Source organism: Streptococcus gallolyticus subsp. gallolyticus DSM 16831 (assembly GCF_002000985.1).
Classification (GTDB): Bacteria; Bacillota; Bacilli; order Lactobacillales; family Streptococcaceae; genus Streptococcus; species Streptococcus gallolyticus.
On the sequence record NZ_CP018822.1, the window covers coordinates 1,750,607 to 1,808,277 of the forward strand.

The 57,671-nt window shown below is 37.3% G+C and carries 52 protein-coding genes (1 of these 52 cut by a window edge); 21 read left to right on the forward strand and 31 right to left on the reverse strand.

Translation table 11 applies throughout. The features are described from left to right. The 4 genes from BTR42_RS08690 to rhaB form a co-directional block, all read right to left on the reverse strand. A protein-coding gene (locus BTR42_RS08690) for a family 78 glycoside hydrolase catalytic domain (protein WP_077497352.1) crosses the window boundary here: on the reverse strand, nucleotides 1–1,953 show its 5' portion. 336 nt of this gene lie to the left of the window's left edge; only the first 1,953 of its 2,289 coding nucleotides appear in the window; the start codon lies at nucleotides 1,951–1,953; its stop codon lies beyond the left edge, outside the window. Nucleotides 1,954–2,129: 176 nt separating this feature from the next. After that, nucleotides 2,130–2,948 carry a rhamnulose-1-phosphate aldolase gene (gene rhaD, locus BTR42_RS08695; protein WP_077497354.1) on the reverse strand — a complete coding sequence of 273 codons (819 nt, stop codon included), beginning with the start codon at nucleotides 2,946–2,948 and terminating at the stop codon, nucleotides 2,130–2,132. A gap of 24 nt (nucleotides 2,949–2,972) precedes the next feature. Further along, a complete protein-coding gene (gene rhaA, locus BTR42_RS08700) occupies nucleotides 2,973–4,238 on the reverse strand; it encodes an L-rhamnose isomerase (RefSeq protein WP_077497356.1) in 1,266 nt (421 codons plus the stop codon). A gap of 14 nt (nucleotides 4,239–4,252) precedes the next feature. After that, complete coding sequence (rhaB, locus tag BTR42_RS08705; RefSeq protein WP_077497358.1) at nucleotides 4,253–5,698, reverse strand: rhamnulokinase; 1,446 nt, start codon at nucleotides 5,696–5,698, stop codon at nucleotides 4,253–4,255. Between the two features lie 128 nt (nucleotides 5,699–5,826). On the opposite strand from rhaB, the gene BTR42_RS08710 reads away from it, so the two are divergent. Continuing rightward, on the forward strand, nucleotides 5,827–6,780 hold the full coding sequence (locus BTR42_RS08710; protein WP_039692812.1) for an AraC family transcriptional regulator: 954 nt from the start codon (nucleotides 5,827–5,829) through the stop codon (nucleotides 6,778–6,780). A gap of 62 nt (nucleotides 6,781–6,842) precedes the next feature. Here BTR42_RS08710 and BTR42_RS08715 read toward each other — a convergent pair whose 3' ends face one another. The 6 genes from BTR42_RS08715 to BTR42_RS08740 form a co-directional block, all read right to left on the reverse strand. Further along, a complete protein-coding gene (locus BTR42_RS08715) occupies nucleotides 6,843–7,124 on the reverse strand; it encodes a hypothetical protein (RefSeq protein ID WP_012962203.1) in 282 nt (93 codons plus the stop codon). A 128-nt stretch (nucleotides 7,125–7,252) separates the two neighbouring features. Further along, nucleotides 7,253–8,599, reverse strand: coding sequence for an asparagine--tRNA ligase (asnS, locus tag BTR42_RS08720; protein ID WP_012962204.1), 1,347 nt, complete (start codon nucleotides 8,597–8,599; stop codon nucleotides 7,253–7,255). A gap of 18 nt (nucleotides 8,600–8,617) precedes the next feature. Continuing rightward, nucleotides 8,618–9,061, reverse strand: a complete 444-nt coding sequence (locus tag BTR42_RS08725) for a protease inhibitor I42 family protein (protein ID WP_077497360.1) — start codon at nucleotides 9,059–9,061, stop codon at nucleotides 8,618–8,620. A gap of 3 nt (nucleotides 9,062–9,064) precedes the next feature. After that, nucleotides 9,065–10,246 carry a pyridoxal phosphate-dependent aminotransferase gene (locus BTR42_RS08730; protein WP_009854580.1) on the reverse strand — a complete coding sequence of 394 codons (1,182 nt, stop codon included), beginning with the start codon at nucleotides 10,244–10,246 and terminating at the stop codon, nucleotides 9,065–9,067. Next, the gene (locus BTR42_RS08735) at nucleotides 10,243–10,713 is read right to left on the reverse strand and encodes a cell wall elongation regulator TseB-like domain-containing protein (RefSeq protein ID WP_077497362.1); all 471 of its coding nucleotides are present in this window, start codon (nucleotides 10,711–10,713) and stop codon (nucleotides 10,243–10,245) included. The genes BTR42_RS08730 and BTR42_RS08735 overlap by 4 nt, the downstream gene beginning before the upstream one ends. Before the next feature lie 30 nt (nucleotides 10,714–10,743). After that, nucleotides 10,744–13,227, reverse strand: a complete 2,484-nt coding sequence (locus tag BTR42_RS08740; RefSeq protein WP_077497364.1) for a bifunctional DnaQ family exonuclease/ATP-dependent helicase — start codon at nucleotides 13,225–13,227, stop codon at nucleotides 10,744–10,746. Nucleotides 13,228–13,352: 125 nt separating this feature from the next. Between BTR42_RS08740 and BTR42_RS08745 the strand changes: the two genes are divergently transcribed. Further along, a complete protein-coding gene (locus tag BTR42_RS08745) occupies nucleotides 13,353–14,180 on the forward strand; it encodes an alpha/beta hydrolase (protein ID WP_174564819.1) in 828 nt (275 codons plus the stop codon). 83 nt (nucleotides 14,181–14,263) lie between these two features. Here the strand turns inward: BTR42_RS08745 and BTR42_RS08750 are convergent, their stop codons facing one another. Both BTR42_RS08750 and BTR42_RS08755 read right to left on the reverse strand, forming a co-directional pair. Then, entirely contained in the window at nucleotides 14,264–15,016 is a 753-nt protein-coding gene (locus tag BTR42_RS08750) for an esterase family protein (protein WP_074657783.1), read from the reverse strand. 65 nt (nucleotides 15,017–15,081) lie between these two features. Further along, nucleotides 15,082–16,260, reverse strand: a complete 1,179-nt coding sequence (locus tag BTR42_RS08755; RefSeq protein ID WP_077497368.1) for an ATP-grasp domain-containing protein — start codon at nucleotides 16,258–16,260, stop codon at nucleotides 15,082–15,084. Nucleotides 16,261–16,678: 418 nt separating this feature from the next. On the opposite strand from BTR42_RS08755, the gene BTR42_RS08765 reads away from it, so the two are divergent. Together BTR42_RS08765 and BTR42_RS08770 are read left to right on the forward strand one after the other, a co-directional pair. Beyond that, a complete protein-coding gene (locus tag BTR42_RS08765) occupies nucleotides 16,679–17,314 on the forward strand; it encodes an MBL fold metallo-hydrolase (RefSeq protein WP_061459779.1) in 636 nt (211 codons plus the stop codon). A gap of 2 nt (nucleotides 17,315–17,316) precedes the next feature. Next, nucleotides 17,317–18,033: an alpha/beta hydrolase gene (locus tag BTR42_RS08770; RefSeq protein WP_077497370.1), complete on the forward strand. Its 717-nt coding sequence runs from the start codon at nucleotides 17,317–17,319 to the stop codon at nucleotides 18,031–18,033. A 39-nt stretch (nucleotides 18,034–18,072) separates the two neighbouring features. Here BTR42_RS08770 and ftsX read toward each other — a convergent pair whose 3' ends face one another. The 4 genes from ftsX to BTR42_RS08790 form a co-directional block, all read right to left on the reverse strand. Continuing rightward, on the reverse strand, nucleotides 18,073–19,002 hold the full coding sequence (gene ftsX / locus BTR42_RS08775; RefSeq protein ID WP_009854590.1) for a permease-like cell division protein FtsX: 930 nt from the start codon (nucleotides 19,000–19,002) through the stop codon (nucleotides 18,073–18,075). Beyond that, on the reverse strand, nucleotides 18,995–19,687 hold the full coding sequence (gene ftsE, locus BTR42_RS08780) for a cell division ATP-binding protein FtsE (protein WP_009854591.1): 693 nt from the start codon (nucleotides 19,685–19,687) through the stop codon (nucleotides 18,995–18,997). The genes ftsX and ftsE overlap by 8 nt, the downstream gene beginning before the upstream one ends. Nucleotides 19,688–19,734: 47 nt before the next feature. Beyond that, a protein-coding gene (gene prfB, locus BTR42_RS08785; protein ID WP_099046292.1) for a peptide chain release factor 2 occupies nucleotides 19,735–20,830 on the reverse strand; the annotation gives its coding sequence in 2 pieces (ribosomal slippage) (nucleotides 19,735–20,757 and nucleotides 20,759–20,830; 1,095 coding nt in all). Between the two features lie 841 nt (nucleotides 20,831–21,671). Then, nucleotides 21,672–22,334, reverse strand: coding sequence for an HAD family hydrolase (locus tag BTR42_RS08790; RefSeq protein WP_043878586.1), 663 nt, complete (start codon nucleotides 22,332–22,334; stop codon nucleotides 21,672–21,674). A gap of 92 nt (nucleotides 22,335–22,426) precedes the next feature. Here BTR42_RS08790 and BTR42_RS08795 point away from each other — a divergent pair, with 92 nt between their 5' ends. Beyond that, entirely contained in the window at nucleotides 22,427–23,284 is an 858-nt protein-coding gene (locus BTR42_RS08795; RefSeq protein ID WP_009854594.1) for a metallophosphoesterase, read from the forward strand. Between the two features lie 65 nt (nucleotides 23,285–23,349). On the opposite strand, the gene BTR42_RS08800 is transcribed toward BTR42_RS08795, so the two are convergent. From BTR42_RS08800 to BTR42_RS08810, 3 genes are all read right to left on the reverse strand, one after another. Continuing rightward, nucleotides 23,350–26,031 carry a cation-translocating P-type ATPase gene (locus tag BTR42_RS08800; RefSeq protein WP_009854595.1) on the reverse strand — a complete coding sequence of 894 codons (2,682 nt, stop codon included), beginning with the start codon at nucleotides 26,029–26,031 and terminating at the stop codon, nucleotides 23,350–23,352. 356 nt (nucleotides 26,032–26,387) lie between these two features. Beyond that, nucleotides 26,388–26,774, reverse strand: coding sequence for a YwiB family protein (locus BTR42_RS08805; protein ID WP_061458254.1), 387 nt, complete (start codon nucleotides 26,772–26,774; stop codon nucleotides 26,388–26,390). A 68-nt stretch (nucleotides 26,775–26,842) separates the two neighbouring features. Then, nucleotides 26,843–27,721, reverse strand: coding sequence for a sulfite exporter TauE/SafE family protein (locus BTR42_RS08810; RefSeq protein WP_077498013.1), 879 nt, complete (start codon nucleotides 27,719–27,721; stop codon nucleotides 26,843–26,845). An 89-nt stretch (nucleotides 27,722–27,810) separates the two neighbouring features. Here BTR42_RS08810 and BTR42_RS08815 point away from each other — a divergent pair, with 89 nt between their 5' ends. The 4 genes from BTR42_RS08815 to BTR42_RS08830 all read left to right on the forward strand — a co-directional run bounded on the left by BTR42_RS08815 (nucleotide 27,811) and on the right by BTR42_RS08830 (nucleotide 32,509). Continuing rightward, nucleotides 27,811–29,112 carry an HD domain-containing protein gene (locus BTR42_RS08815; RefSeq protein WP_012962215.1) on the forward strand — a complete coding sequence of 434 codons (1,302 nt, stop codon included), beginning with the start codon at nucleotides 27,811–27,813 and terminating at the stop codon, nucleotides 29,110–29,112. Between the two features lie 135 nt (nucleotides 29,113–29,247). Further along, complete coding sequence (yidA, locus tag BTR42_RS08820) at nucleotides 29,248–30,057, forward strand: sugar-phosphatase (protein WP_009854599.1); 810 nt, start codon at nucleotides 29,248–29,250, stop codon at nucleotides 30,055–30,057. Beyond that, entirely contained in the window at nucleotides 30,057–31,271 is a 1,215-nt protein-coding gene (locus tag BTR42_RS08825; RefSeq protein ID WP_009854600.1) for an aminoacyltransferase, read from the forward strand. Before yidA ends, BTR42_RS08825 begins: the two co-directional genes overlap by 1 nt. Beyond that, nucleotides 31,271–32,509 (forward strand): aminoacyltransferase, encoded by a 1,239-nt coding sequence (locus BTR42_RS08830; RefSeq protein WP_077497372.1) that lies wholly within the window; start codon nucleotides 31,271–31,273, stop codon nucleotides 32,507–32,509. The genes BTR42_RS08825 and BTR42_RS08830 overlap by 1 nt, the downstream gene beginning before the upstream one ends. A 177-nt stretch (nucleotides 32,510–32,686) precedes the next feature. Here the strand turns inward: BTR42_RS08830 and tpiA are convergent, their stop codons facing one another. The 6 genes from tpiA to ppc all read right to left on the reverse strand — a co-directional run bounded on the left by tpiA (nucleotide 32,687) and on the right by ppc (nucleotide 40,699). After that, entirely contained in the window at nucleotides 32,687–33,445 is a 759-nt protein-coding gene (gene tpiA / locus BTR42_RS08835) for a triose-phosphate isomerase (RefSeq protein WP_009854602.1), read from the reverse strand. 188 nt (nucleotides 33,446–33,633) lie between these two features. Continuing rightward, nucleotides 33,634–34,830, reverse strand: a complete 1,197-nt coding sequence (gene tuf / locus BTR42_RS08840) for an elongation factor Tu (protein WP_009854603.1) — start codon at nucleotides 34,828–34,830, stop codon at nucleotides 33,634–33,636. Between the two features lie 128 nt (nucleotides 34,831–34,958). Next, the gene (locus tag BTR42_RS08845) at nucleotides 34,959–35,918 is read right to left on the reverse strand and encodes an anti sigma factor C-terminal domain-containing protein (protein WP_077497374.1); all 960 of its coding nucleotides are present in this window, start codon (nucleotides 35,916–35,918) and stop codon (nucleotides 34,959–34,961) included. Further along, nucleotides 35,902–36,411, reverse strand: a complete 510-nt coding sequence (locus BTR42_RS08850; protein WP_174564807.1) for an RNA polymerase sigma factor — start codon at nucleotides 36,409–36,411, stop codon at nucleotides 35,902–35,904. Before BTR42_RS08850 ends, BTR42_RS08845 begins: the two co-directional genes overlap by 17 nt. 70 nt (nucleotides 36,412–36,481) lie before the next feature. Further along, a complete protein-coding gene (ftsW, locus tag BTR42_RS08855) occupies nucleotides 36,482–37,762 on the reverse strand; it encodes a cell division peptidoglycan polymerase FtsW (protein WP_012962220.1) in 1,281 nt (426 codons plus the stop codon). A 111-nt stretch (nucleotides 37,763–37,873) separates the two neighbouring features. Further along, on the reverse strand, nucleotides 37,874–40,699 hold the full coding sequence (gene ppc / locus BTR42_RS08860; RefSeq protein WP_013643289.1) for a phosphoenolpyruvate carboxylase: 2,826 nt from the start codon (nucleotides 40,697–40,699) through the stop codon (nucleotides 37,874–37,876). Nucleotides 40,700–41,026: 327 nt separating this feature from the next. On the opposite strand from ppc, the gene pepF reads away from it, so the two are divergent. From pepF to BTR42_RS08890, 6 genes are all read left to right on the forward strand, one after another. Then, on the forward strand, nucleotides 41,027–42,826 hold the full coding sequence (pepF, locus tag BTR42_RS08865; RefSeq protein WP_077497376.1) for an oligoendopeptidase F: 1,800 nt from the start codon (nucleotides 41,027–41,029) through the stop codon (nucleotides 42,824–42,826). After that, nucleotides 42,819–43,304, forward strand: coding sequence for a glutathione peroxidase (locus BTR42_RS08870; RefSeq protein WP_012962222.1), 486 nt, complete (start codon nucleotides 42,819–42,821; stop codon nucleotides 43,302–43,304). The genes pepF and BTR42_RS08870 overlap by 8 nt, the downstream gene beginning before the upstream one ends. 141 nt (nucleotides 43,305–43,445) lie before the next feature. Next, entirely contained in the window at nucleotides 43,446–44,342 is an 897-nt protein-coding gene (locus BTR42_RS08875; protein WP_074657864.1) for a glycoside hydrolase family 25 protein, read from the forward strand. A gap of 145 nt (nucleotides 44,343–44,487) precedes the next feature. Then, nucleotides 44,488–45,474 carry a peptidoglycan recognition protein family protein gene (locus BTR42_RS08880; RefSeq protein ID WP_077497378.1) on the forward strand — a complete coding sequence of 329 codons (987 nt, stop codon included), beginning with the start codon at nucleotides 44,488–44,490 and terminating at the stop codon, nucleotides 45,472–45,474. A gap of 76 nt (nucleotides 45,475–45,550) precedes the next feature. Continuing rightward, nucleotides 45,551–46,033, forward strand: coding sequence for an aminoacyl-tRNA deacylase (locus BTR42_RS08885; RefSeq protein WP_009854612.1), 483 nt, complete (start codon nucleotides 45,551–45,553; stop codon nucleotides 46,031–46,033). A gap of 22 nt (nucleotides 46,034–46,055) precedes the next feature. Continuing rightward, nucleotides 46,056–46,685, forward strand: coding sequence for a histidine phosphatase family protein (locus tag BTR42_RS08890; protein ID WP_009854613.1), 630 nt, complete (start codon nucleotides 46,056–46,058; stop codon nucleotides 46,683–46,685). Nucleotides 46,686–46,728: 43 nt separating this feature from the next. On the opposite strand, the gene BTR42_RS08895 is transcribed toward BTR42_RS08890, so the two are convergent. Next, nucleotides 46,729–47,637, reverse strand: a complete 909-nt coding sequence (locus tag BTR42_RS08895) for an HAD family hydrolase (RefSeq protein ID WP_009854614.1) — start codon at nucleotides 47,635–47,637, stop codon at nucleotides 46,729–46,731. A 329-nt stretch (nucleotides 47,638–47,966) separates the two neighbouring features. Between BTR42_RS08895 and lysS the strand changes: the two genes are divergently transcribed. Continuing rightward, complete coding sequence (lysS, locus tag BTR42_RS08905; protein WP_061458263.1) at nucleotides 47,967–49,457, forward strand: lysine--tRNA ligase; 1,491 nt, start codon at nucleotides 47,967–47,969, stop codon at nucleotides 49,455–49,457. Between the two features lie 96 nt (nucleotides 49,458–49,553). Here the strand turns inward: lysS and BTR42_RS08910 are convergent, their stop codons facing one another. Beyond that, nucleotides 49,554–50,309 carry a hypothetical protein gene (locus BTR42_RS08910; RefSeq protein WP_077497380.1) on the reverse strand — a complete coding sequence of 252 codons (756 nt, stop codon included), beginning with the start codon at nucleotides 50,307–50,309 and terminating at the stop codon, nucleotides 49,554–49,556. An 812-nt stretch (nucleotides 50,310–51,121) separates the two neighbouring features. On the opposite strand from BTR42_RS08910, the gene BTR42_RS08915 reads away from it, so the two are divergent. Beyond that, a complete protein-coding gene (locus BTR42_RS08915; protein WP_009854616.1) occupies nucleotides 51,122–51,703 on the forward strand; it encodes a TetR/AcrR family transcriptional regulator in 582 nt (193 codons plus the stop codon). A gap of 40 nt (nucleotides 51,704–51,743) precedes the next feature. On the opposite strand, the gene BTR42_RS08920 is transcribed toward BTR42_RS08915, so the two are convergent. Beyond that, nucleotides 51,744–52,499 carry an HAD family hydrolase gene (locus BTR42_RS08920; RefSeq protein WP_074657882.1) on the reverse strand — a complete coding sequence of 252 codons (756 nt, stop codon included), beginning with the start codon at nucleotides 52,497–52,499 and terminating at the stop codon, nucleotides 51,744–51,746. A gap of 143 nt (nucleotides 52,500–52,642) precedes the next feature. Here BTR42_RS08920 and BTR42_RS12690 point away from each other — a divergent pair, with 143 nt between their 5' ends. Continuing rightward, the gene (locus tag BTR42_RS12690; protein WP_039694434.1) at nucleotides 52,643–52,786 is read left to right on the forward strand and encodes a hypothetical protein; all 144 of its coding nucleotides are present in this window, start codon (nucleotides 52,643–52,645) and stop codon (nucleotides 52,784–52,786) included. A 105-nt stretch (nucleotides 52,787–52,891) separates the two neighbouring features. Then, complete coding sequence (locus BTR42_RS08925; RefSeq protein WP_074657883.1) at nucleotides 52,892–53,431, forward strand: biotin transporter BioY; 540 nt, start codon at nucleotides 52,892–52,894, stop codon at nucleotides 53,429–53,431. Nucleotides 53,432–53,979: 548 nt separating this feature from the next. On the opposite strand, the gene BTR42_RS08930 is transcribed toward BTR42_RS08925, so the two are convergent. After that, nucleotides 53,980–54,192 carry a YdbC family protein gene (locus tag BTR42_RS08930; RefSeq protein WP_003065722.1) on the reverse strand — a complete coding sequence of 71 codons (213 nt, stop codon included), beginning with the start codon at nucleotides 54,190–54,192 and terminating at the stop codon, nucleotides 53,980–53,982. A gap of 115 nt (nucleotides 54,193–54,307) precedes the next feature. Between BTR42_RS08930 and BTR42_RS08935 the strand changes: the two genes are divergently transcribed. Further along, nucleotides 54,308–54,631 (forward strand): hypothetical protein, encoded by a 324-nt coding sequence (locus BTR42_RS08935; protein ID WP_012962226.1) that lies wholly within the window; start codon nucleotides 54,308–54,310, stop codon nucleotides 54,629–54,631. 55 nt (nucleotides 54,632–54,686) lie between these two features. On the opposite strand, the gene BTR42_RS08940 is transcribed toward BTR42_RS08935, so the two are convergent. Together BTR42_RS08940 and BTR42_RS08945 are read right to left on the reverse strand one after the other, a co-directional pair. Continuing rightward, nucleotides 54,687–55,976 carry a peptidase U32 family protein gene (locus BTR42_RS08940; protein WP_009854622.1) on the reverse strand — a complete coding sequence of 430 codons (1,290 nt, stop codon included), beginning with the start codon at nucleotides 55,974–55,976 and terminating at the stop codon, nucleotides 54,687–54,689. A 131-nt stretch (nucleotides 55,977–56,107) separates the two neighbouring features. Then, a complete protein-coding gene (locus tag BTR42_RS08945) occupies nucleotides 56,108–57,034 on the reverse strand; it encodes a peptidase U32 family protein (protein WP_077497382.1) in 927 nt (308 codons plus the stop codon). A gap of 271 nt (nucleotides 57,035–57,305) precedes the next feature. On the opposite strand from BTR42_RS08945, the gene BTR42_RS08950 reads away from it, so the two are divergent. After that, the gene (locus tag BTR42_RS08950; protein ID WP_009854624.1) at nucleotides 57,306–57,590 is read left to right on the forward strand and encodes a DUF3270 domain-containing protein; all 285 of its coding nucleotides are present in this window, start codon (nucleotides 57,306–57,308) and stop codon (nucleotides 57,588–57,590) included. Nucleotides 57,591–57,671 lie beyond the last annotated feature (81 nt).

Below are 57,671 nucleotides of genomic sequence, written 5' to 3' on the forward strand. Positions count from 1 at the left end.
GTAAAACCAAGATGGGCAGGCATCTTGGAAGAAAATTGTTTTTGCCAATTCTTGATAACCGTTCTCACAAAGAACATCTAAAAGGTAAGGAATTGATAAAAAGCCAGTATCCAAGCGATCACCATTTTCGTGAATTTTTTCTACCAACCGTGTTACAAAATCAGATTTTATATGTTCAGGAATCATATGAAAGGCTAAAGCTAAAACATAACACCCTTGAAAGTCACTGCACAACTGGTTTTTAGTTGTAATAAAATAGTGGCTAAAAGCTGTTTTTACCTTTTGACAATAGTCTTTAAAAGGTTTAACATCCTTACCAATAATTTCTGAGATGTTCGCTAAGAGTTCTGCTGAATGTGCTAAAAACATAGTGGCAACAATATCTTTTGTCACTTCAGCCGTTTTCATCGGATTTGGATTATCCATCATAAAACTTGGAAACATCCAATCGCCGTAATGAAACTTTGTATCCCAGATATAACATGCCTCACCTTTCTTACCTCTTGCAGCACTTTTTCGTTCAAAATCAAACCATTTAAGCATGGCATCGTAGTTTTCTTCAAGAACAGTAATATCTCCATAACGCTCATATAGTGTCCAGGGAACCATGATTATTGCATCTCCCCACCCTGCTGAGGAATAAGATCCTGTAAAAGCAACACTCTTTTGAGCATCAGCTGGTGCTGGTGAATAATCCAAAATTTCACCATTGCGACGTTGATTAATACGAAGACTTCTTAACCAACGACGAATAAAAGCATTAGTATCCATATAAAATGTCGATGAGGGTGCAAAAACTTGCATATCACCTGTCCACCCAACGCGTTCACGTTGTGGACAATCTGTTGGAATAGATAACATATTACCACGTTGACTCCAAAGAATATTTGATAATAGTTGATTAACCAACGAATCATTTGTTAAGAAATACCCAGTCTCCGGTAAGTCCGAATAAATAGCTACCGCTTGAATTGCATTAGTTGGAATTTCTTTGAGTCCTGTAATTTTTACATAACGAAAACCGTGAAAAGTAAAATCAGGTTCCATAATCTCTTTTTTACCATTTCCAACGAAAATATCAGTAGCATCTTTATTACGACCAATGATATTTTTGAAAAACTTTCCCTCTTCATTAAGCACTTCAGCATGTTCTAAAATGACTTCTTGATCTTTTTCTAGAGCTAATTCCAAACGAACACGTCCCGCAATAACTTGTCCAAAATCAACAATAATATCCTCTGATTCATGCCAGATTTTCTTAGGAGCTAAAAACTGTTTTCGATAAACTTGTGGCCCTTCTTGAGGAGCCAAACGAGCATAATCTGCTTCAATTTCAAAGACCTTTCCAGATAGGTTTTCATAACTTGTTTTCCAGTTTGAATCCAGTCTGAAATCCTGTTTTTCACCAATCTGTATATCAGCATAACAGTGCTTTCCAGTACCCGACGTAAAACTTTCATCTGTTCCGATAACCTCTTTCTCACCGTCAACTAAATCGATTTCTAAATCAGCTAACAAAGCCAATTGATTCCCAAATTGAATGCTACCTCCCTGAACACTAATTCGTCCAGCAAACCAGCCATCTGCAACTTCAATTGCTAAGGTATTCATACCTTCCACTAGCAAACCCGTAACATCATAAGTTTGATACATCAAAAAATCATTATAGTCGGTATAATCAGGAGTAAAAATAGCCTCTGTTACTTTTTTTCCATTTAAATAAGCCTGATAAATTCCTTGACAAGTTATAATTAAACGTGCCTTACGAACCAATTTAGAGACTTCAAAAATTTTTTTAAAATAAATACTAGGATTAAGGCGTTCTTCAATTGGCTCTTGTAGTTTAATTTTTCCAGAGAACATTTCTTCTAATGTAAATTCAGGCTCTTGAGATACCGTAGCAAAATCTGTTGAAATCCATTTCCCATGCCAACTTTCTCGTGTATTTCTCATCAAAATTTTCCTCCTACTGACTTGTTAATTCATTTTAACAAAAATAAGTTATCTTTTTTATGCTAAAAACCAACTCCCTTTCTCCTAATACCCATTAAAATACCAAACAATTAAAAATAAAAGCCAAACTTTTCCTAAGTTTGACTTATTTTTTGAGGAGACCATATTCGTAAGTTTTAATTTAGGAAACCTTCGTGTGGCGTTACGTGGAAGTAGTCAGCAATTTCTTGTAACTGTTTATCTGTAATGGCTTGTTTAATATTTCCACCTTGAACGCCAATTTGTGAGAAAATCATGGCAGCTTTTTCCAGCACTTCAACTAAACCATAAGTGTCGTCTAATGATATTCCTGAGGCAAAGAGACCATGATGTGGCCAAAGAACAGCTTGATAATCTGCCATTTTAGTAGCTGTAGCTTCACCAATTTCATTTGTTCCTGGCGTCATATAAGGAATCACACCGACTCCTTCTGGAAAGACAACAATTGATTCTGCTTGCATTTTCCATAGTAGACGTGATAAGTGACGTTCTGATAATTCTTGTGTAAATGATAAAGCAATCAAATTTGTTGGATGACAATGGAAAACAACACGCTGTTCTGGATTAACTTTCAATCGTTCAATATGACTCATCAAATGACTTGGAAATTCTGATGTTGGACGTCCACCTGCTTCAAATCCCCAAACAATATCATAAGATTTACCATCTTCAGAGATTTTTACCAAACCAAGATCACGTTCTGGATTGCCATAGACATTTCTAAAATGACAACCGGTCCCCGTAACAAGGTAATAGTAACCTGCTAAAGCTGAAGCGTCAAAACCAAGCTCATAAGTTCGTTTAACGTCTGCTACATCTTCAAAATCTTCCACTTCCTCAGCTGTCAAACGATAAGAAACATTACCACCATTGCGTTCATCCCAATATCGAAGATAAGATTCTCGTGTGACATCGCGCATGTCTTTTACAAATGATGATTCTACAAATTTTGTCATTTTTCTCCCTTTCACTGCTAGCTATTAATGGCGTTCTGCTAAAATTTTTGCTTCATAATCTTTGACTTCTTTAAACCAATCAAATCCAACTGGCACATTATTTTTAAAGCAGAAGTAATTCCAAACGTCGCTATATGGAAAATCTTTTAATTCTTCTGTCAGAACTAAACGTGATGTGAAATCAAATTGATTTTCCATATCCTTTAAATCTTGTGTTGGTTCAAGCATGGCTTTTAAAAGTGCTTTTTGGGTATTACGAGTTCCAACCACCCAAGCAGCAATACGGTTAATTGTACCATCAAAGAAATCAAGACCAATCGCTGTACGATCAAGCAAATCATTACGAACAATTTCCTTAGTGATTTCTTGTAACTCATCATCCATAATCACAACATGGTCAGAATCCCAACGAACTGGACGAGACACATGAAGCATTAGACGTTTGCTAAATAAGGCAAGAGAAGAAATCTTATTAGAAATAACTTCTGTTGGATGAAAATGCCCTGCATCAAGCAAAATTGTCTTCTGACGTGTCAAACCATATCCCATATAGAATTCATGAGAACCCACAGTATAAGCTTCAGCACCCAGTCCAAATAATTTACTTTCAACGGTGTCAACATTGTATTCTTCATCAATTTCCTCAGAGAAGATTTCATCTAGTGATTCCATAAGACGCTTACGTGGTGCCAAGCGATCAATCGGATTATCTTTAAAGCCATCTGGCACCCAGAAATTAGTATAACAAGTTTCACCTAACTCTTTACCAAAATATTCTGCAATACGACGGCTACGTTTCCCATGCTCAATCCAATAATCACGAACTTCTTTGTCGGGATGAGAAAGGGTAAACCCATCTCTCATCATTGGATGTGAGAAAAATGTTGGATTAAAATCAAGACCAATTTCTTGCTCTTTAGCCCACCTAACCCATTTTTCAAAATGTTTTGGTTCAATTTCATTCAAATCCACAGCTTCATCCGTATCAAGGTAAATCGCATGGAGATTAAGTTTGTGTTTCCCTGGAATAAGTGAATAAGCTTTCTCAAGATCAGCACGCAATTCTTCCGGCGTATGGGAAGCACCTGGATAATTACCAGTTGACATAATGCCGCCTGTCAATTCACCATCTGGTGTTAAGAAACCTCTTACATCATCGCCTTGCCAGCAGTGCATTGAAATTTTAACATTTTGTAATTTTTCAAGAACAGCATCCGTATCAACACCTACTTCTGCGTAGCGTGCTTTTGCTGCTTCATATGCTTTTTCAATTGTTTCTTTACTTACCATAATATTACCCTCTATTAATTAAATACTGTTTTTTTATAAATTTCTAAATGGTCACGGTCAGCAATTGGACGTGGTTCGTAGCATTCCAATGATTGATGTTCACTCAACCATAATCGTGCTTCTTTCAAGTCTTGCAATTCTCCTGAAGTTATCATCTGAACCATGATATTTCCAAATGCTGTAGCTTCGCCAGGTCCTGCAATAACAGGCTTTCCAATAACATCTGCGGTTAATTGATTGAGCAATTTCACGTTGCTACCACCACCGACGATATGAAGTACATCCAATTTATGTCCAATCAAGTTTTCAAGAATTGTCCATTCGTGTGCATAAGCAAGTGCTAGATTTGAATACACACACATGACTAGTTCACCAACTGTTTCAGGAACAATTTGTCCACTTTCACGACAATAATCTTGAATTTCTGTAATCATATTATTCGGATTAATGAAACGGTCATCGTTTAAATTCACATATTGTAAAAATGGCTCAACTTGATATGCTTGCTCTGCCATTTCTGCAAAAGTGTATCGATAATCAAGCATACGCGCAATTTCTTGCACTGTCCACATGCCAGTAATATTTTTTAAGAAACGGTAAGTCTTATAGGCTCCCCACTCATTTGTGTAATTTTCTTCAAATGCCTTCTGACTTAATATTGGCTCTTGATTTTCAACACCAATCAAAGACCATGTTCCACTTGAAAGATATGCCCAGTTCTCACTGGTAGCTGGCACTCCAACCACTGCTGAAGCTGTATCATGCGTTGCAACAGCAACTACCTTAGCTTCTGGTAAATCATAAGTTGCGTAAAGTTCAGAAGATAGATTTCCAATAATTTCACCTGTTTCTATCAAATCTGGAAATTTATCTAAATCAACTCCAGCAACATCAAGTAGTTCCTTATCATAATCACGGCTATGAATATTCAAATACTGAGTGGTTGATCCATTTGTAACTTCTCCAACTTTTTTCCCAGTTAAACGATAGGCAATATAATCTGGTACCATAAGAATTGTTTGGGCTTTAGCAAGTAAGTCGCTATCCTCGGCACACAATTGATACAAAGTGTTAAAATTCAAAAATTGGATACCCGTTTTTTGATAGACGTTATTTTTAGAAATTTTTTCAAAAACTTTTTGCATCATTCCTTGTGTTCGTGCATCACGGTAAGCCACAGGTTCAGCTAACAATTCCCCATTTTCATCTAAAAGAACATAGTCAACGGCCCATGTATCAATACCAATTGTACAGGTTTTAACACCACACGCTTTTATTTTTTCAAGACCAAGTAAAATCTCATCAATTAAATGATTAATATTCCATCGCTCATGACCATTATTCTTTGTAAAGCCATTTTTAAAACGATGGATTTCACTAATTTCAAGCTTATCTTCCCTATTTGCAAGAATCACACGTCCACTTGAAGCACCAATATCAATCGCTACATGATAAGTCATTATTTTCTCCTTTCATCATTTATTAAACGTTTACATTTATATTTAACACTATTTCTTTTTATGGTACAATAACAGATAGAAAGAGTAATCGTATCATTTTTACAGATAAGTGTGGAACGGAGTCTTAAATGAATCTTGAAACATTTTTATTAAAAGAAACAGAACATGAAAAACAGCAAAAAAGCCTGGGATTTATTCCAGACTTAAAAGATACTCAAATCATCGATGGAATCATGCAACTACCAAATGCTTTATTCTTTAACAATAAAGATATCTATATTTCCAAACACAATCGCTATGCTGACTACCCCGAACATTCTCATCAATTTTTAGAACTCAATTTTATGTTTAAAGGAACTTGCCATCAGGTCATTAATGGAAAAGACTTTACTTTGCAGGAAGGCGATATATTGCTAATGGATTCTGGTAGTAGACATTCCATTTCAGCACTCGAAAAAGAGGATATTTTGATTAACATTCTCTTTCAAAATAGCAACGTTTCACTAGAGTGGTTAACACAACTTCAAGGTCAAAATAGCTTAATCTACCAGCTGTTATTAGCTAATTCAACAACTCATCACCATTCAAATTATCTCATTTTATCAACTAAAAATAACAAGCATGTGCAACACATTATTCAACAAATGATGACTGAGTATTTTATGCCACATGATTTTTCACAACAAATCATTAGTCAATATCTACCGATTTTATTCTATGAATTGGCTAGAAATCTCAGACAAATTGACCATAGCCAAAAAATTGAACTTGAAGAAACACCCTATTTACAGGTACTACGTTTAATTGATAAACATTATCAAGATTTAACACTAGCTAGCTTAGCACAAGAATTGAACTTCAATAAAAACTACCTTAGTAATCTTATCAAAGAGAAGTCAGGAAAAACCTTTACCGAACTCATTACTCAACAAAAATTGATGAAAGCTAAGCTACTTCTTCAATCCACTCGTATGCCAATTTACGAAATTGCACAGAGTGTTGGATTTTCAAACAAAACCTACTTTTACGATAAATACCGTGCTTACTTTGGGCACTCTCCAAGAGATGATAGACAGGTATAATTTATTTTATTAGACAAAAAACACCAGCTGAAATCAGCTGGCTTTTGTAATCTAACCCTTTATTAAAGTTTCTTACAAGTGATTGAAACAATTGCTTCGTGTTGCCCAAGTTTTGAGAAATTATTTTGTAGAATCCACATAAAAAATGCCCTATAAAATCGTTCTAAGTCAGAAAAAAAGTTATCGCTTTGGGAAAATTTTTCTTCCCAAGATTTCAAGTCGTGTTCGACTTGATTTAGTTGTCGTTTTATTTCCAGTAAAAGTTTTTCTGGTATTCGTTGAAGTTTTAGAGCAACACGAAAAATTGAATCAAAAAAGGTAATCTCCGTGATATAAGTTATCATGTTTATCACCTCCACTAAAAACATAACAAAGAAAACTTAAAAGAAACCAAATTTTAAAAGCGCTTCAAATAGTCGTACTCGTTATCCTGCATACAAAAAAGACGCCTATTAGCGTCTTTTTATATATACTAAGGTTTAATACGGTGTAGCATACGTGGGAATGGAATGGCTTCACGGATGTGTTTTGTTCCAGCCACGAATGTTACCATACGTTCGATACCGATACCAAATCCAGCGTGTGGTACTGAACCATATTTACGAAGGTCAAGGTAGAATTCGTATTCTGATTTATCCATTTCAAGGGCATCCATTTTAGCCACAAGAGCATCGTAATCATCTTCACGGACTGAACCACCGATGATTTCACCGTAACCTTCTGGTGCAAGAAGGTCAGCACACAAAACGCGTTCTGGATTACCAGGAACTGGCTTCATATAGAAAGCTTTGAAGCTTGCAGGATAATTGATAACGAATGTTGGAACACCAAAATAGTTTGAAATCCAAGTTTCATGTGGTGAACCGAAGTCATCACCGTGTTCTAGGTGTTCGTAATCAGCGTCTTCGTCATTTTCATGTTCTTGAAGAAGCGAGATAGCATCATCGTAAGAAACACGTTTGAATGGTTCTGCAATGTATTTTTTAAGCAAATCAACGTCACGTTCCAAGATTTCAAGGGCTTGTGGAGCACGGTCAAGAACACCTTGGATAAGAGCTTTAACGTAAGCTTCTTGAAGATCAAGAGATTCTTCGTGTGAAAGGAATGAATATTCAGCATCCATCATCCAGAACTCAGTCAAGTGACGGCGAGTTTTTGATTTTTCAGCACGGAAAACAGGACCGAAGTCAAAGACACGACCAAGCGCCATAGCACCAGCTTCAAGGTACAATTGTCCTGATTGGCTCAAGTAAGCAGGTGTACCAAAGTAATCTGTTTCAAACAATTCTGTTGAATCTTCAGCCGCATTTCCAGACAAGATTGGGCTATCAAATTTGATGAAGCCATTTTTATCAAAGAATTCATAAGTTGCATAGATAATTGCATTACGAACTTGCATGATAGCCATTTGTTTGCGTGAACGCAACCACAAGTGACGGTGATCCATTAGGAAATCTGTACCATGTTCTTTTGGAGTGATTGGGTAATCTTCTGAATGACCAACAATTTCAAGGTCTGTCACATCAAGCTCATAACCAAATTTTGAACGAGAATCTTCTTTGACAATACCTGTGATAAGGATAGAAGTTTCTTGGTTAAGGTGTTTGATAGTATTGAATTTTTCAGTTCCTTCTTCTTCACCAAATTTTTCGATGAAGTTTGGTTTGAAAGCAACAGCTTGGAAGAATGCTGTTCCGTCACGAAGTTGTAGGAAGGCAATTTTTCCTTTTCCTGATTTGTTGGCAACCCAAGCACCGATTGTAACTTCTTCACCAACATGGTCTTTAACATCAATAATAGATACGTAATCTTTAGACATATTTCCTCTTTTCAACTATTACTCTGACACTTCTGTCAGTTTAATCTTACTTATTTTATTTTTTGTGCTATTGATTGTGACTTGGTAGGTCATTTCTTTTTCGCCGCCGTCCCAGTCTTGACAATAAGTTAACTTGAAAGATTGCTTTCCAGATTTTGTCACCTTTCCTGTCAATTGACTATAACCGCCAGAACCTACGTTATCTGATTTACTTGGATAAGTGTGATAAGTTACACCTTCTAAAGCAATAGCTTCGCTATTAACATCACTAGCTACCCAAGAATATCCCGTGCTGCTGTTACTAGCCAAATCAATTTCAAAGGTCTTTTCATCTGTACTAACACGATAATCTCCAAGTTCTGTTAGCTTGGGAGAGCTTGGTTTGAAATGAATTCCCAATCCGACTAATACCATTCCTAAAAAGGCGACTAATACAATAATGATTTTTCGTCTTTTAGACATAGCTTATTTTTCCATAAAGGCTTTCAAACGATTAACAGCGTCTTTCAAAGTGTCTAAGTCAGTGGCATAGCTCAAACGAACATTTTCAGGAGCACCAAAACCTGCACCAGTGACAAGAGCAACACCTACTTCTTCAAGAATAGCTGTTGTAAATGCTGTGACATCTGTATAGCCTTTCATTTCCATCGCTTTTTTCACGTTAGGGAAAAGGTAGAATGCCCCTTGTGGTTTAATCACTTCAAATCCAGGAACTTCATTAAGCAATGGATAGATAGTATTAAGGCGTTCTTCGAAAGCTTGACGCATTGTCTCAATAGAATCTTGTGGACCAGTAAGAGCTTCAATGGCTGCATATTGAGAAACGGCTGTCAAATTTGAGGTTGTTTGGCTGATAACTTTTGCCATTCCTGAAATAATTTCTTCTTCAGCAACCGCAAAACCAACACGCCAACCTGTCATGGCATAAGTTTTTGAAACACCGTTAACCACAACAGTTTGTTTTCTGATAGCTTCTGAAATACTTGAGATTGGTGTAAACTCATTACCGTTATAAACCAAACGTCCATAAATATCGTCAGCAAGAATTAGAATGTTGTGTTCTACTGCCCAATTTCCGATAGCTTCCAATTCATCACGTGTGTAAATCATACCTGTTGGATTAGACGGCGAATTTAACAAGAGAACTTTTGTTTTTTCTGTACGAGCTGCTTCAAGTTGTTCGACGGTCGCTTTGAAATGATTGCTTTCAGTTGTCGCAACAGTTACTGGCACACCATCAACCATTTTGACTTGGTCAACATAAGACACCCAGCATGGTGTTGGGATAATGACTTCATCGCCTGGATTAAGAACAGTTGTAAAGAAAGTATAAAGGATAAATTTCGCACCTGTTGCCACAACCACTTGATTACGATTGATTGAATAGCCATAGAATTTTTCCATATAGCTATTAATAGCATCTTTTAATTCAGGTAGTCCTGAAGCAACTGTGTAAAAGCTTGCTTTACCATTTTGAATTGCCTCAATAGCTGCATCTTGGATATTTTTAGGAGTTACAAAATCAGGTTCTCCCAAAGTAAGTGATAAAATATCACGACCTTCTGCTTTTAAGGCTTTAGCACGCGCACTTGCTGCTAGTGTCACACTTTCTTCCATGTTCAACACGCGATTTGATAAGTTTGTCATATGCCCTCCTTCTTCACGAGCTCACTTGTTTCAAAATTCACAAGATAATAACCATTAGTAGCTGTTACTTCCCAAATAGGCGTTTCGTCATAAATACCATAAACAACCTTAGAAATACCAGTCGCTCCGTTTGCTGTCGCAACTTGCTTAGCTTCTTTACGACTAATACCATCATTTACAGAATAGACATAAACTTCACCATTGTCCTCGCCAACAGACACAATCTTTTGCTCTCCAGATGATGTTGTCCCATAAACGCTATAATAAGTCTCTGAACCATTATAAAGGTCAACTGAAGATGTGTCTGTCAAATCAGCTTTTTCAACGGCAACTTGGGTAGCCAATTTTTCTGCATCCAGTCTTGGTTTCACTGATAGATACAAAACTGTCACCACAGAAATCAAGAGAACTAAGAAAATCAAGCTAAAACCAAGTAAATACTGTTTTACTGGTGTTAATTTTTTCATTTACTTCTCCCTTTTAGTTTATCCCCTTTATTATAGCAAAAAATTCTTTATTTCTGTTAGACTCTTTGAAAATTTTTGAGAAGAAAGGTAAAATTCTTCTGCCAAAGCATCATTTATCATTTTTCCGTACGATTTTGTCAATATCCGATTGTCTAAAATGAGCACAGCTGAGCGTTGATTGTCACGTCTCATCGTACGTCCAATCGCTTGTTTTAATTTCAAGATTGCTAATGGTAATGAATAATCATAAAATGGTGATTTGACTTGCGCTAGCAAATGATTGCTGATTTTTTGCACAAATAAATCCTTAGGATTTTCAAATGGCAATCGTGTGATGACCTCAATCATTTTATCAGCTTGAACAAAATCCACACCTTCCCAGAAAGCGCCTGTTCCAAGCAGAATACGACTTTCACCACGTTCAAAACGGCGTTTGACATTATAAGCCGTGCCATTTTTCTCCTGCGTCAAATGATGAAGTGCCATATCATCTAGCAAATCAGAAACATCAAGCATTGTTTTCTTAGCATTAAATAGCACCAAAATCGGCTCATCCAATTGTTTCAACTGATAAATACGTTCCGCAATGGCTGAAGCATATTCTTCCTCAGAAATATCAGCGACATTTGGCATTTCCTCATCAATCCAAATATGTTGGGCATTCTGCTTATCATGCGCAATGCTCATGAAATGATAGTGTTCAAAGCCTAGCAAATCAGCTAAACTAACCTGCGGACTGATATGCAAGGTTGCCGAAATCATATAAGTCTTGCGTGTTTCGGGTAGAAATTCTTGAAAATTCAACAATTCTTCACTACTAGCATTTAGGTAAGTTTGACGTTTTTCATTTTCAACAATTGTCTCAAACCAAAAATCAGTAAAAGGCTGCGCAAATAAGGCTAACAAATCCTCCAAACAAATATATCGCCAATCAGGATTGAAAGCCAGCAATTCATTGGTTGTTTGTTCTAAACGACGAGCGTCCTCTGTTGTCACATAGACTTCTTGATTTTGGTAAAAGCGTGTTGCCAAATGGCTCAATTGGAAAGAAAGGCTTTCTATCAATCGTTTTTCCAATGTCGGTAAAGCTGCATCTAAGTGCTTTTCAAGTTTTTGCACCAATTGCGTTACGTTAACACGACGACGTGAAAATTGCTCCAAATTTAAAATCAATTTTTGGGCTTCATCAAAAACAAGCACTTTCTTAGCCGCAAACGCCTTATCATCTTGCACACGTTCCAAAAAATAAGCATGATTAATAATCAATAGTTTGCTATGTTTCGCATTTTCATAAGTACGATTCCAAAAATCAACATCCTTATAAAGGGATTTTTCGCTTAAATTTCCATCATGTTTAATCTGGTCAAAATAAGCTTCAAATCGCTGTTTTTGTTTGATTTCATCTAAATCGCCAGTTTCCGTTTCAGTCAGCCAAACCAAAAGCTGCATTTTATAACGATTTACCAAACGATTATCCCCTTCACGTCGCAAACTATCCGCGAAGGCATCTAATTTAATATAGTTACCAGGACCTTTAATCGATTGACACGGTATGTGAAAAATATCTTGAATCTGTCTGACTTCATTTGCCATGATTTGGTCTTGAAGAACCTTAGTTGGTACGGAAACAATGACCTGCTCATCTTGAGTCAACTGGAGCAAAGGTAAAAGATAACCATAGGTTTTTCCAAGTCCTGCTTGCGCTTCTAAAAATGAGACCTGTGACGATTGAAAATCATCTTTAACCAACTGTGCAAACTGACTTTGCTTTTCACGCGCTTCCAAGCCCAGAAGCGCCAAATTGACATCAAATGCTTCTGATAATTGACGCGCTTCACCAATCGTTTTTGGTTGTCGGAGCACTAAACCACCAACTTCTTGAAAATCTTTTGGCGATAAAACCTTAGCCTGTTTGAAGCTTTCCTCAATTAACATCCCTGTTTCAAACAAAAGGCTATCAGCTAAAGGCAAAAGGCATTCCAAGACTTCCTTGGGCAGGCTTTTCATTTTTGCTTTCAATTTTAAAAATAGCTGCGCAGTCGCATAGGCATCTGAAATTGCCGTGTGAGCATCTGCCAAATCTAAAGCTAAAGCATCAGCTAAATTTCCCAAACTGTATTTCTCAAAAGTTGGATAAAAAACCTGCGCCAATTCAACCGTATCAACGCGAGGTGTTCGTAATTCATAGCCTTCCATGAATAATTGTTCTGCTAACAGATTGGCATCAAATTTGACATTGTGAGCCACAAAAACACAATCCTCAATTAGGCTAAAAATCTCCTGCGCAACTTGTGAAAAATCTGGCGCTTTTGCCAATTGCTCATCTGTAATACCAGTCAAATTAATAATATGTTCAGATAAAGCTTCGTGGGGATTGACATCCGTTTGATAGGTCTTGACGATTTCATCATTTTCAATAATCACAATCCCAACTTGAATAATTTCTGCCATTGCATGGGCACCCGTTGCCTCCAAATCCACAATAGCATATTTTTGAGAATTTACTTGCATCATAACACATAGATTATACCACACTTGGCTGCTACTTGCGTAACGGATTTAAACTAGCTTTATCTTGGCTCAAAAAAATGTTCTATGTTATAATGACTTTATAAATTTTCAGAAGCTAGGTGCTTATGGTGAGAAAGACAAAATTAAACAACTATTACCTTGAAATGGTCGAACACAGCCTGTACGTTCCTTATTATGACGAAGAGCGACGCATTCGTGTTCTTCTTCCAAAAGATTACGATAAAGAAGAATGGGCAAGCTACCCTGTTCTTTACATGCACGATGGGCAAAATATTTTTTATAGCAAGGAATCATTCTCAGGCTATTCATGGAAACTTATCCCTACTATCAAGAATCACAAAGAGTTGCCGAAATTGATTGTCGTGGGGATTGATAACGCCCAAGATAATCGTCTTAATGAATACGCTCCTTGGATGACTGACGTTGGAACAACTCCTGAAACAGCTTCTGCTGGCGGAGACGGAATGGCTTACGGTGATTGGGTGGTAAATACCGTAAAACCTTTTATTGATAAAACTTATCGTACCAAGACAGACCGTCAAAATACGCTTCTTGCTGGTTCATCTATGGGCGGCATTATCACCGCTTATATGGGCGCGACCTATCCAGAGATTTTTGGAAATCTAGGTGTTTTTTCACTTGCTTCTTGGTTTAGTGAGCGTGACTTTTTACGTTTTTGTGACTCTCATCCACTGCATTCTGACAACAAAGTCTATATTCAAGTTGGAACAAAAGAAGGGGACGACGTTGATGAACAATTCGCCCCAAATATGAACCAAGCTTATATTGATTGCAGTTTGCACTACTACCAATCCCTACTACGTACAGGATTTCCAATGGAAAATGTACAATTACGCATTATGGCAAATGAAATTCATCATGAAAAATATTGGGCTGATCATTTTGCCGAATTTCTACAATTTTGCCTTAATTAGCACATGATTTATAAAACTCTAAATTCCTATAATGGCATAAACAAACGAAGCTGAGATTTTTAGTCTCAGCTTCTTATTTTGTTTTATAATCTATTTTCTTCTTCCAATTTTCCGAGAAAATACGGCATTTGCACACGCCACCATTCCCAGTCATGGGCAACGTCTTTCCCCCAGAAATCAAACCAAGCAGGGATAGACTTGGCTGCAAAAACTTCCTCCAAACGCTTGATATCCAAAATATGGGGTTCTTCCCAAGCACCTTGACCAACAGCCACAATAAAACGATTATGACGATAATGGTCTAAAAACCAATCATCTTCTTGATTCCAAAGATAGTCAATTGGTGAATTGTAATAAACAGCAAGGTCGCCATTATAATCACCCGTAAAAAAGCGAGCATCATAAACACCTGAAAGAGCAACAGCTACATCAAACAAATCAGGGTGACGAAGGGCAAAATTAACCGCATGAAAAGCTCCCATTGAGCAACCAGTCGCTAACATTCCACCTTGCCAGTTTGACTCGTAGCGAATCAGCGGTACCAATTCATTCACAATATAACGGTCATAAGCTTCGTGAGCGAGTGCTTTATCATGACCAGTTTTCCACGTATTAAGCCAAGACTCATTATCATAAGAATCTGGTGTGTAAAACCTGACCAATCCACGGTTAATAAAATCTTGACAAGCTTCAATCATGCCAAAATCCCCATACTCATTTTGACTTCCGCCAGATGACGGAAAAACGATAATCGGCTTTCCAGCATGACCATAAACATTGAAAAACATTTCCTTACCAAGCTCACCTGACCAATGGTTTCTTCTTTCAAAATGCATTTTTTATCTTTCTGAACCCCTTAAAACGATATTTTTAAGGTTCTTCCTTTCAAATTTTTCTAATATTAAGCCTTAGCTTGTGCGTATTGAGCCAGCTCACGCATCTCTTCAATCGTTTGAGTACGTGCCAAAATACCTTCTTCTCCCATAATCTTAGCAAACACTCCTGGAACAGATTGAATAGAAATGATGTTATCTCCAAAATTCGCCCAAATATCATCAATGCTATGAGCATAAGTTTGATTCGCTTTTCGAGAAATATAAACAACGTTATATGGTCGTAAGATTTCGGCTTCAAATAAATTATCCTTAACAATATTGGCATACTCGCGGAAAATATCAAAATCGTTAGAATAATTCCACATATCAATTGTTAGACCACCTGGTGGACGACAGTTGACTTCAAGCGCCATAAGTTCTTTGGTTTCCTTGACACGGAAAAATTCAAAATGGAAAAAACGTTCTTTCACATGAAAGGCTTCCACACAAATTTTCCCTAATGCCACAAGGTCATCTGGAATGGTTCGAGGCACATAATAATACATATCATCGTCTTTTTCAACGGTATCCAAAACCGCTTCTGAATACTCCAAACTAGAATAAAAGACAATTTCCCCGTCATGGTCAGTCAGACCATCAAAAGTGACAATATCACCATCGATGAATTCTTCCATGATGTATTCTACCTTTGGATTTTGATAGCCAAAAAAGGCTTCAAGTTCTTCACTTGATTTTATCTTATGAGTATCCGAAGCACCCACGCCAGAATTTGGCTTGATAATAACTGGAAAGCCCAATTTTTCAGCTAAAACTCGTGCTTCGTCATCAGAATGAAAAACATCCCCTGCTGCCACTTTCAATCCATGCTCACTAAAAATTTTCTTCATTTGGCGTTTAGTTTTAACAGCTAACATATCATCTGTTTTATAGCCAAAAACATTAAAATCCGTGCGCAATTGAGCATCTAACTCTAACCAATATTCATTATGCGATTCGATGCGGTCAATGCGCCCATATTTATGAGCGAAATAAGCTACCGCACGATAAACTTGGTCGTAATCTTCCATATTATCAACTCTATAATATTCCGTTAAATGGGCACGTAATCCCTCTGATAATTCATGATATGGAGCATCCGCTATTCCCAAGGTATGAAAACCAGCCTCATGCAAACGCACAGCAAACGTTTCAAAATTAGCAGGAAAATGCGGAGAAATCATTACAAAATTCATTGGTCTTGACATAATATTCTCTCAATTCTCAATTTTTCCTTAAGTTTATCATAATTTTAAGAACATATCTAGGAAGTTGTCCTAAAAATGAGAGCAGGGTTGTAAAACCTGATTTATCAGCGCATAAAAATCCACTCAATAATGATTGATTGCTCAAATAATCAAGAATTGTTCGAGGTGGTAAATCTAGCTTGCAAAGTAAGCGTCAAAAAGTGCCTAATCAATTGTGCATGGGAAACTCTAAGTTGACTAAAGTTGGTAATCGCTGGTTTAATATTTCTTGGCAGCGACCTTCAATAATCGATTCTCAGATTGTTAACGTCCAAACCACTGCTTTCTTCTCCTTGCTAGAGAAAGTGATTATTGGTATCAACTCATTGTCGCATTTCACAAATATGACTTTTAGCCAAATTTTTGATACACTTTTTTTATGAAGACTTTTAGATTATTAAATCACGTTGCACGTGAAAATACTTATTTATTGGTCAATGACCAAGGCATTATTGTTGTTGATCCAGGTAGTGATGTTGACCATATTCAAGAAAAGATTGCCTCATTTGATAAACCAGTTGTGGCAATTTTAATCACACATGCTCATTATGACCATATTATGGGGCTTGATGTCATTCGTGACGCTTTTGGACACCCACCTGTTTACATTTCTGATAAAGAAGCGTCTTGGCTTTATTCGCCGAAAGATAATTTTTCAGGTTTGGAGCGCCATGCGGATTTGCCAGATGTTGTCTTAGCGCCTGCCGAACATCATTATCAGTATGATGATGATTATCAAATCGCTGGTTTTCGTTTTCATGTTCGTCAAACGCCTGGACATTCCTGCGGTAGTGTTTCCTTAGTATTTCCAGATGACGAATTGGTTTTAACTGGCGATGCTCTTTTTCGTGAAACAATCGGACGCACAGATTTGCCAACGGGAAATTCTGAACAATTACTAAATAGTATAAAAACTGAACTTTTCAGCTTGCCAAATCATTTCATGGTTTACCCTGGTCACGGTCGTGAAACGACTATTGCCCACGAGAAGAATTTTAACCCATATTTTAACTAGCCATGAAAAAAATCAAGAAATTTACTTTAAGTTTCCTTCTGATTATTGCTACTCTAATTGCCATTAGTGGAGTGGTACTTCATCAAAAAACTTACCAAGCAAGTTCAGAAGCACAGACAGCTGCTAAAACTGCCGAAAGTACAAAAGATTATCTGTTTTTTCAAAGTTCTGGCACCGCTAAAGCTAGTATTGTTTTTTACCAAGGCGCTCTCGTCGAGGAAACAGCCTACGCAAGTTTCGCAAAAAACTTAGCGCAAGAAGGTTTTGACGTTTATCTCTTAAAAACACCTTTGAATCTGCCAGTTTTATCAAGCAACAAAGCCTTAAAAGTGATTGCGAAAAACAATCTCTCCAATGTTTACCTAGCTGGACATTCACTAGGTGGCGTTGTTACCTGCTTAAATGCCGCTGATTCTGAGTCTCAAGCCATTTCTGGGCTTATTCTACTTGCAAGCTACCCATCCGAAAAAACTGACTTATCAGATAGTGATTTAAAAGTCCTATCAATCACTGCTAGCAATGATAAGGTGCTGCAATGGGACAATTACGAAAAAGCTAAAAAACGCCTCCCTGACGATACCGAATACTTGACTATCGTCGGTGGTAATCACAGTGGTTTTGGCGATTACGGCAAACAAACCAAAGACGGTAAAGCAACCATTTCCCAAACAGAACAAGAAAACCAAATCATTTCAGCCATTACTAATTTTATTGATTAAAAAATGCCCTTCTGAAATATCAGAAGGGCATTTTCGATATTAAATTTTAAGATAACGTCTCATTGAGATAACTGAACCAAGTGCTCCGATAATAATTCCGACTAAGAACATACCTCCAATGACAAGTGGAAGGAATGTGTCAATTGGATATAATGACAAGCCTTGGACTTCAAATTGTGGATTAACTGATGAATAAACAGTCTTATACGCAAAGTAGATGATAATTGATGGAACAATTGCTCCAAGAAGTCCTACCCAAGCACCTTCAAAGAAGAATGGTCCACGGATGTAAGAATTTTTAGCACCCACTAAACGCATGATTTCAATGTCACGTTGACGAGACATAATTGTCATACGAATTGTGTTAGAAATCAAGAAGATAGCCACAACCACTAGAAGGATTGTTCCTGCAAATCCCCATGTACGAATGAATTTAGCAATGCTGAAGAGTTGGTCTGAGTTTGAACCACCATAATCGACAGATTCAACACCTTCAATGTTGGCGATTTTCTTAGCCACTTTCTTCACATCTGATGGTGAGTCTGCTTCAACAATGTAAACGTCTTGCAATGGATTTGAGTCACCGTCAAAAAGTGACCAATCATCTCCATAAGTTTGTTGTAATTTTTCAAGTTGTTCATCTTTACTTGAATAAGTAACTGATTCAACACCTGAAACTTTTGAAATTTGATCATAAACTTGGTGATACGAATCATTAGCGACTGTTTCACCAGCTTCGTTAGTTGTTGTTTCAGAGCTATCTGTTGAGTCAACATCCAAATAAACATTAATTTGAATGTTATTTTCAATACCTGTTGCGATGCGCTCAACGTTCAATAGAACAGCGGCAAAAACACCAACAAGTGTCAATGTAATGGTAACAGAGCTGACTGAAGCGATGGTCATCCAGACATTACGTTTCAAACTTTTAATGGATTCCCATAAATGGCGGAAAAAATTTCTAATCATTATATCCGTATTCTCCTTCCTCTTCGTCACGTACAATGCGACCGTCTTCAATAGCGATAACGCGATGGCGAAGATTATCGACAATTTGTTTGTTGTGCGTTGCCATCAAAACAGTTGTTCCTTGAAGATTGATACGTTCTAATAATTGCATGATTTCCCATGAAATTTCTGGGTCAAGGTTACCTGTTGGTTCGTCAGCAATCAAAACTTTAGGATTATTAACAATCGCACGCGCAATTGCGACACGTTGTTGTTCACCACCAGATAGTTGATCTGGGAATGAACGCATTTTGTGTTTAAGTCCAACCAAATCAAGAACTTCTGGTACACGTTTTTTAATTTCACGTGGTTTTTCACCGATAACTTGCATTGCATAGGCAACATTTTCAAAAACCGTTTTCTTAGGAAGAAGTTTATAGTCTTGGAAAACAACCCCAATGCTACGACGCAAGATTGGAACATCACGTTTTTTCAATTTTGTTAGGTTAAATTCCCCAACTTTAAGGGTTCCAGCAGATACTTTTTCTTCACGGTACAATAATTTAATAAAACTAGATTTACCAGCACCAGAAGGACCAACAATATAAACAAATTCACCTGGATTGACAGATACGGTAATATCTCTCAAAGCAGTTGTTGAGCGGTGATACTTCTTGGTTACACCATTCATTTCAATTAATGCCATTTGTATTTTCCTTTACGATTTTGTTATCCTAAAATTTTACTTTTGAGTTAATCAATACGCCATTTTAGATAAGCGTCGATGAAGCCGTCAATGTCACCATCCATAACTTTATCAACTTGAGCCACTTCATAGCCTGTACGATGGTCTTTTACCATTGTATAAGGCGTAAAGACATAAGAGCGAATTTGGCTTCCCCATGTGATTTCTTTTTTATCACCTTTAAGAGCATCCACTTCTTGCGCTTTTTTCTCTTGCTCTAATTGATAGAGTTTGGCTTGCAACATTTTCATCGCACGGTCACGGTTTCCGTACTGAGTACGGTCAACCGTTGATGCTACAACGATTCCTGTTGGAATGTGAGTCAAACGAACACCAGTTGATACCTTGTTGACATTTTGTCCACCAGCACCACCTGAACGGAAAGTATCCATTTTAATATCATCATCACGAATGTCAACTTCAATTGTGTCATCCAATTCTGGCATAACTTCGACAGAAGAAAACGACGTGTGACGACGTTTGGCTGAATCAAACGGTGAGATACGCACTAGACGATGAACACCCATTTCAGATTTCAAAAGCCCATAAGCATTTGGACCTTCAAATGAAAGAGTGACAGATTTGATACCAGCTTCGTCACCTGCTTGATAATCAAGGGTTTCAACTTTGAAGCCTTTGGCATTGCCATAACGTGTGTACATACGGAAAAGCATATCAGCCCAGTCTTGAGCTTCGGTACCACCTGACCCTGGATGAATTTCCAAAATAGCGTTGTTGCGATCATAAGGCTCTGATAAAAGCAAGGTCATTTCATAACTTGTCATGATTTTATCAAGCTTTTCAAGACTTTCCTCTAATTCAGCTTGAACAGAATCATCTTCGTCCAACATTTCCAAATAAAGTTCAGTCTCGTCAGACAACTCTTGCATTTCATTAAAAGTTTCATAAGTTTGTTTCAAACCATTTAACTCTTGAGACGTTTTTTGAGCTGCAATGTTATCATTCCAAAAATCTGGCTCAGTCATTTTGTTTTCAAGAAGCGCAATGTCCTCTTCCAAACGATCTAAGTCAAAGAGACCTCCTGAAGCTAGTCAACTTCTCTTGATTTTCTACTATTTTTTGGCGAATTTCAGCCACTTCCATGAAATAACTCCTTTTACTAAGATACTAAGTCCGTCAAGAAAGCAAGATGAAAATAGGAATTTGACGCTGTGTCCTAAGACACAAGGAAAATTATCTTTTTCACGACGCTTTTAGGACGAGTTCAATTAATTAAGATACTAAGTTCGTTAAACGAGCAAAGCAAAAATAAGCGGTAAGTCAGAAATCTCTGATTTCGTTGACGCACCCTCGTCAGGACGACTAGAACTCTCAAGGACTACAAGGACGAAGAAAGTTCAGACGTCCACGACGAACTTTAAGATGACATGTGATTGTACACAATGAAATCTATCTTTTTTGCACAGCTCGTAGAACGTGTTCAATTAATTAAGATACTAAGTCCGTTAAACGAGCAAAGCAAAAATAAGCGGTAAGTCAGAAATCTCTGATTTCGTTGACACACCCTCGTCAGGACGACTAGAACTCTCAAGGACTACAAGGACGAAGAAAGTTCAGACGTCCACGACGAACTTTAAGTTGACATGTGCTTGTACACAATGAAATCTATCTTTTTTGCACAGCTCGTAGAACGTGTTCAATTAATTAAGATACTAAGTCCGTTAAGAAAGCAAAGTAAAAATTTGAATTTTCACGCTACCTTTAGGACTTATTCTATATTACTACTGTTTTCTTATTCTACCATAAAGCCCGCAAAATTACCATTATACGCCATGCTTCATTTGCATCAAAACCACACAATAAGTAGCTTTCTCACCACTAAAAATATTTCTGTAGAAAATTAACACCCAGCAGCTTCTATTTTAAGCTAAAAATATAATTCAAATAAGGCAGGACAATTACAAAACGGTAACAAAAAATAATGTTAGATAGAGCTGTTATGATTTTCATTTTCGACAAATTGCAACGCTTCTGTCAAACTATCAATCAAAACATCTGCTTTTGATTGGTCAACGCCAAAGACTTTATCACGAATGGCTAAGACACGTACGCCAGCTGCCACACCTGCTTGAATTCCTTTTTGGCTATCTTCAATAATCACAATATCTTTTTTAGCAAAGCCTAATTTCTCACAAGCGGCATTATAAATAGCAGGGTTAGGTTTCCCTTCTGCAAATTCACTTCCCGATAAAATATGAGTAAAGTACTGCTTTAAGCCTGATTTTTCCAAGGCATCTTCGACATCTTCACGCGCACTATTGGAAGCCAATGCTAGGACGATTCCCTTGGCTGTTAATGTTGCCAAAACCGTGCTGGCATCGGCAAAAACTAATTCATCGTAAGCTGGTCGATGAGTATTTTTATAAGCTGTGTATTCGGCTTCTAGTGCTTTAGTATCATAATTTGCAATCTTATCACCTAAGATATTTTCCCAAAATTGATCCATGCGCCCGCCAATGAAATATTTTGGCGGCAAGTGTTTGACCGAAATACCTTTACTGCCTAAAAATGTCTCACGTCGTTTAAAATAAAAATTCTCAGTGTCAAATAAGACACCATCCATATCAAATATTATTGCCTTTATCATGAAAGCCTCCTGAAAATATTCTATCATATTTTCAGAAGAGATAAAAATACACATCAAGGGCTTTTTCGAAGATTTTTTGCTACAATAATGCCATGACAAAACTAGCTATTATGAGTGATTTACATATCGATTTGAATCAGTTTGATGATTTTGAAATCCAGACACTCATTGACACATTAAACGCAGAAAAAATTTCTCATCTGCATTTGGCTGGGGATATTTCCAACCATTTTTATGACATCTCTTACCCATTTTTAGAAACAATGAGCAAACATTTTGACGTTACTTATAATCTCGGAAATCATGATATGCTTGACTTAGATGACAAGGTCATTGATGATTTAGATTTTCAGATTATTCCGTTGGGGCAAAAGACACTCTTGGCTTTTCATGGTTGGTATGATTATTCCTTTTTCCCAGAAAAATCTGAAGCTGAAACAATCAAATTTAAAAATACTTTCTGGTTTGATCGACGTTTAAATCGCAACTTTTCCGACAAAGAACTCACGCACCAAACAACACAAAAACTCGATAGAACTTTATCAACGATTGCCAATGACGTGATTGTCAGTCTGCATTTTGTACCACATTACCAATTTACCTTGCAACATGAGCGTTTTAAACCATTTAATGCTTTTTTAGGTAGTCAAGTTTTTCATGATATTTTCAAAAAACATCAGGTTAACAACGTGATTTTTGGGCATACTCATCATAGTATCGCTTCGCAGCAAATTGACAATATTACTTACCATGCTAAACCGCTTGGTTATATCCGCGAGTGGGATTTGACTATTGATTATGTCAATCAACACCCCGAACTCAACCCAAATCAGACCTGGAATCTTAGCAAACGCTACAACATTGTCAAAAAACTTGATGACTTTACTGATTACAAACGTCAAAATTTGGCACAAGAATTCCGAAAATCCATGACTATTTTTGAATTATAATAAAAAGCAAATCTCATGTGTGAGATTTGCTTTTTGCTGAATCAATCTGATTCAATTTTATATTTTTAAATTGCTTTTTCATCTTGTCCAAGTGCACGTTGAACAGCTTTAACGATTTCAGTTAAAACAACCATAAGCAAGCTTCCAATAATAACTGCGAGCCATTGTGTAACGCTTAGGTGCGAAACATGGAACAAATCATTAAATCCAGGTACTACGATTGTTACCATCAAAAGAAGAAAGGCTACTGGGATAGCCCAGTTAAAGGTTCTGTTTTTAAAAGCTCCGACAGTAAAGATAGATTGATAAACAGATTTAACATTGAAAGCATGAACCAATTGAATTAAACCAAGTGTCGCAAATGCCATTGTCAAAGCATCTTCGTGTACCATACGATTAGCAGCATGTTCTGGGAACATCAACGCCCAACCATAGACACCAAGAACAAGAACAGTTTGGAAAATTCCTTGGTAAATAATCGCTCCCATGACACCACCGTCAAAGAAATTAGACTTACGACCACGAGGTTTGTGGCTCATAACACCAGGTTCGGCAGGTTCAACACCAAGCGCAATAGCTGGTAGTGTATCGGTTACCAAGTTAATCCAAAGAAGATGAACAGGTTGAAGCACATCCCAACCAAATAATGTTGCAAAGAAAATCGTAAAGACTTCTGCCATGTTAGCTGAGAGAAGATATTGAATAGATTTTTGAATGTTTGAGAAAACTTTACGTCCTTCTTCAACTGCAACGATAATTGTAGCAAAGTTATCATCAGCAAGAACCATATCAGAAGCGCCTTTAGATACTTCTGTACCTGTAATCCCCATACCAATACCAATGTCAGCTGTCTTGAGTGAAGGCGCATCATTGACACCATCACCAGTCATGGCAACAACCTTACCTTCATTTTGCCAAGCTTTTACGATACGCACCTTGTGTTCTGGAGACACACGTGCATAAACTGAGTATTGTTTGAAAACTTTTTGGAATTCTTCATCAGAAAGTTCATTAAGTTCAGCACCAGTAAAAACGTGGTCTTGACCATCATCTTCAATGATACCAAGGCGTTTGGCAATAGCTTCCGCTGTATCTTGGTGGTCTCCAGTAATCATGATTGGACGAATACCAGCTTCTTTAGCAACAGCAACAGCTTTTGCAGCTTCTGGACGTTCAGGGTCAATCATTCCGACCAAGCCAGAGAAAATCAAATCAGACTCAACAATTTCTGACTCAAGTGTTGGAATTTCAGAAACGTATTTGTAAGCCATCATCAAGACACGAAGAGCTTTTTGCGCCAATTCCTTATTAACAGCAAGAATAGCTTTTTTTTCGTCCGCAGTAATCTCACGAACGTGACCATTTTCTTCAATACGAGTGACACGTTTAAGAAGTTGGTCTGGTGCACCTTTTACTGCAACAAAGTATTTACCATCAGCTTCTTTATGAATAGTTGACATCAATTTACGTTCAGAATCAAACGGCAATTCTGCCACACGTGGTTCTTCTTTAAGAGCTTCACGCACATCAAAACTATGATCAAGTCCGAATTGCACAAGAGCTGTTTCTGTCGGGTCACCAATCAATTTGCCATTTGGGTCAATTTTCGTATCGTTTGCAAAGTTCATGATACGAAGCGTATTGTTATCTTTTGCAATTTCACTAGCAGAGCTTTGTAATTGACCGTTGGTATAAACTTTCTCAACCGTCATTTGGTTCATTGTAAGAGTACCAGTTTTATCTGAAGCGATAATTTCAGTTGAACCAAGTGTTTCAACAGCAGGGAGTTTACGCACGATTGAATTACGTTTAGCCAGTGTTGTTGTCCCCATTGAGAGCACAATTGTAACAATGGCAGGCAAACCTTCAGGAATAGCAGCAACAGCAAGAGCAACAGATGTCATCAAGCCTTCAAGCGGAGCTTCTCCACGAACAAAGACACCCACGATAAAGGTAATAATAGCAATACCTACCACCAAGTAGGTCAACACTTTAGACAATTGGTTAAGGTTTTGTTTCAGTGGTGTGTCTGTTTCATCAGCATTTGCAAGCATATCAGCAATCTTACCAACTTCGGTGTACATTCCTGTATTGACAACAACACCTGAACCACGTCCATAAGTGACATTTGAGTTTTGGTAAGCCATGTTAACTCGGTCACCAATACCCGCATCAGCTGCAACATCTACCGATAAATCTTTATCAACAGGGACAGATTCACCAGTCAGAGCTGCTTCTTCAATTTTCAATGACGCAGCTTCCAAGAGACGCATATCTGCAGGCACCACATCACCAGCTTCAAGCATAACAATATCACCAGGAACTAATTCTCGTGAATCAATTTCGACAACATGACCATCACGACGGACACGTGCGATTTGGCTTGACATGTCTTTGAGCGCTTCAATTGCCGCTTCGGCTTGACCTTCTTGGTAAACACCAAATGCTGCATTAAGGATAACAACCGCTAAAATGATAAGCGCATCTGTCAAACCTTCAGTACCTTCGGTAATCACAGAAAGGGCTGCCGCAACCAACAAAATAATAATCATTAAATCCTTGAATTGGTCAAGAAATTTTGCAAGTAAACCTCGTTTTTGACCTTCTTCAAGTTCATTATGACCATATTCGTCCAAACGTTTTTGGGCTTCTGCTGTCGATAACCCTTCACGTGATGATTGCAACGCTTCTAACGTTTCATCTTTTCCTTGTGTGTAAAACAAGGCTTTACTTTGTTCTTTAGACAAAATAGCTTCCTCCTCTGGTCTCCTTTAAATAGAAAAAGAGACCTGTTTTTTAAAAAACAAGTCTCGCTGTTTAAGATTATGCCGGAAATCAATGATTTCGTAATGACGACATAAACGCGATTTTTCAGTCGCAAATGCGCACTGAATGTTTACCATTCGTTTTGTTCATCCTAAGCACCGCAATTGCAGATTGGACTTAAATCCAACAAAACAAGACGCCGACAGAGGAAGCAAAAACAAAGGTAAAAATCGCCTGCTACTCCCTTGAATACAGAGTAATCATATCAATTTTTACCTTTTTTGTCAACTGAATACATTCCCACTCAAACGCCGATAATATCGGATTTATAGCGTGTTTATGCCCAATTAATTTCTAACTGATAATTCGCAAAAACACTCTCACCATCAACTTGTTTGAGTTGATAATGAATTTTAAGATGTTGTTGTTCAGCATCCAACTCATAAACACTTGTTTGCGTTTGTAAATGCTGCAAGCCTACTGGCGTTGGAATGGCAACCAAAGCAGGATTTTCACGGTGAAAACGCATAATTGATTTCGGCGTTGAATAACGTGTCATGACCAACTCTTGCTCGTTGCATTTGAGCATCACCGTTTCTTCTTCCTCATTGGTATAAGTAAGGTAAATATGCCCGTTTTTTTCCGTTAATTTGACAGGATAAGATTGTTCAACCAGCTCAACCTGCCCATCCAAATCAATTTTATTCTTAATGTGAAGTTTCATGTAATATAAAAATATCTTTCCTTTCCCTAAAATTATAGCAATTTTGACGTGTTAAAGCCACTATAAGCCTAACGTTTAATGGCAGATGAGCGAAGTAAACTTGTTCCTGTGAAAAGAGCAATAAAGACAATCAAAATTTTAAAATGATTAATATCAAGTTTGCTCAAGAAAAATGCTGCTGTCAGAACACCAAAAGAACCACCGATAATAATTCCTAAAACACCAGGCCAGTTGACACGCCCAGACTTAATAAAATCTGTCGTACTCGCTGACATGATAACTGCTGCATCAAGCATCATCACAGGCAGTGCAACTGACGGATTAATACCCAACATTGAGAAAAAGATTAACTCTGGTGCATAATTTCCTAGCCCCATTGTCATCAAAATACCAACCGTAAAATTAAACATCACTCCGACAAGAATCCAAATACCATGTAAGCCATGAGCACTTTCAGAAATATTAGTACCAGGATTGGCAATCAGTCGGTAAACCATAATGAATGCTGCAACAATTAACAGAATTCCCAAAACACGTTGGACTTGGCGTGTGTTCCAATTTTTAGTTATTCGTGTTCCTACAAATGCTCCTAAAAAAGATGCCATGGCCATAGCAAATAAAGTGGTCAAGTCAACCTCAACAATGGTAATAAAGCAAAGCGCTTCAATCAAAACAGGAATAATATGCGCTGTCGATAGGGTTGCAGGGATTTTTTTATCATCTTCAACCAGTTTTGTCGCTTTAAAAAGTGCTATACTCGTTGCAAAGGTTCCAATCCCTAGCGTATCTAATAAATCTGTCACGTAACCAATCCATAGCCCCGTCCAGAATTTTTCCTTTAAATTAATGCCATGCTTTTTAGCATTTACCAGAATATTTCCCATTGTCCAAAAGATGAGAAAAATCAAAAAAAGTTGAATTATACGAAGAATAAGTTCATTTGTCATAGTCAACATTATAAATCAAATCCAAGTATTCGTAAATATCCCAAACCTTCAAAAATCAGCTTTACAAAGTTTTTTGTTATAATGAAAGTATGAATGAAAAAGTATTTCGTGACCCTGTTCACAACTATATAACTGTCAATCATCAGGTCATTTACGACCTTATCAATAGTAAAGAGTTTCAGCGCCTACGACGGGTCAAACAAGTTTCGACAACTGTTTTCACCTTTCATGGTGCAGAACACAGCCGCTTCTCACACTGTTTAGGGGTTTACGAGATTGCAAGACGTGTGACTGAAATTTTTGATGACAAATTTCCTGATATTTGGAATTCTGATGACAATCTCTTAACGATGGTGGCTGGGCTTTTACATGATGTCGGACATGGTGCTTATTCACACACTTTTGAAAAACTCTTTGATACCGACCACGAAGCCGTTACACAAGAGATTATCACCAGTCCAGATACTGAAATCAATACTATCTTGCGTCGTGTCTCGCCTGATTTTCCAGAAAAAGTCGCTAGTGTTATCAACCACACTTATCATAATAAACAAGTTGTCCAACTCATTTCTAGCCAAATTGACTGTGACCGTATGGACTACCTTTTGCGCGATTCTTACTATAGCGGCGCTAATTATGGTCAATTTGACTTGAATCGCATTCTACGTGTGATTCGCCCAACCGAAGACGGTATTGTTTTTGAATACAATGGCATGCACGCCGTTGAGGACTATATTGTCAGTCGTTTTCAAATGTATATGCAAGTGTATTTTCACCCTGCTAGCCGCGGAATGGAAGTATTGTTACAAAATCTTTTAAAGCGCGCAAAATACCTTTACCAAACTGATACCGATTTCTTTGAAAGAACATCACCAAATCTGATTCCATTTTTAGAAAATCATGCTAACTTAGCTGATTATCTTGCTTTAGATGATGGGGTGATGAATACCTATTTTCAAACTTGGATGACTGCTGAAGATGAGATTTTGGCTGATTTGGCAAGCCGTTTTGTCAATCGTAAAGTCTTTAAATCGGTGACTTTCGAAGAATCGTCACGCAAAGAACTCAGTCACCTTGTTGACCTTGTCAAATCTGTTGGCTTTGACCCTGATTATTACACAGGCATCCATGTCAATTTTGACTTGCCTTATGACATTTACCGTCCTGAAAAAGAAGAACCAAGAACCGAGATTAACATGATTCAAAAAGACGGCTCTGTTGTAGAATTATCAACAATTTCACCAATCGTCAAAACCTTAACGGGTACTATTTATGGCGATAGACGATTCTATTTTCCAAAAGAAATGCTAGTTGATAACGACCTATTTGCTGTTGATAAGAAAGCCTTTATGAGCTATATTTCAAACGAACATTTTGTTTATCATAATTAATTTTAAGAGCGTATCATGACTTATTTAGCATTGAAAACGTTCCACTTCAGATTTCCTTGTGTTCCCCATGACAAATAAGCCACTTTTTAGTAAGATAGATAGGTAGAGATTCTTTAGGAAGGGTAAAATAACCTTATGTCTATTAAATTAGTCGCTGTCGATATCGACGGCACACTTTTGACCAATGACCGCAAAGTCACACCTGAAGTTTTTGAAGCCGTTCAAGATGCTAAAAAACAAGGTGTTAAAGTCATCATTGCTACTGGACGTCCAATTCCAGGCGTTCAAACACTTCTCGATGAATTAAACCTGAAAGAATCAGGCGATTATGTCATCACTTTCAACGGTGGTTTAGTCCAAGATACCGCTACTGGTGAGAACATTATCACTGAAACCATGACTTACGATGATTATCTTGATATTGAATTCCTTAGCCGTAAGTTAGATGTTCATATGCACGCTATTACCAAAGAAGGTATCTTCACTGCAAACCGCAACATTGGTAAATACACTGTTCACGAATCAACCCTGGTTAACATGCCAATCTTTTATCGCACCCCAGAAGAAATGGGCGATAAAGAAATTATTAAAATGATGTTCATTGATGAACCTGAAATTCTTGATGCTGCAATCGCTAAAATTCCACAAGAATTTTATGACAAATACACCATTGTCAAATCAACACCATTTTACCTAGAATTCATGAACAAAAGTGCTAGCAAAGGCAATGCCATTACACACCTTGCCGAAAAAATGGGGCTTAGCAAAGACCAAACCATGGCTATTGGCGATGCTGAAAACGACCGTGCCATGCTTGAAGCCGTCGGTAACCCTGTTGTCATGGAAAATGGTACACCAGAACTCAAAGAAATCGCTAAATATATTACAAAATCAAATGAAGAAAGTGGCGTTGCATACGCCCTTAGAGAGTGGGTCTTAAAATAATGTATAGCTATAAAATCGGTATTTCTGCGGAAGAACACGATAATTTTGCAAAATCAAGTAACCAAACAAACCTTTTACAATCATCAAATTGGGCAAAAATTAAAGATAATTGGGATAACGAACGCATTGGTTTCTACAAAGACGATGCCTTAGTTGCTTCTGCTTCTATCCTTATCAAAGCTTTGCCACTTGGCTTTACCATGCTTTATATCCCTCGTGGACCAATCATGGACTACAGTGACAAAGAACTCGTTGCCTTTGTCATTAGCTCCCTTAAGAAGTATGGTAAAACAAAACGCTCCCTCTTCATCAAAATTGACCCTGCTTTACTGCTTAAACAATACAAAATCGGTGAAGAAGTTGATGAAAACAAAGACACACTTACTGCTATTGATAACTTGAAAGCAGCGGGTTGCGAATGGACTGGACGCACAACAACAATTGCTGAAAGTATCCAACCTCGTTTCCAAGCAAATGTCTATACCCAAGAAGACATGACAGCAACTTTCCCTAAACACACAAAACGTTTGATGAAAGATGCTATTCACCGTGGTGTCATCACTAGCCGTGGTACAATCGATGACGTTAAAGCTTTCGCTGATGTCGTCGCTCTTACTGAAAATCGTAAAGGCGTTGCCCTTCGTAATGAAGATTATTTCCGTAAAATGATGGAAACTTACGGTGACGATGCTTACCTACACCTTGCCAAAGTTAATTTGCCAAAACGTCTAACTGAATACAAAGAACAACTCGCTCAAATCGAAAAAGATTTGTCTGAAACTGCTGAACATCAGAAAAAACGTTTGACTAAGTTAACACAACAAAAAAATTCTGTTACAAAATACATTACTGAGTTTGAAGAATTTGTTGAAAAATACCCAGATGAACTCATCATTGCAGGTATCTTATCTGTATCATTTGGTAATGTCATGGAAATGCTTTATGCTGGTATGAATGATGAATTCAAGAAATTCTACCCACAATATTCCCTTTATCCAAAAGTATTCGAAGATGCTTACGCTGACGATATTATTTGGGCAAATATGGGTGGTGTTGAAGGAACACTTGATGACGGTTTAACTAAATTTAAATCAAACTTCAACCCAACTATTGAAGAATTCATTGGAGAATTTAACATTCCAGTCAATCCATTCCTTTACAAACTTTCAAACTTGGCTTACAATATTCGCAAACAAAGGAGAAATAGCCATTAATGACCTCTCTTGAGATTATCGAAAAAAAAGTTTTTGAGACTTTTTGCAACACCGTCTCTTACAAATCATTTATGCAATCGGTAGAGATGGCGGATTTATTAAAAAAACGTGGGTACCAAGTAACCTATCTTGGGCTAAAAGATGAAGGGACACTACAAGTTGCTGCCGTTCTCTTTAGCTTGCCAATGACAGGTGGGCTCCGCATGGAAATCAATTCTGGTCCTGTTTCACGTGATAAACACTATCTGAAACAATTCTACCAAGAACTTCAAAGCTATGCTAAAGAAAATGGAGCTCTTGAATTACTGGTCAAACCTTATGATACCTATCAGCATTTTGACACTACTGGTCAGCCAACCGACCAAGAAAACACGGCACTATTAGACGATTTTCTATCACTCGGTTATCAACACGATGGACTTTTGACTGGTTACCCAGGTGGTGAGCCTGACTGGCATTATGTCAAAGATTTGACTGACTTAGATGAAAAAACGTTACTAAAATCTTTTAGCAAAAAAGGTCGTCCATTGGTCAAAAAAGCTAAGACCTTCGGCATCACCTTACGAAAACTTAACCGTAATGAATTGCCCCTTTTCAAGGAAATCACTTCTGCCACATCAGACCGCAGAGATTACGATGATAAATCCCTTGATTATTACCAAGATTTCTATGATAGCTTTGGAGATTCTTGTGAATTCATGGTTGCAAGTTTGAATTTTCAAGATTATTTAGCACACCTTGAAACTGATAAAGCCAAACTTGACCAACGAATCGAAAAACTCCGAACTGCCATTGAAAATAACAATGTTTCTGAAAAGAAACAAAATCAGCTTCGCGAATTATCCAGTCAATCTGCAACATTTGATACACGCATGGCAGAAGCTAAGGAATTCATTGGCAAGTACGGTTCACAAAACGTTGTCCTTGCAGGAAGCCTATTTGTTTATACCAAACAGGAAGCTGTCTATCTCTTCTCAGGTTCTTACCCTGAGTTCAATAAATTCTACGCACCTGCCCTGCTTCAAGAATACGTCATGTTAGAAGCCATAAAACGTGGCATTACAACTTATAATCTTCTTGGCATCACAGGAAAATTTGACGGTTCAGACGGCGTTCTACGCTTCAAACAAAACTACAATGGCTACATTACCCGAAAAATGGGAACTTTCCGTTACTACCCTCACCCACTCAAATACAAATTAATTCATAATCTCAAAAAAATATTGAGACGTCATTAAAAATTATGCCTTGAAACCCAAACGTTTCAAGGCTTTTTAGTTGGAACTTAACTTCCAAATTTGTTGCTCTTTGCTTTACAAGCTATATTTTTTATCGTTCAAATCTATAAACCAAGAGAACACAAAAACCTACCTGTCCTAAGACAAGTAGGTTTAAATGACTTCAATGTTTCTTGATTATTTTACAAAGTCAAGAAGAGCAAGGAAGCTTTCTGGTTGAAGTGATGCACCACCAACAAGGGCACCATCAACGTCTGGGCAAGCCATGTAAGCTGCAACGTTTTCAGGTTTAACTGAACCACCGTATTGAACGCGAACTTTGTCAGCTACTGCTTGACCGAAGTCTGCTGCAACTGTGTCACGAACAACTTTACACATTTTTTGTGCGTCATCTTGGCTAGCTGATTTACCAGTACCGATAGCCCAGATTGGTTCGTATGCGATAACAAGTGAAGAAACTTGTTCTTCTGACAATCCAGCAAGAGCAGCTGAAACTTGTCCACCTACGAATTCAGCAGCTTTACCAGCTTCGTAAGTTTCAAGAGTTTCACCACAGCAGATGATTGGAAGCATACCGTTAGCAAAGATTGCTTTAGCTTTTTTGTTGATATCTTCGTCAGTTTCGTGGAAGTATTCACGACGTTCTGAGTGACCGATTACAACGTAGTCAGTTCCCATTTCAGACAATACTTTAGGGCTGTTTTCACCAGTGAAAGCACCAGCGTTTTCAAAGTAGCAGTTTTCAGCAGCAACTTTAAGGTTTGAACCTTTAGCTGCAGCAAGAACTGTTGAAAGGTCAAGTGCAGGAGCTGCGATACCAGCTTCAACAAGTTCTGATGAAGGCAATTTAGAAGCTACTGCTTCAACGAATGCTTTAGCTTCTTCTGGATTTTTGTTCATTTTCCAGTTACCAGCGATAAATGGTTTACGTGACATTTCACATACCTCTTCTTTTTTTATTTACTCCCCTATTTTATCATATTTTTAGCAGGTTTTAAAGGTTCGACGGGATTTTTAGCGACAAACCTCAAAGAAATCACAAAAAAAGAGCCCCTTACGGGACTCTTCCACAATTACTATCTGACTAATAATTGTTATCTGGGAACTTAATTAATTAACTAAAATTAAGCTTCGATTTCTGAAACGATACCTGAACCAACAGTACGTCCACCTTCACGGATTGAGAATGTAGTACCTTGTTCAACGGCGATTGGGTGAATCAATTCAACGTCGATAGTTACGTTATCACCAGGCATTACCATTTCAGTACCTGCTGGAAGTTCGATTGAACCTGTAACGTCAGTTGTACGGAAGTAGAATTGTGGACGGTAGTTGTTGAAGAATGGAGTGTGACGTCCACCTTCTTCTTTAGTAAGGATGTAAACTTCACCTTTGAATTTAGTGTGTGGGTGAATTGAACCTGGTTTAGCAAGAACTTGACCACGTTCGATTTCATCACGTTGGATACCACGAAGAAGAACACCAACGTTATCCCCTGCAAGACCTTCATCAAGTTGTTTACGGAACATTTCAACACCAGTAACAACAGCTTTTTGGATGTCGTCACGGATACCAACGATTTCAACTTCGTCGTTGACTTTAACAGTACCACGGTCGATACGTCCTGATGCTACTGTACCACGTCCAGTGATTGAGAATACGTCTTCGACTGGAAGAAGCAATGGTTTGTCAGTATCACGTTCTGGTTCTGGAATGTATTCATCTACAGTGTCCATCAATTCCATGATGATATCTTCGTAGTGAGTGTCACCTTCAAGAGCTTTAAGAGCTGAACCTTGGATAACTGGAAGATCATCACCTGGGAAATCGTATTCTGAAAGAAGGTCACGGATTTCCATTTCAACCAATTCAAGCAATTCTTCGTCATCAACAAGGTCAACTTTGTTCATGAAGACGATAAGGTATTTAACACCAACTTGACGTGAAAGAAGGATGTGTTCACGAGTTTGTGGCATTGGACCATCTGTTGAAGCTACTACAAGGATAGCACCATCCATTTGGGCAGCACCAGTGATCATGTTTTTAACGTAGTCCGCGTGTCCTGGAGCGTCGATGTGAGCATAGTGACGTTTAGCAGTTTCGTATTCAACGTGTGCAGTGTTGATTGTGATACCGCGTTCGCGTTCTTCAGGAGCAGCATCGATAGAAGCGTAGTCTTTTGGTTGGTTAACTGCGCTTGGAAGACGACGAGCAAGAACTGTTGTAATTGCAGCTGTCAAAGTAGTTTTACCATGGTCAACGTGTCCAATTGTACCAATGTTAACGTGTGGTTTACTACGATCGTATTTTTCTTTTGCCATTTGGGTAAAAGCCTCCAATAAAATATATTTTATAGATAGACAGTAGGCAATACAGTCTAACTTTACCTTACTATTTTAACAAATTATGCGGGAATTGCAAGTATTTTACTATTTTATTTATGATTTCTTTATTTCGTAAGTGTGTGATATGGCTGAATTGTGACGCTCTGTCCGATATTCGAAGCGTAAACCCAATCCTTATCTTCAAGCTGGGCAAAATTTTCAGCACGCCCAGTCAGGATAACCCCAGAAAAGGTTGCTGTTTTATAATTTGAATTATTTTTCAAGTAAGTTTTGGCATCATCTTCTAATGACAATGTTTCATCTTCGATGCTATATTGAGAACCAATGCCACCTGACTCAATCGCCTTTTTCAAATTTGACTTGAAGTTCTTAAAATCAGCCTCATAATCATTAATTGAAGACGGAGCGAAACCTAATTGGGCATCTAGAGCTAAATTCGCTGTATCCACAGTACTCGATGTGCCAATCCAGTACCAATTGACCAAAAGGTTATCAGGGACCATGTCTGTAATTTCTTGATAGGTGTAAGGTTTATCAAATGTAATTGCTACTTCCACAGCCTGTCCAGTCATTTCTGCAACCTTACTAATATCTTGTGTGACTTCCATACTTACTGTCTTAGCGGAAGCATTAACATTATAGAAGATTGGTACTTTATAGAGATTGCCATGTGTATAGTTGGAGCTATTGCTATCTCCTTCTTCCAAGTCTTCATTTTGACTAGCTGACATAGGACGAATTATTGAATAATTTCCTTGATACTCTTCAAAAGGGACACTAATACCGTCAATATTTTTATAACGGTGTGAATAAAAGGTCCCTGTAAATTCCGAATTTGCTTCAAAGCCCCAAGTGGTGTAGTCGATATTGGGATAGGCAATCTCTGACCTCAACAGATAGTTTTCTTTGACCATCTCTGCATGACGTGCTGTCAATGAACGTAATCCTAAAAAGATAATCAAAGCACTAATCAACATCGCACCGACACTAATCCCAACTGTTTTCAAGCGATTTTTTCGCTTATTTTTCGTAGCAATTTTTTCAAAATCATTTGAAATCGTCATAATAATACCCTTCTTTCTCTAATATTTTTTGCAAATCGCGACGCCCTCGCATCAAATCAATCTTGGCTTTACTTGCTGAAATACCAAGAACTTGACAAATCTCCTTTATAGAAAGATTCTGGAAGTAATACAAATCAATCACCAAGCGATATTTTTCCTTTAACAAAGCCACGGCTTGATAAAGTGGTTCATAATCTGGGGTGTCAAAAGCAATGACATTTTCATCCTTAAAGAATTCACGTTGCAAGATTTCCCAATACTTTTTATCACGCCGATAGCGGTCAATGTAGAGCCTAACTGCTACACGATACATCCATGCCCGCATTTTCTCGAAAGGAAGGACAATCTCGCTTTCTAGCATTTTAACGAGAACATCTTGGCTAATATCACGCGCATTTTCAGCACTAGCCCCCGATTTTTGCAAATAATAACTAATCTCCTCAGCGAATCCTAACAATTCCACCTCATAACCATCCAGCTTAATCCTACTCACCTCCCTTTTCACTTTTATAACGAATCACATTTCTTTTGGTTACAAAAAAACTCCCGCAAAGGGGAGATTTCTAATAAAAACTATCTAGGTCGATAACGTTGTCATCGTATTCTTGTGTTATTTCCTTGGCTTTTAATTCTTCTTCTGCTTCACGGATGATTTCTTCGCGTTTTTCATTGGCGTCAATATTTAGCACAAAGCCGATAGCGACTGATAAAACTAGCAAACTATTTCCCCCTTGGGATAAGAATGGGAAGGTAACACCAGTTGACGGAATAAGCCCTGAAATTCCTCCGATGTTAACAAAAGTTTGCATGAGCATCATTCCGCCGATACCAAGAGCAATCATAGAGTTGAAAGGATTCTTAGCTTTAATGCCCACGTGCATAATACGTAAAATCAAAAAGAATAGCAATGCTAAAATGAGCCCCGCACCAATTAAGCCAAGTTCTTCAATGACAATTGAAAAGACAAAGTCTGTCGTTGCTTCGGGTAAGTAACCAGCTTTTTCAATCGAATTTCCCAAACCACGACCAAACCAGCCACCATTACTCATGGCATAATACGAATGTGCTAACTGGTGTCCTGAGTCCGTCAAATCATCAAATGGATTGAAAAAGGCACTGAAACGTTTGGCAACATAACCAAAGACTGGAACTTTTTCCATGGTTTTAACCCCGACAACCGCAATCAAACCTAAGAAAGCAGCTGACAAAGCTGTTACGGTAGCTAAAATGGCTGAAAACCAACGATAACCAACCCCGCTAACAGAATACATGATTAAGGCTGTCAAAACGATAATTGCCGCATTTCCAAGGTCAGGTTGGGCAGCGACCAGCAATATCATGACTAACGAATAAACACGCCAATCCTTCAAATCGCTCCATTTTCTAGGAAACCATTTCCGCTTGGTAAGTGCTTGGTAATCATAGGTTTCAATCAATTCTTGACGCCTTGCAAAGGTAAATGCCAAAAACCAAACAATGATAATTTTCAAATATTCAGCTGGTTGGAAACTGATCGGTCCAATGACAATCCAACCGTGAGCACCATTAACGGTTTTAGTGAAGAAACGCGCAATGAGCAACAAAATAATTTCGACCATCATTGTCATGGTCAGCGTTCGTGAATTTTTTAAAAAGTTTAATTTCAGTTTATAAATAAAAAGAATGGCAATCAGACTGACTATCCAAAAAAGCCCTTGGTTTAATACTGACGCAAACGGATTAAGACCATATTGGACAAGTGTCGCACTCGTTGTTGAATAGACAACAATCAGCCCAATAACAGACAGAATTAAATAAGGCACAAGGATAGAATAATTTAATAAATGCCTTTTATCAATTTTCATAGATTCCCCTACATACATTCGAGTTTATCATATGCCATTATATCATCTTTCGACCCTAAAAAAAAGTAAAAGTCTGAGAAGTTAATCTCAGACTTTCAGAATATTTTGATATCAGCCAGAATTACGCAATCCTGTGGCAATACCGTTGATAGTTGTGTGAATGAGTTTTTCGTAATCCTCATCCAATTCTTCATGACGTAAACGTTTAATCAACTCAATTTGAATGTAGTTCAAAACGTTGAAGTATGGCAAGCGGTAATCTAAGCTTGCTTGAAGCGAAGGGTTTTCTTCCAACAAATCTTCGTGTTTTTCAATTGCTAAAATAACATTTTTAGTCAATTGCCATTCGTCAAGGATAGTATTAAAGACATCGCGTACTTCTTCGCTTTCTGCCAATTGAGCATATTGGAAAGCAATGTTCATATTTGATTTAGACAAGACCATATCAACATTTGAAAGAAGTGAATGGAAGAATGGCCATTTTTCATACATATGTTGAAGTTTTGCCAAGTTTCCTTCTTCAGCGTCAATAAAGTTTTTGAATGCTGAACCAACACCATACCAACCTGGGAACATGATACGGCTTTGTGACCATGAGAATACCCAAGGGATTGCACGGAGACCTGAAATTTCTGTGATTGTTTTACGAGCAGCTGGACGTGAACCAATGTTCAAGCTTGATACTTCCTTGATTGGTGTTGCTTCAAAGAAGTAATCATAGAAATGTGGATTACCGAATACTAAATCACGATAAACACCATTTGAGTAAGTGACAATGCCGTCCATTGTTGCACGGAAATCATCAATTTCATCTGGATTTGTAATCATACGTGTCACGATACGATCGATAGTTGCTGAAACCAACATTTCAAGGTTGTAATAAGCAACGTCTTTATTGCCGTATTTATTTTCAATGATTTCACCTTGCTCAGTAAGACGAATACGATCTTTGATTGAACCGAATGGTTGTGATGTGATAGCTTCGTATGATGGACCACCACCACGACCAACAGTACCACCACGACCGTGAATGAATGTCACTTTAATACCACGTTCTGAACCAATACGAGTCAATTCATTTTGAGCTTTATAAAGTGTCCAAACAGATGATAAGTAACCACCATCTTTGTTACTGTCTGAGTAACCAAGCATGATTTCTTGGTAACCTTTGTTAGCTGAAACCCAGCGACGAACAATATCATAATCAAGATATTCTTCCATGATAGCACGTGAATTTTCAAGGTCCTCAATTGTTTCAAAGAGTGGCACAATTTGAACACGTGCTTTTTGGTTATCAAGAAGTCCGACTTCTTTAAGCATGATAGCCAACTCAAACATATCAGAAACACTTTCAGTATGTGAAATGATGTGTTGTTTGATGACTTCGTCACCTAATTTATCTTTAAGGTAACGAGCTGTTTGGAAGATTGCTAATTCTTTTTGAAGTTGTTCTGATTTTTCAGCATTTGTTGATGACAACGTACGTGGGTCTTCTTGCAATTCTTTGAGAAGAACTTTTACTTTTTCTTCTTCTGAAAGTGCGCTGTAATCCTCAACGATATTAGCTGATTTCAACAATTCTGCAACACAAGCTTCGTTAACGCTTGAATCTTGACGCATATCAATCGTTGCAAGATAGAATCCAAAGACATCAACTGCTTGAAGCAATTCGCTAAAATCACCTGTCAAGAGCGCATCATCACCATTGTCAAGCAATGATTGTTTGATGATAAGCAAATCATCTTTAAATTCTTTGGCTGTTTTATAGCTTGGAATTTCTTCTTGAAGTTCTGATGAAACTTTAGAGAATTTTGTTTGCAAGTATTTTGTAACGACACTAGCGTTGTTAGTGCTTGTGTAAACATCTGAACTGATGTTGTTGCTACTTTCCAAAACACGTTGAGAAATAGCTGGACCAGCTTTTAATTCAATTAAGGTTTGAATTAATTTTGATTGAATATAGTTAAATGCCTTACGATAAGGTTCATTTTCACGGTAGATAGATTTATCGCTTGACAATTCTGCTAATTTTTCAACTTCTGGACTAATATTAGTCAAGGTTGTTGAAAGTGAGAATGTGCGATAAAGACCTGTTAATTTTTCAATGTAGTAGTTAATGATGACTTCACTTTGAACCGTTGCTGACAAACGAAGTGTTTCAGCTGTTACGTATGGGTTACCGTCACGGTCACCACCAATCCACATTCCCATTGTGATAGGTTTTGGATTTTCTAGGTCGATGCCTTTTTCAGCTGCTAAGCGTTTGTACTCTGAAGTCAACTTGGTAATCGCCTGAATTAAGGATGTATTGTAATACTCCATAACGTTGGTAATTTCATTTTTTACCTTCAGTTTTTTCTCACGAATAATGTCCGTTTGCATGATGATTTCAATGTAACGGCGCAAATCAGTGTACCATTTGTCACGGTTCACAACACCCGCTCTGACATCGCGGTATTTACGTAAAAGGTCATGAATGTGATTTGTCAATTCGAGGACTGTCTTACGTTGAACTTGTGTAGGGTGAGCTGTTAATACAGGCACAACATTGACATTTTCAAGGATTTCTTTAGAGTTTTCGCTTTCTGAAACCATATCTACGGTTAAAGAGAGTTTACCAAGATAATCTTGATTGGTATTATTTTGGTAATTGATTTCATAAGCAAAATCAACGTCTTCTGAAATGTTGATTAAAAGTGGCAAAATTGAAAAATAACGAGACACTACAACCATTTCATCGTTGGTTAATTGAGCTACTAATTTTTCAAGTTTGACGTATTCATCACTTGCTGACAATTCAACAATGTTTTGAATTTTGGCAAACACCTCATCACCAACCATTTGATGAGTTGTCTCATCGAGCAAGTCTTTTAATACTTTGACTTCCTCGGTAATAATCGACTGGGTGCTATTGTTCTCCAGTTTTTTGATTGTCACACTCTTCACTCCTTTTTTGTTCGGATTTTAATCCTTTATTACAAGCGTACTACTCTATCATACCACTTTTTACGTCAAAAGTAACCCAATTTATGTCAAATTGTCCATTATTTTATAAATTTTCTGATATTTTAAACGATATTTATTTTGAGACAAAATATCTAAAAAACTAACAAAGCATGTTAACAAATAGGTTGTTAGCGTTTTTAGTTTTGAAAAAATATTGAAGGATTCTTTTTGAGAAAATGGGAAACTTTCTTTTTTGTTTAGGTGTTATTTTCTGATATACTGGTCCATGACAAAAGTTTTGCAAAGGAGTAATACTAGATGGAATTAAAAAAACGTTCGGAATTTCCTGAAAATGAATTGTGGGATTTGAGTGCCCTTTACCAAGACCGTGAGGATTTTTTGCGAAGTATCGAAAAAACGTTAGAAGATATTAATCTTTTTAAACGAAATTACGAGGAAAATTTGACGACTTTGGAAGATTTTACCAGAGCGCTTTATGAAATTGAACAAATTTATATCGAGATGAGCCATATCGATAATTATTCTTTCATGCCGCAAACCAGCGACTTTAGTAATGAAGAATTTGCTCAGATTGCACAAGCTGGTGCTGATTTTTTCACGAAAGCCAATGTAGCATTAAGCTTCTTTGATACTGCGCTAGCGACTGCCGACTTAGAAATCCTTGATACTTTAGAAGAAAATCCGCATTTTAGCGCAGCTATTCGCCAAGCGAAAATTCAAAAAAGTCATTTTATCTCCCCAGAAGTTGAAAAAGCGTTGACGAACCTTGGTGAAGTTTTTAAAGCGCCAGAAGATATCTACACCAAAATGCGTGCAGGTGACTTTGAAATGGAAGATTTTGAAGTTGATGGCAAGGTCTATCAAAACTCTTTTGTCACCTATGAAAATTTTTATCAAAATCATGAAAATGCTCAAGTCCGTGAAAAAGCCTTTCGTTCTTTTTCTGCAGGACTTCGTAAACATCAAAATGCCGCAGCAAGTGCTTATCTAGCACAAGTCAAATCAGAAAAAATCATTGCTGATATGCGAGGTTACGACTCTGTTTTTGATTACCTCTTAGCCGAACAAGAAGTTAACCGTGACATGTTTGACCGTCAAATTGACCTTATCATGACAGAATTTGCTCCTGTTGCGCAAAAATACCTCAAACACGTTGCTCAAGTTAATGGTCTTAAAAAAATGACTTTTGCAGACTGGAAGCTTGACTTGGATAGCGAGCTTAATCCAGAGGTTACGATTGATGATGCTTATGACTTGGTGATGAAATCCGTTGCCCCACTTGGTGACGAATATGCTCAAGAAGTCTCACGTTATCAAGAAGAACGTTGGGTTGACTTTGCTGCTAATGCCAATAAAGATTCTGGTGGCTACGCTACTGACCCTTACAAAGTTCATCCCTACGTTTTAATGAGTTGGACTGGTCGTATGTCTGATGTGTACACACTTATCCATGAAATTGGTCACTCTGGACAATTTATCTTCTCAGACAACAACCAAAGTTACTTTAATACCCATATGTCAACTTATTACGTCGAAGCCCCTTCTACTTTCAACGAACTTCTGCTCAGCGATTACCTCGAAAAACAATTTGACACTCCACGTCAGAAACGCTTTGCCCTCGCTCATCGTTTGACAGATACTTATTTCCATAATTTTATCACTCACTTACTTGAAGCTGCTTTTCAACGTCAGGTTTACAATCTCATTGAAGATGGAAAAACCTTCGGTGCTACACAACTTAACAAGATAATGAAAGATGTTCTTAGCCAATTTTGGGGTGATGCCATTGATATTGACGACGATGCTGCTTTAACTTGGATGCGCCAAAGTCATTATTATGCTGGGTTGTATAGCTACACTTACTCTGCAGGTATGGTTATTTCAACTTCTGGGTATCTTAATCTAAAAAATAACCCAAATGGTGCTAACGACTGGTTGAATTTCTTAAAATCAGGTGGTTCACGTACGCCGCTTAACACCGCTAAATTAATTGGTGCCGATATTTCCACCGCACAACCACTCCGTGATACCATTCAATTTTTAAGTGATACCGTTGATCAAATTATTGCTTATACAAAGGAGCTTAATCATGACTAATCTTTATGACTTTACTGTCAAAGCCCAAGACGGCTCTGATGTCCAATTGTCAAAATACCAAGGCAAAATCCTACTCATTGTCAATACGGCAACAGGTTGTGGCTTAACCCCACAATACGAAGGACTACAAAAACTTTATGACACTTACCATGACAAAGGATTTGAAATTTTAGATTTTCCTTGTAATCAATTTTTAAATCAAGCGCCAGGAAACGCCGACGAAATCAATACCTTTTGCACCTTGAATTACCAGACAACTTTTCCTCGCTTTGCGAAAATAAAAGTCAACGGTAAAGAAGCCGACCCACTCTATGATTGGCTAAAAAGTGAACAAAAGGGACCGCTTGGCAAACGTATTGAATGGAACTTTGCAAAATTTCTTATCGACCAAAATGGCAATGTCATCAAACGTTTTTCATCAAAAACAGAACCTGAAACAATTGTTACAGAAATTGAAAGCCTTATCAATGACAAATAGCTGTCAGACTATTTGCAGCGCCTTTACTAGCATTACTTCTTTTGTAACAGTCCATAGATAAAATATTAAAAAATATGACAAAATGGTTACAAAATGAGCATTGCTTTGATTTTTAAGCCTTTTTACGCTAAAATATGACTAATGAGAAGACGAATAAAACCCATTGTTGTTGTAGTTTTCTTTGCCCTCTGTGGGCTACTTCTCGTGATTGGTAAAGCTCACTCAGATAGCTTACAAAAGCAACAACTAGCTTCAGCTAAGGATTCTATTCCAACTGTGAGTAGCACGAGTACTACCACTACATCAACTTCTGAAACTGATGAAGATTTTGTTCTTAATCCGATTATTGATATCTCAGGTTGGCAACTTCCAAGCGAAATTGACTATGATACTTTATCTCAGAATATTTCTGGTGCTATCGTTCGTGTTTATGGAGGGTCACAAATCAGTAAAGATAGCAATGCCGCCTATACAACTGGTATTGATAAATCATTTAAGACACATATCAAAGAATTACAGAAACGAAATGTTCCTGTAGCCGTTTATAGCTACGCTCTCGGTACAACCGTCAAGGAGATGAAGGAGGAAGCAAAAACTTTCTATGAGAATGCTTCACCTTACAGTCCAACATTCTATTGGATTGATGTTGAAGAGGCGACTATGTCTGACATGAATAAAGGTGTACAGGCTTTCTTAAAAGAGCTCAAAAAACTCGGTGCGGAAAATGTCGGTATCTACATTGGAACTTATTTCATGGATGAACAAGAAATTTCCGTGGATGGTTTCGATGCAGTGTGGATTCCTGCTTATGGTTCTGACACTGGTTATTACGATGCTGCGCCACAAACTGATTTGGACTATGACCTCCATCAATACACCTCACAAGGTTACATCAATGGTTTTAGTTCACCACTTGACTTAAACCAAATTGCCGTCACAAAAGATACGAAAACAACGTACGAAAAACTTTTCGGTACAACAAGTACCTCAAGCAGTAGCACGTCAAGTTCAAGCAGTACAACAAGTAGTAGCAAATAAAAGCTAGGAAATACTATCCTAGCTTTTTTGCTAACTCAATTTTTATAAAAAAGTTCTGAAAAATCCTGTGATTTTTAATGTCAAAATCAACAATTTTAACCCTCAAATTAATATTAATTTAAGGGTTAAAACTTATAGTAAAACTATGCCAACAAGAAATTATTCACGTAGAAAACGACAACAAAAATCTCAAATAATAACAATAGCTGGGCTTGTCACGGCAGCAGTCGCACTTGTCCTAATTCTCGCTAAACTGATTTTTTCAGGAGTCACAACTTTAGCTTCAGACGGAAGTTTGGATTTATCAAATGCCAATTCTTATGACGTTTCCGAAACAGCTACGGTCTCTACTTCTGACGCTGTTATGTATACTAACGATGGTTCTAGCAGCAAAATTAGTGAAAATACTGCGATTACAATCAGTGCCTATTACTATGATGCGACGCTCGATGACGAAGATATCACCTTAGCTCAATTTAGCATGAACGGTGATACTTACTATATCGACACGAATGATATTTCGCTTGAGCAGGATAATACTATTAATGCTTATATCGTTGAAACACTTGGTTATTCGCACACTGATATTACCGATGACATTGAAAGTAGTTTTGAACAAGCCGCTTATAAGACAGATGACGGAAAACCTCTTGGGGTAATTATTCATGATACTGGCGTTGACAATTCAACGATTGAAAGCGAAGTGAATTATATGGTTCAAAGTTATGATGAAGAAGGTGTCTTTGTCCACTCTTTCATTGATAGTGATACCATTCTTCGCATTGCTGATGAAGATTACAAAGCTCAGGGTGCTGGTGCCAATGCCAATCCTTATTACATTCAATTTGAATTAACACATGAGGATTCTCAAAAAGGCTTCGCCGAGCAACTAGCAAACGCAGCTTATTATACTGCCTACATGCTCAAAAAATATGACCTTCCTGTAACACTTGGTCAAGAAGATGGCGAAGGAACCATTTGGACACATGAAATGGTCAGCCTTTACCTTGGTGGTACTGACCACGTTGATCCAACTGATTACTGGACAGAAACCGCTAATGATTATTTCGGTACGGACTATGACGTCGAAGATTTTGTCGAACTCGTCCAAGCTTATTATAATGCTCTCTAAAAGGTGCAAACTTGTACCTTTTTATTTTTTTAGTAAAATAGTAATTGACTAATAAATAGAAAGATTGAGAGGGAAAATGGCAAAAAAAGCAAAATTAAAAAAGACACTTGTTGACCAAATTCTGGACAAGGCAAAAATCGAACACGACAGTTTAGCAATCAATGCACTTGAGGGAGACTTACCAGATGACATTGAAAAATCTGATATTTTCAAAACCCTTGCTTTAACAGGTGACAAAACAGGTCCTCTAATCGGAATTGTTCAAATCACCGAACATCTTTCTGAGAAAAAATTAGCCAAAGTTTCTGGCAACAAAAAAGTCAGCATGATTCCACAAAAAAATCTTCAAAAAACGACTGGCTACATTCACGGAGCAAATAATCCTGTCGGTATTCATCAGAAACACAATTTTCCGATTTTCATTGACAACCGTGCTTTAGAAATGGGTACGATGATTGTTTCTGCTGGTGAAATTGGACGTTCTATCCGCATTGACAGTCAAACCTTGGCAGATTTTGTTGGTGCCAGCTTTGCTGACTTGATTGACGATTCACATTAATTTTTAGATTGGAAAGTAACTGATGAAATTTTATTTTGTACGTCATGGTAAAACACAATGGAACTTAGAAGGACGTTTCCAAGGAGCAAATGGTGACTCCCCACTCTTGGAGGAATCCGTCCATGATTTGGAAAAATTAGGTGATTATCTCCAAGATGTTAAATTTGATGCCGTTTTTTCAAGCGATTTAAAACGTGCCAGCGATACTTGCAAGATTATCATGTCACGCAGCCACTATCCAAAGCCAATCAGCTTTCAACCCTCGCTGCGTGAATGGCATCTTGGAAGATTGGAAGGCAGCAAAATTGCAACGATAACATCTATTTATCCTCAACAAATGCAAGCTTTTCGACATAATTTAGCTAAATTCGATAATGATGTATTTGACGCTGAATCTGTTTATCAAACCACTAAACGCGTTGAGTCATTCATTAAATCAATGAAAAATCAACCTTATCAGAATGTCTTGTTAGTTGGGCATGGTGCTAATTTTACCGCCTCTATCCGTACTTTATTAGGATATGAACCAGCCGTTCTCCGTGCCAAAGGCGGACTTGATAACGGTAGTGTGACGATTTTAGAGACCAAGGATTTTAAAACCTTCACTTGCCTAAAATGGAATGACACATCTTATAAACAAAAGAAATCTTAAAGACAAAAAAACCTCCTAAATAGCGTTTAGGAGGGTTCATTTATTAGTTATTTCTTGCGTATTTTAGGCGCAAAACTTTTTCTTGTTGTTTGTCCAAACGAAGCAGGATAACAACTTTATCAATACTCATGTTACTTTCAAGCAGACGTTCTGCTGCCATCATCAATCCGTTATTGATACCCATTTCAAGAATTGGATTTTTCTTGTCATTGACATCAAAGATGAATTTATTATCAGGAAGGTCAAAGAGAACTTTCACAGCTCCGAACAATTGTTCAAAGTTATCAATAGCAACATCATAAACTGGTTTGATACCAGGTTTCAAGCTACGACCACGGTGGTTAAACCACATTGAGTGCCAGCCACCATTGAAAGCACCGACAACGTCATTGTCATATGAATCACCAACGTAAAGTGTTGTTGCAGGGTTCATGTCAAATTGCTCAGCAGCAAGGTTGAAAATCTCTTTTTCTGGTTTTTGGAATCCAGTCGCTTGGCTGACAAGGACACGTTTTGGATCAACATAATCATAAAGACCAAGTTTTTTAACTTTTTTCAATTGGTGTTCCGTTGGTCCATTCGTGATAATTCCCATTGGAACGCCTTTTTCTTTAAGAAAATCAAGCGTCATGCGCATCTCATCAAGCATTGTGATATTTTCCAATTCTTCTTCATAGATTTCTTGAAAATGCACGCCAGTTGCTTCATCGATTTCACGGTAACCAAATTCTAACAAGGTTTCCTTGCAACGCCAAAAACGGAAATACTCAGTTGTCCACTCACCTGCCATTACACGCGGAAATCCAACATCTGAATAATGACGGAAACGAATATAAGCCTGATTGATTTTACTCATATCAAAATCAGGGAAACATTTCTCAACGGCAATGCGATAAGGTGCCTGTTGGTCATAAATCGTATCATCAACATCAAAAACAATTGAAGTAATCATGAATCTCTTTTCTCTCTAATAATTTTTACCGTCACATATTATACTATTTTTTAGCCTTCTTTTCAATCAAAGACAAGAAAACAAAGCTGATACAAAAGTGATTAATCTCTTTGTTTGTGTCGTTATATTTACAAAACATGGTGTTTTGGACTTTGACAATCTGAAAATAGCCCCGTTTCAAGTCAGCAACAAGAAAAAACTTGCTAAAAAATCGAATTTCTTTTGAAATTACCAATTTTTGTCTCACTCCCAAGCAAAGCACGCAAAAATAAGGTGTATTCTAGCCTCTTTTATGATACAATAGGAAAGAATACTTATTGGAGGAAAACATGTCAAACGAACACATTGAAGAATTAAACGACCAACAAATCGTGCGTCGTGAAAAAATGGCAGCTTTGGCTGAACAAGGCATCGATCCTTTCGGAACTCGATTTGAACGCACAGCTACTTCTGGTCAATTAAAAGAAAAATACGCTGACAAAACTAAAGAAGAATTGCATGAAATTAACAAGACAGCTACTATCGCTGGTCGCTTGATGACTAAGCGTGGTAAAGGTAAAGTTGGTTTTGCGCACATTCAAGACCGCGACGGTCAAATCCAAATCTATGTCCGCAAAGATGCTGTCGGTGATGAAAACTATCAAATTTTCAAAAAAGCAGACCTCGGTGACTTCCTCGGTATCGAAGGTGAAATCATGCGTACAGACATGGGTGAATTGACAATCAAAGCTACTCACCTTACTCACTTGTCTAAAGCGCTTCGTCCACTCCCAGAAAAATTCCACGGACTTACAGACGTTGAAACAAAATATCGTAAACGTTACCTTGACTTGATTTCAAACCGTGAAAGCTTTGAACGCTTTGTGACTCGTTCAAAAATCATCTCAGAAATCCGTCGTTACCTTGACGGACTTGGTTTCTTAGAAGTTGAAACACCAGTCCTTCACAACGAAGCTGGTGGTGCTGCTGCTCGCCCATTTATCACTCACCACAATGCACAAGATATGGACATGGTTCTTCGTATCGCAACTGAACTTCACTTGAAACGTCTTATCGTTGGTGGTATGGAAAGAGTGTACGAAATTGGACGTATCTTCCGTAACGAAGGTATGGATGCCACACACAATCCTGAATTCACATCTATCGAAGTTTATCAAGCCTATGCCGACTTCAAAGATATCATGGATTTGACAGAAGGCATTATCCAACACGCTTCAAAAGCTGTTAAAGGTGACGGTCCTATTTCATACCAAGGAACTGAAATTGCCATTGACAAACCATTTAAACGTGTTCACATGGTTGATGCCATTAAAGAAGTTACTGGCGTTGATTTTTGGAAAGAAATGACTCTCGAAGAAGCGCAAGCTATTGCCAAAGAGAAAAATGTACCAGTTGAAAAACACTTCACTTCAGTTGGTCACATCATCAACGCTTTCTTTGAAGAATTTGTCGAAGAAACATTGATTCAACCAACATTTGTTTATGGACACCCAGTTGAAGTTTCTCCTCTTGCTAAGAAAAACGCAGAAGATCCTCGCTTCACTGACCGCTTCGAACTCTTCATCATGACTAAAGAATACGGTAATGCCTTTACCGAACTTAACGATCCAATCGATCAATTGTCACGTTTTGAAGCCCAAGCAAAAGCTAAAGAACTTGGTGACGACGAAGCAACTGGAATTGACTACGACTACGTCGAAGCCCTTGAATACGGTATGCCACCAACAGGTGGACTTGGTATCGGTATCGACCGCCTAGTCATGCTCCTCACAGACACAACAACAATCCGCGACGTCTTGTTGTTCCCAACGATGAAGTAAATTAGATTATATAATCATTTAAAACCTTCCCTTGAATAATTCAAGGGATATTTTTTAGTTTAAAATAAAAGAAAACTGACAGCAGAAATTCTACTGTCAGTTACCTCCTAAGTATTTTGAACTATATGCTCTTCCCTCTTTAGACTGTAAAATACTGATGAAGTAATGCTTTAAATCTAATACAACATTTACATCTTCTTTATCTAGATAAAATACTCTTCCTGTTTGCGGTTCGCGTAATTTCTTATACAATTCGTTACCACTAGGCCATACCAATTTCCTTGCTTGTGGGACGAATATATTCTTACCCCCAATAGGCAATTGCATTCTTCCTTCACCTTGATTAACTCTTTTTGAAAATGACTTATTTATCAGCGTTATTGTAGCTAACCCTAAATTATTTTTCCCAATTATCACTATTATAAAGGGACGAATATCATACTCCGACTCCTTATCAGAATAGTAGCACATCTGTTTTGATAACTTATACTCATATTTACCGTTCGACAACCCAACTTTTTTCAACTTATTTACGGATAGGCTATCTCCATATAACGCTTGATTGTTGCTATCAAAGGAAATCTTACTATCATTCTCTGAGTAAATCAAGAACACATCAGGATCATCCCCAAAATTCCCATGAAATGACAAAGAATGAAAAACATAAAAACTATGTTTATACTTTGTAATGGCAGCTATTTCTAAAGACGATGAGACAGGTGATATAAATTCTAAATTTTCAATCCTTGATTTTCTAACAACATTCCAATCTCTAATCTTTTTCAATAAATCACTAACACTAAAACTCCCCGTAATATTTGAATGAGATATTCCTAAACTAATATTAATCATACTATTCCCCTCCTCACAGTAGATTTCCTTGTTTATTTTGTTCATTTAGTATATGCAATTCTGATTTTATTTAGTACTAAATAATGATAATGAGGTTTATATTGGAAAATAAGCTTAAAAAATCTTCTAATCTTAAATCACTATTCATTACATTTTAATATATTGAATAACCTCAACTTTATATTTAGAAATATATACATGGAAAAACTTTTACATTTTTAAATAGCTCATTTAATATAGAAAATAAAGCTACATAAACCACTCGTTATTCTGTATCCTCACAATTACGAAAAACATGGCTAAACACTCTAACAATCATTTCCAAAATTTAGTATTCTAAATTCCTAATCGATTATTCAAATCACCATCAAAATGTATATTAAATGATAGCTCTCTTAAATGGCAGAAGGAGCTAATACTATAATGATTATCACCAATGTGAAAATTATCAATTTATGTACCAATAAAAAATGTGCTTTTTACCACATACATACTTTGTGAAGTGCTCCCAGTATTATTATAGTACAACAACGCATCTAAAAGCAGGTTTAAAACTTTTTATTTGTCCTTTTCCTTATTTTAAAAAATAAAGTTTTACTTCCTAACTCTATTATCTTATTTCTAAAAAATTTTCATTATTTATTTACATTATGTCAATTAATATTTTAAAACTTAAAATATTAATCGACTAGAATTCCCTATTTCATAAGGTTTTCAACAAATAAAATGAGAAAATATTCACTCTCTAAGCAAATTAGATAAATTCTTCTGCTTGTGTTAAAATACCTATAAATTTACTGGGGGTTCACACTATGGCAAAATATACGCGTGAAAAAATCATCGATGCTTTCTTTGCATTGGCTTCAGAAAATCCAGAGAAATCAAATTTTACAATTTCCGAGATTGCTTCAAAAGCTGGCATTTCAAGACAGGCCATTTATCAAAAACATTTTAAAAATTTCAATGAAATTATATTGTATGTCCATAATCTCATCGATAAAGAGATTTGCCAAGTATTTAATAATTATAATCCCTCCAGTAATATCAACCCTTTAGATTACATAGCTGAAAATGTTTTACCAGCAATTTGGAAGGAGAGACAGTGGATAAGGTGTCTCTATACTACAAATATCGATCCTAATTTTGAAGATTTTATTGTATCTACTTACACTAAATGGGGTGCTTCAAATATTGTCCCAAAAGAAGGACAATTCAATCTCTCAAATGAAGAAGTGGTTCAACTCGTTACATCACTCACTGTAGTTGTTATTAAAAATTGGATTACTCAAGATAATCCTTCTCCACCTAAGCAATTTAAAGGAGAATTTCTGAGGCTTATCAGAACACCTATTTATGAATATATCAATCATACAGCTGTTACCGTCTCTGATTAAATACCTAAAATGTCCCTAGCATAAAGTTAGATATGATTTTTCACTCCACCACCAACTCACTGATATCTTCAATTACTTTGGCGTTCATGGTATTGAGGGTTTCGATTTCTGATTGGTTGTATGGGAATGTGTTAAGCAGGATACCGTCGATGCCTGCTGCTTGTGCGATTACCATGTCGCTCGTAAAATCATTGCCAACCATAACGGTTTCTTCTGGATTAAGTTGATTGTCGTTCAAGACCAGATTCATGAATTCAACTTGTGGTTTTTTCATTTTGTAATCAGACGAGATGTAAATCTTATCAAGAAATTCTCTGCAGCCTGTCACTTCAATTTCAGCTTGGGTGAAAGCTCGCTGGGCATTTGACAATAAAATAACTGTTGCTCCTACTTCTTTGAGTGTTTTCAAAGTCGCTAAGGTATTTTCGTAAGCTTGCAATTTCTTGCGTGACAACATTCTAAAAGTTTGGGCAATTAGATTTCCCCATGTTTCAAGGTCTAGAATAATGCTATCTGTGGCGTGTTTGTGCGGTGCTTCTAACAGCAATTCAATAAAAACAACCACCAAATCAACCTCAACATGTTCTAACTGAGAACGTTTGCGTAATTGATTTTCTTGACGTTTAATATGGTTATCATAATTTGCTTTAAGCTCCGCAGCAGAATAATCAGCGCCATAAGCAGCATAAAGCGCAGCCATCCGCTTCCAAAGCTTCTCGTCATCTTCGTCTGTCCAAATATCTACAAGTGTTCCATAAAAGTCAAAAATGTAATTCTTATATTGTAAATCTGCCATTTTTCCTCGCCTTTTTAATGATTATGATTACGTTTCCAAATTTCATTATAAAGAAAAATATGTGATTTGACTAGCCTTAGAATGTCAAAGAAAGCTACTTTATGCTACAATGTGGGTAAGTATTATATTCAAAAGGAATTGCTATGTCAAAAAATATTGTCTATTTCATTTCTGCTATCATCTTTTTAGCTTATGGCTTGTTAGAGCATAAAGCAATCTTTATCATTCTGGGAATTGTTTTTGGAGTGATTGGGATAGCAGATTATCTCAACCATAAAGGAAAATGAAATCGCTGAAAAAGCGATTTTTTCTTGACATTCTGCTTAGCTTTGGATAAAATTTAGTTAACCTAAATATAATTATAAGTTAACTAAAATAACTAAGGAGATTTTATGTCTAGAAATAAGCTTTTAACGCTCATCCTCCCAGCATTTGGTGCTGCTTTGATTGCAATACTTTCACAGATTGTAATTCCTATCGGAACGGTTCCGTTTACACTTCAAACACTTGCTGTTGGGCTTATCGCTTCAATTTTCCGTCCACGTGAAGCTACACTCAGTGTGGCGCTTTATCTGCTACTTGGCGCTATTGGGCTTCCTGTTTTCGCAGGCGGTAGCGGCGGCATTGCAGCATTATCAGGTCCAACATCTGGTTTTCTCTGGGGCTTTCTTTTCTACGCTGTCTTAACTTCTTACCTAACCAATACGGAAAGCTCTTTGGTTAAGATTTTTGTTAGCAATCTACTCGGTAATTGTTTAGCTTTTATTTGCGGAGTGATTGGCTTACATTTTTTAGCAAATATGAGCTGGCAAGCTGCTTTCTTAGCTGGCGTTGTACCTTTTATCATTCCTGAAATTGGAAAACTTCTAGCTATTACAGCTATCAGTAAACCTTTATTTATCTCTCTGAAAAATACTGCCTATTTTGCATAAAAAAGGGAGTGAGACAAATAAAGTCTCCAGTGGAGACTTTATTCATGAGCCTAAAAATTAAAAAGCGAATCAGTAGTTTCGTAGAAACTTGATTTCTCAGCAAGTCTTAATTTCTTGTTGCTGACCTAAAACGGTCTATCCCCAGACCGTTTTTGACACTTACTTTGTAAGTTTTATTTCCCGATTATAAAGGTTCCCCGAACCTTTATAACTCACCCCCGCATGGCTCGAAAGATTTGGGGAATCTTTCGAGGTGGAAAATAGAGTCAAGTGAAGCTTGACATCAAAAAGGTTTGGGGAACCTTTTGAGGTTGGAAATGAAGTCAAGCGCAGCTTGATGTCAAAAGGGTTGTAAAAGCTGATTTATCAGCGCATTAGAATCCACTCAGCAGTGATTGATTGGCACTAAAGTGCCTAATCAATTGTGCATGGGAAACTCTAAGTTGACTAAAGTCAACAGAGTTTCTCCAAACCACTGCGCCTTGTAAATAATAACCATATAAATAAAGAAGCTGAGTACTTTTGTCTCAGCCTCTTTTATCTCTAACTTAGCCGCGGAAAGCGTCCAAGATGATTTTAAATTCATCATTTGTGAGTGTCACACCTTTGCCCATTTTGCTGTGGTCTGGGCTCCATGAACGGATATCAAATTTTGGCTCTGCTCCGTTAAAACTGACACGGTTCAATTCTTTTGTCCAACCTTTATCGCTCTCAGATAGGGTAAGTAAGTGTTCAACAATTTCAAATTTAAATTCTGACATAATAAATCTTCCTCCTAATATATATATTCGTAAAAAAACTTTCTAAACTTTTGATTATTTATTTTTTTCTTCAAAAGGTGTATAATCATTTTATCAATTTTTTAGGTAAATGACTATGAAAAATCTTATCAAACGTTTAAAAAGGCAAGCACAGGCGTATATTGACTTTCGTGCTCAACCAGCCGCAGATATTAATCTGAAAACTCACAAAATCATCACAACCATCAAAGAAGCGCAAGAAAAGCAATTAGCGCTCCATGCTATTTACAAAGACGGCAGTTTTACAGGTGATTTGGTCAAATACGACCCCAAAAATGACAAATTAATCCTCAAAAACTTCCAAAAGAATATCTCAACAATCATCGCTATCAGCGATATCAATCGTTTGACATTGGTACCACCAACTGTCCGTAAATCTCAAGAACTAGACAAAAAATGAACGACCCTACGCCATTACGTTTAAGAGTCGTTCATTTTTTAATAATTATTACTGATTATGCTCTAACAGTTTTGCTAGAACCGTCGCTTTTATAAAGGTTCACAAGTCCTTCTTTACGAGCACGAATCATATCTCCTGCTTGAACCGCTTGAGGGACAGTGATTGTCAATAATTCCATTGGATTTGGAGCACGATCAATTTTATTGCCATCAGCATCATGCAAATCTTTGATGTAAGTTTCAAAATGACGGAATCCTGGTCCGTAGAATTCGACGGCATCTCCTTCGAGAATAACGTTACGTTGACGGATTGTTGCTGTCATTGTTTCTTCGTCAAAGGCAACAACTTCACCGACAAATTTATATTGTGGTATTTTACGACGAGCACCAAAGAGTTGCTCGTTTTCTGTTGGTGTTTGGTAGTAGAAGCCAGTTGCCAATTCACGTTGGGCAACTTTCCAAAGCTCATCAAGTAATTCACCTTTGATAGCTTCGAATTTTGCTGGGCTTTCTAGGTAAGCATCGACAGCTGCACGGTAGCAGTTTGTGACTGTTGATACGTAATGAATTGATTTCATACGACCTTCAATCTTAAAGCTATCAACACCATTTTCAATCAAATCAGGCAAGTGTTCAATCATACACATATCAACTGATGACATTGAAAAGGGCTCTGGAATTTCACCTTCAAGACTTTTACGTTCTTGACCGAATGGCATATCGTAAAGGTCATATTTCCAGCGGCAAGATTGTGAACAACCGCCACGGTTAGCATCACGGTGGCTCATGTGATTAGAAAGGACACAACGTCCTGAATAACCGATACACATTGCGCCGTGAACGAAGGCTTCAATTTCAAGTGAGGTGTGTTTGCGAATTTCTTCAATTTCAGCAATGCCGACTTCACGCGCCAAAACGACACGAGACACACCAATTTCTTCCCAGAAAGCAAAGGCTTCATAGTTGGTTGTCGAAGCTTGTGTTGACACATGGACTTCTAAACCTGGTGCTTCTGTTAAACAAATTACCATAAGTGCTGGGTCAGATACGATAACGGCATCCAAGCCCATATCACGAAGTTCACGGAACCACTCTCCTGCACCAGTTTCGTTTCCTTCGTGGGTAACCATATTTGCTGCGACATGGACCTTAGCGCCATGCGCATGGGCATAATTAATCCCTTCTTGCAATTCTTCCATCGTGAAGTTACCAGCACGGCTACGAAGACCGTAAGCTTGTCCACCGACAAAGACTGCATCAGCTCCATAATCAACAGCGACTTTTAATTTCTCAAGAGTACCAGCAGGTGCTAAAACCTCTGGACGTTTTAAAGTTTTTTCTGACATTATTATATTCCTATTTCCAAGATAGTAAAATTTAAAGATAAATATCTTTACAACAATTTCAGTTAATTAGCTAACTTGTCATGCCCTGAAATAGTAACTCAATCATGACAAGAGTTCATTTTTGGGTAGTTTTACTTCACTTCCTCTGGATCAAATTCATAGAATCCAGTTCCAAGTGTGCGACCTTTTGGATGTAATTTACGAATTTCTTCATCCAATAAGAAAGCTTGGTCTTGTGTAAATTCAGCTGCTTCAATCAATTCTTTAGCTTTGACAAAGCATTTAACAATCTCAACAAAATCATGCCCTGGACAATAAATACCGTCCAATTTCCAATGAGTGAAATTATGGTCAGTTAACTCTGTCAATTTTGGCATCATATCAAGATCATCAGTATCAAAAATATGTGTGCCATGTTTATCCTCAAAAATTGAGTAATGAGAGTCTTTATTGCTTGGTTCAGCAAGGAAAAGACCACGCTCACGTGTTTTTTCATCATCATTATGCGTAAAATTGTAATAATTTTGCAATAATGGACGTTTTGAATGATGAATGACAGTAGCTCCGTAAACAAGCACTTCAGCTGGGTAGCGAAGATTTTCTGACATTTTGAACAATTCGACCGACGGGATTTCACGAGCAAGAACGACTTCACTAGCGCCATGGTCTCCCCAGAAATTCACTTGACGACTTGATGTTACAAAAACAGAAACATCATAAATCATCTTGAAATCGTAGCCTTCATTTTTATTGATGTGAAAAACACCTGCATCTCCTGCTACTAGATAATCGGCTTTAATATCTTTCAAAAAATCAAGATATGGGCGAACCGCATTAATCATATCTTGGTGCAACAAAGCATTGCAAGCGATACTTAGTTCTTTTCCAGCATCATGAACTAGCTTAGCGATTTCAGAAAGTTCATCATAAGTAAAATTATGAGGCAAACGTAAACCATAGTTTTCCTCACCCACATAAATACGATCAACACCTGCATCTAAAAGCTCTTTGACCTGCTCAATAGATTCAGCTGTCGCAGTAATAATTATTTTTTCCATAACGTTTTAATTATACCACTCCTATAACAATTAGTCACAGATATCCTCTAAAATCTTATTGTTATAGCTTTCTAAAAAGTTTTAGTGACATCTCAAAATGAGAAAAACTTTATGAGAGGAGAGGCTCAAAAAGAAATCCTCATTTTGAAACAAAAAAGAGGAACAACTATTTTAAACATATTTTTTAACATCAGTCAAGGGATTTTTTAAAAAAAGGTGACAAATTTGTTAATTTATGGTATGATATCTAAGTATCAGAGGAGAGAGGATTATGCCAACACCATTAAAGCAACACAAAGAGCTTGAAGAACGGCATTATCAAGAAGATAATGCACCAAAATTTCAAGAATTTCAAGAAATTGACCACAGAAATGCTAAATTAAAAGAGTTAATGTTTTTTGCTCGTATTGCATTATTTGGAATTTCGACTGTCGTCATTTCATTCTTTTTGCTGGTCTTGAATCTAGCTCCAATCTGGGCTTTCTTATTTGCCTCTCTTATTAGCCTAGCTATTACGTCAGCTGTTTCAAGTATTATTTGGTCTTTAAGACATTGAAATGAACTACTACAACTCCACTTTGGGGTTGTTTTTATATTTTCCATATTAGAAAAGCGGTCATGTGTTCAACTGACCGCT

Bases quoted from the DNA above. Each gene is read 5' to 3' on its own strand.
- tpiA (WP_009854602.1), bottom strand. From the start codon at position 33,445: ATGTCACGTAAACCATTTATCGCTGGTAACTGGAAAATGAACAAAAAT.
- BTR42_RS08815 (WP_012962215.1), top strand. From the start codon at position 27,811: ATGAATGAAAAAGTATTTCGTGACCCTGTTCACAACTATATAACTGTC.
- BTR42_RS08910 (WP_077497380.1), bottom strand. From the start codon at position 50,309: ATGATTAATATTAGTTTAGGAATATCTCATTCAAATATTACGGGGAGT.
- tuf (WP_009854603.1), bottom strand. From the start codon at position 34,830: ATGGCAAAAGAAAAATACGATCGTAGTAAACCACACGTTAACATTGGT.
- BTR42_RS08925 (WP_074657883.1), top strand. From the start codon at position 52,892: ATGTCTAGAAATAAGCTTTTAACGCTCATCCTCCCAGCATTTGGTGCT.
- BTR42_RS08845 (WP_077497374.1), bottom strand. From the start codon at position 35,918: ATGACGATTTCAAATGATTTTGAAAAAATTGCTACGAAAAATAAGCGA.
- BTR42_RS08870 (WP_012962222.1), top strand. From the start codon at position 42,819: ATGACTAATCTTTATGACTTTACTGTCAAAGCCCAAGACGGCTCTGAT.
- BTR42_RS08885 (WP_009854612.1), top strand. From the start codon at position 45,551: ATGGCAAAAAAAGCAAAATTAAAAAAGACACTTGTTGACCAAATTCTG.
- BTR42_RS08730 (WP_009854580.1), bottom strand. From the start codon at position 10,246: ATGACAAACTTATCAAATCGCGTGTTGAACATGGAAGAAAGTGTGACA.
- BTR42_RS08920 (WP_074657882.1), bottom strand. From the start codon at position 52,499: ATGGCAGATTTACAATATAAGAATTACATTTTTGACTTTTATGGAACA.
- BTR42_RS08770 (WP_077497370.1), top strand. From the start codon at position 17,317: ATGAAAAAAATCAAGAAATTTACTTTAAGTTTCCTTCTGATTATTGCT.
- BTR42_RS08755 (WP_077497368.1), bottom strand. From the start codon at position 16,260: ATGTCAAGACCAATGAATTTTGTAATGATTTCTCCGCATTTTCCTGCT.
- BTR42_RS08805 (WP_061458254.1), bottom strand. From the start codon at position 26,774: ATGAAACTTCACATTAAGAATAAAATTGATTTGGATGGGCAGGTTGAG.
- ftsW (WP_012962220.1), bottom strand. From the start codon at position 37,762: ATGAAAATTGATAAAAGGCATTTATTAAATTATTCTATCCTTGTGCCT.
- BTR42_RS08940 (WP_009854622.1), bottom strand. From the start codon at position 55,976: ATGTCAGAAAAAACTTTAAAACGTCCAGAGGTTTTAGCACCTGCTGGT.
- BTR42_RS08935 (WP_012962226.1), top strand. From the start codon at position 54,308: ATGAAAAATCTTATCAAACGTTTAAAAAGGCAAGCACAGGCGTATATT.
- yidA (WP_009854599.1), top strand. From the start codon at position 29,248: ATGTCTATTAAATTAGTCGCTGTCGATATCGACGGCACACTTTTGACC.
- BTR42_RS08880 (WP_077497378.1), top strand. From the start codon at position 44,488: ATGCCAACAAGAAATTATTCACGTAGAAAACGACAACAAAAATCTCAA.
- BTR42_RS08715 (WP_012962203.1), bottom strand. From the start codon at position 7,124: ATGATAACTTATATCACGGAGATTACCTTTTTTGATTCAATTTTTCGT.
- BTR42_RS08750 (WP_074657783.1), bottom strand. From the start codon at position 15,016: ATGCATTTTGAAAGAAGAAACCATTGGTCAGGTGAGCTTGGTAAGGAA.
- asnS (WP_012962204.1), bottom strand. From the start codon at position 8,599: ATGTCTAAAGATTACGTATCTATTATTGATGTTAAAGACCATGTTGGT.
- BTR42_RS08825 (WP_009854600.1), top strand. From the start codon at position 30,057: ATGTATAGCTATAAAATCGGTATTTCTGCGGAAGAACACGATAATTTT.
- BTR42_RS08830 (WP_077497372.1), top strand. From the start codon at position 31,271: ATGACCTCTCTTGAGATTATCGAAAAAAAAGTTTTTGAGACTTTTTGC.
- BTR42_RS08735 (WP_077497362.1), bottom strand. From the start codon at position 10,713: ATGAAAAAATTAACACCAGTAAAACAGTATTTACTTGGTTTTAGCTTG.
- BTR42_RS12690 (WP_039694434.1), top strand. From the start codon at position 52,643: ATGTCAAAAAATATTGTCTATTTCATTTCTGCTATCATCTTTTTAGCT.
- BTR42_RS08945 (WP_077497382.1), bottom strand. From the start codon at position 57,034: ATGGAAAAAATAATTATTACTGCGACAGCTGAATCTATTGAGCAGGTC.
- BTR42_RS08710 (WP_039692812.1), top strand. From the start codon at position 5,827: ATGAATCTTGAAACATTTTTATTAAAAGAAACAGAACATGAAAAACAG.
- lysS (WP_061458263.1), top strand. From the start codon at position 47,967: ATGTCAAACGAACACATTGAAGAATTAAACGACCAACAAATCGTGCGT.
- BTR42_RS08890 (WP_009854613.1), top strand. From the start codon at position 46,056: ATGAAATTTTATTTTGTACGTCATGGTAAAACACAATGGAACTTAGAA.
- BTR42_RS08790 (WP_043878586.1), bottom strand. From the start codon at position 22,334: ATGATAAAGGCAATAATATTTGATATGGATGGTGTCTTATTTGACACT.
- BTR42_RS08895 (WP_009854614.1), bottom strand. From the start codon at position 47,637: ATGATTACTTCAATTGTTTTTGATGTTGATGATACGATTTATGACCAA.
- BTR42_RS08875 (WP_074657864.1), top strand. From the start codon at position 43,446: ATGAGAAGACGAATAAAACCCATTGTTGTTGTAGTTTTCTTTGCCCTC.
- BTR42_RS08950 (WP_009854624.1), top strand. From the start codon at position 57,306: ATGCCAACACCATTAAAGCAACACAAAGAGCTTGAAGAACGGCATTAT.
- BTR42_RS08795 (WP_009854594.1), top strand. From the start codon at position 22,427: ATGACAAAACTAGCTATTATGAGTGATTTACATATCGATTTGAATCAG.
- BTR42_RS08725 (WP_077497360.1), bottom strand. From the start codon at position 9,061: ATGTCTAAAAGACGAAAAATCATTATTGTATTAGTCGCCTTTTTAGGA.
- ftsE (WP_009854591.1), bottom strand. From the start codon at position 19,687: ATGGCATTAATTGAAATGAATGGTGTAACCAAGAAGTATCACCGCTCA.
- rhaA (WP_077497356.1), bottom strand. From the start codon at position 4,238: ATGGTAAGTAAAGAAACAATTGAAAAAGCATATGAAGCAGCAAAAGCA.
- BTR42_RS08810 (WP_077498013.1), bottom strand. From the start codon at position 27,721: ATGACAAATGAACTTATTCTTCGTATAATTCAACTTTTTTTGATTTTT.
- BTR42_RS08740 (WP_077497364.1), bottom strand. From the start codon at position 13,227: ATGATGCAAGTAAATTCTCAAAAATATGCTATTGTGGATTTGGAGGCA.
- rhaB (WP_077497358.1), bottom strand. From the start codon at position 5,698: ATGACTTATCATGTAGCGATTGATATTGGTGCTTCAAGTGGACGTGTG.
- pepF (WP_077497376.1), top strand. From the start codon at position 41,027: ATGGAATTAAAAAAACGTTCGGAATTTCCTGAAAATGAATTGTGGGAT.
- BTR42_RS08915 (WP_009854616.1), top strand. From the start codon at position 51,122: ATGGCAAAATATACGCGTGAAAAAATCATCGATGCTTTCTTTGCATTG.
- BTR42_RS08930 (WP_003065722.1), bottom strand. From the start codon at position 54,192: ATGTCAGAATTTAAATTTGAAATTGTTGAACACTTACTTACCCTATCT.
- rhaD (WP_077497354.1), bottom strand. From the start codon at position 2,948: ATGACAAAATTTGTAGAATCATCATTTGTAAAAGACATGCGCGATGTC.
- ftsX (WP_009854590.1), bottom strand. From the start codon at position 19,002: ATGATTAGAAATTTTTTCCGCCATTTATGGGAATCCATTAAAAGTTTG.
- BTR42_RS08765 (WP_061459779.1), top strand. From the start codon at position 16,679: ATGAAGACTTTTAGATTATTAAATCACGTTGCACGTGAAAATACTTAT.